48 protein-coding genes, 1 tRNA gene and 1 other RNA gene (1 of these 50 running past the window's edge) are annotated in these 57671 nt (G+C 65.2%); 37 read left to right on the forward strand and 13 right to left on the reverse strand.

Annotation, left to right across the window (positions count from 1 at the left end; genetic code table 11):
• Window positions 1–266: 266 nt before the first annotated feature.
• Genes CKO23_RS12355 through CKO23_RS12365 form a run of 3 tightly spaced genes read right to left on the reverse strand, consistent with a single transcriptional unit; the run spans window position 267 to window position 6035 of the window.
• Window positions 267–1451, reverse strand: coding sequence for a DesA family fatty acid desaturase (locus CKO23_RS12355; RefSeq protein WP_200331545.1), 1185 nt, complete (start codon window positions 1449–1451; stop codon window positions 267–269).
• A 50-nt stretch (window positions 1452–1501) separates the two neighbouring features.
• Window positions 1502–3553 (reverse strand): hydantoinase/oxoprolinase family protein, encoded by a 2052-nt coding sequence (locus tag CKO23_RS12360; protein WP_200331547.1) that lies wholly within the window; start codon window positions 3551–3553, stop codon window positions 1502–1504.
• A gap of 22 nt (window positions 3554–3575) precedes the next feature.
• Window positions 3576–6035, reverse strand: coding sequence for a penicillin acylase family protein (locus CKO23_RS12365; protein WP_200331549.1), 2460 nt, complete (start codon window positions 6033–6035; stop codon window positions 3576–3578).
• 72 nt (window positions 6036–6107) lie between these two features.
• Here CKO23_RS12365 and hemF point away from each other — a divergent pair, with 72 nt between their 5' ends.
• From hemF to CKO23_RS12380, 3 genes are all read left to right on the forward strand, one after another.
• The gene (gene hemF / locus CKO23_RS12370; protein WP_200331551.1) at window positions 6108–7043 is read left to right on the forward strand and encodes an oxygen-dependent coproporphyrinogen oxidase; all 936 of its coding nucleotides are present in this window, start codon (window positions 6108–6110) and stop codon (window positions 7041–7043) included.
• Window positions 7044–7366: 323 nt separating this feature from the next.
• Window positions 7367–8410, forward strand: coding sequence for a TIGR00341 family protein (locus CKO23_RS12375; protein ID WP_200331553.1), 1044 nt, complete (start codon window positions 7367–7369; stop codon window positions 8408–8410).
• A 270-nt stretch (window positions 8411–8680) separates the two neighbouring features.
• Window positions 8681–9850 (forward strand): acyltransferase family protein, encoded by a 1170-nt coding sequence (locus CKO23_RS12380; protein WP_200331555.1) that lies wholly within the window; start codon window positions 8681–8683, stop codon window positions 9848–9850.
• 48 nt (window positions 9851–9898) lie between these two features.
• Here the strand turns inward: CKO23_RS12380 and CKO23_RS12385 are convergent, their stop codons facing one another.
• Window positions 9899–10258, reverse strand: coding sequence for a thioredoxin family protein (locus CKO23_RS12385; RefSeq protein WP_200331557.1), 360 nt, complete (start codon window positions 10256–10258; stop codon window positions 9899–9901).
• A 148-nt stretch (window positions 10259–10406) separates the two neighbouring features.
• On the opposite strand from CKO23_RS12385, the gene hemB reads away from it, so the two are divergent.
• From hemB to CKO23_RS12405, 4 genes are all read left to right on the forward strand, one after another.
• A complete protein-coding gene (gene hemB, locus CKO23_RS12390; RefSeq protein ID WP_200331559.1) occupies window positions 10407–11420 on the forward strand; it encodes a porphobilinogen synthase in 1014 nt (337 codons plus the stop codon).
• 264 nt (window positions 11421–11684) lie between these two features.
• Window positions 11685–12506 carry a shikimate dehydrogenase gene (gene aroE, locus CKO23_RS12395; protein WP_200331561.1) on the forward strand — a complete coding sequence of 274 codons (822 nt, stop codon included), beginning with the start codon at window positions 11685–11687 and terminating at the stop codon, window positions 12504–12506.
• A gap of 82 nt (window positions 12507–12588) precedes the next feature.
• Window positions 12589–13467 (forward strand): NAD(P)-dependent oxidoreductase, encoded by an 879-nt coding sequence (locus tag CKO23_RS12400; RefSeq protein ID WP_200331563.1) that lies wholly within the window; start codon window positions 12589–12591, stop codon window positions 13465–13467.
• Between the two features lie 11 nt (window positions 13468–13478).
• Entirely contained in the window at window positions 13479–14165 is a 687-nt protein-coding gene (locus CKO23_RS12405) for a hypothetical protein (RefSeq protein WP_242482405.1), read from the forward strand.
• A 160-nt stretch (window positions 14166–14325) separates the two neighbouring features.
• Here CKO23_RS12405 and ssrA read toward each other — a convergent pair.
• Together ssrA and smpB are read right to left on the reverse strand one after the other, a co-directional pair.
• Window positions 14326–14684: a transfer-messenger RNA gene (ssrA, locus tag CKO23_RS12410) on the reverse strand.
• A 47-nt stretch (window positions 14685–14731) separates the two neighbouring features.
• The gene (gene smpB / locus CKO23_RS12415) at window positions 14732–15208 is read right to left on the reverse strand and encodes an SsrA-binding protein SmpB (protein WP_200331570.1); all 477 of its coding nucleotides are present in this window, start codon (window positions 15206–15208) and stop codon (window positions 14732–14734) included.
• 146 nt (window positions 15209–15354) lie between these two features.
• Here smpB and tpiA point away from each other — a divergent pair, with 146 nt between their 5' ends.
• The 20 genes from tpiA (at window position 15355) to nfsA (ending at window position 35401) form a co-directional block, all read left to right on the forward strand.
• A complete protein-coding gene (gene tpiA / locus CKO23_RS12420; protein ID WP_200331572.1) occupies window positions 15355–16119 on the forward strand; it encodes a triose-phosphate isomerase in 765 nt (254 codons plus the stop codon).
• A 22-nt stretch (window positions 16120–16141) separates the two neighbouring features.
• Window positions 16142–16657: a preprotein translocase subunit SecG gene (gene secG / locus CKO23_RS12425; RefSeq protein WP_200331574.1), complete on the forward strand. Its 516-nt coding sequence runs from the start codon at window positions 16142–16144 to the stop codon at window positions 16655–16657.
• A 79-nt stretch (window positions 16658–16736) separates the two neighbouring features.
• Window positions 16737–16821, forward strand: a tRNA-Leu gene (locus CKO23_RS12430).
• Window positions 16822–16993: 172 nt separating this feature from the next.
• Window positions 16994–17350 carry an NADH-quinone oxidoreductase subunit A gene (locus tag CKO23_RS12435; protein WP_200331576.1) on the forward strand — a complete coding sequence of 119 codons (357 nt, stop codon included), beginning with the start codon at window positions 16994–16996 and terminating at the stop codon, window positions 17348–17350.
• Entirely contained in the window at window positions 17341–17817 is a 477-nt protein-coding gene (locus tag CKO23_RS12440) for a NuoB/complex I 20 kDa subunit family protein (RefSeq protein WP_164454289.1), read from the forward strand. The genes CKO23_RS12435 and CKO23_RS12440 overlap by 10 nt, the downstream gene beginning before the upstream one ends.
• Window positions 17818–17833: 16 nt before the next feature.
• Window positions 17834–18547 (forward strand): NADH-quinone oxidoreductase subunit C, encoded by a 714-nt coding sequence (locus tag CKO23_RS12445; protein WP_200331578.1) that lies wholly within the window; start codon window positions 17834–17836, stop codon window positions 18545–18547.
• Window positions 18540–19796 (forward strand): NADH-quinone oxidoreductase subunit D, encoded by a 1257-nt coding sequence (locus tag CKO23_RS12450; protein WP_200331580.1) that lies wholly within the window; start codon window positions 18540–18542, stop codon window positions 19794–19796. The genes CKO23_RS12445 and CKO23_RS12450 overlap by 8 nt, the downstream gene beginning before the upstream one ends.
• On the forward strand, window positions 19796–20323 hold the full coding sequence (locus CKO23_RS12455; protein WP_200331582.1) for an NADH-quinone oxidoreductase subunit NuoE family protein: 528 nt from the start codon (window positions 19796–19798) through the stop codon (window positions 20321–20323). The genes CKO23_RS12450 and CKO23_RS12455 overlap by 1 nt, the downstream gene beginning before the upstream one ends.
• Before the next feature lie 4 nt (window positions 20324–20327).
• A complete protein-coding gene (gene nuoF, locus CKO23_RS12460) occupies window positions 20328–21626 on the forward strand; it encodes an NADH-quinone oxidoreductase subunit NuoF (RefSeq protein WP_200331584.1) in 1299 nt (432 codons plus the stop codon).
• 180 nt (window positions 21627–21806) lie between these two features.
• Window positions 21807–24200, forward strand: coding sequence for an NADH-quinone oxidoreductase subunit NuoG (gene nuoG / locus CKO23_RS12465; protein ID WP_200331586.1), 2394 nt, complete (start codon window positions 21807–21809; stop codon window positions 24198–24200).
• A 31-nt stretch (window positions 24201–24231) separates the two neighbouring features.
• Entirely contained in the window at window positions 24232–25266 is a 1035-nt protein-coding gene (gene nuoH, locus CKO23_RS12470) for an NADH-quinone oxidoreductase subunit NuoH (RefSeq protein WP_200331588.1), read from the forward strand.
• Window positions 25267–25280: 14 nt separating this feature from the next.
• Window positions 25281–25772 (forward strand): NADH-quinone oxidoreductase subunit NuoI, encoded by a 492-nt coding sequence (nuoI, locus tag CKO23_RS12475; RefSeq protein ID WP_200331590.1) that lies wholly within the window; start codon window positions 25281–25283, stop codon window positions 25770–25772.
• A gap of 29 nt (window positions 25773–25801) precedes the next feature.
• Window positions 25802–26455 carry an NADH-quinone oxidoreductase subunit J gene (locus CKO23_RS12480; protein WP_200331592.1) on the forward strand — a complete coding sequence of 218 codons (654 nt, stop codon included), beginning with the start codon at window positions 25802–25804 and terminating at the stop codon, window positions 26453–26455.
• Window positions 26452–26757, forward strand: a complete 306-nt coding sequence (gene nuoK, locus CKO23_RS12485) for an NADH-quinone oxidoreductase subunit NuoK (RefSeq protein ID WP_200331594.1) — start codon at window positions 26452–26454, stop codon at window positions 26755–26757. Before CKO23_RS12480 ends, nuoK begins: the two co-directional genes overlap by 4 nt.
• A gap of 72 nt (window positions 26758–26829) precedes the next feature.
• Entirely contained in the window at window positions 26830–28836 is a 2007-nt protein-coding gene (nuoL, locus tag CKO23_RS12490; protein WP_200331596.1) for an NADH-quinone oxidoreductase subunit L, read from the forward strand.
• Between the two features lie 22 nt (window positions 28837–28858).
• Window positions 28859–30439 (forward strand): NADH-quinone oxidoreductase subunit M, encoded by a 1581-nt coding sequence (locus CKO23_RS12495; protein WP_200331598.1) that lies wholly within the window; start codon window positions 28859–28861, stop codon window positions 30437–30439.
• A gap of 50 nt (window positions 30440–30489) precedes the next feature.
• A complete protein-coding gene (nuoN, locus tag CKO23_RS12500) occupies window positions 30490–31929 on the forward strand; it encodes an NADH-quinone oxidoreductase subunit NuoN (RefSeq protein WP_200331600.1) in 1440 nt (479 codons plus the stop codon).
• Between the two features lie 191 nt (window positions 31930–32120).
• Window positions 32121–32996: a 4-hydroxy-tetrahydrodipicolinate synthase gene (gene dapA, locus CKO23_RS12505; protein WP_200331602.1), complete on the forward strand. Its 876-nt coding sequence runs from the start codon at window positions 32121–32123 to the stop codon at window positions 32994–32996.
• A gap of 51 nt (window positions 32997–33047) precedes the next feature.
• The gene (gene bamC, locus CKO23_RS12510; RefSeq protein ID WP_242482406.1) at window positions 33048–34238 is read left to right on the forward strand and encodes an outer membrane protein assembly factor BamC; all 1191 of its coding nucleotides are present in this window, start codon (window positions 33048–33050) and stop codon (window positions 34236–34238) included.
• A gap of 401 nt (window positions 34239–34639) precedes the next feature.
• Window positions 34640–35401 (forward strand): oxygen-insensitive NADPH nitroreductase, encoded by a 762-nt coding sequence (gene nfsA / locus CKO23_RS12515; protein WP_200331604.1) that lies wholly within the window; start codon window positions 34640–34642, stop codon window positions 35399–35401.
• A gap of 36 nt (window positions 35402–35437) precedes the next feature.
• On the opposite strand, the gene CKO23_RS12520 is transcribed toward nfsA, so the two are convergent.
• Together CKO23_RS12520 and CKO23_RS12525 are read right to left on the reverse strand one after the other, a co-directional pair.
• Window positions 35438–36079, reverse strand: coding sequence for a LutC/YkgG family protein (locus tag CKO23_RS12520; RefSeq protein WP_200331606.1), 642 nt, complete (start codon window positions 36077–36079; stop codon window positions 35438–35440).
• Window positions 36072–37466: a LutB/LldF family L-lactate oxidation iron-sulfur protein gene (locus CKO23_RS12525; protein ID WP_200331608.1), complete on the reverse strand. Its 1395-nt coding sequence runs from the start codon at window positions 37464–37466 to the stop codon at window positions 36072–36074. The genes CKO23_RS12520 and CKO23_RS12525 overlap by 8 nt, the downstream gene beginning before the upstream one ends.
• Before the next feature lie 211 nt (window positions 37467–37677).
• Here CKO23_RS12525 and CKO23_RS12530 point away from each other — a divergent pair, with 211 nt between their 5' ends.
• From CKO23_RS12530 to CKO23_RS12540, 3 genes are all read left to right on the forward strand, one after another.
• Window positions 37678–38265: a DJ-1/PfpI family protein gene (locus CKO23_RS12530; RefSeq protein ID WP_200331610.1), complete on the forward strand. Its 588-nt coding sequence runs from the start codon at window positions 37678–37680 to the stop codon at window positions 38263–38265.
• A gap of 7 nt (window positions 38266–38272) precedes the next feature.
• On the forward strand, window positions 38273–38701 hold the full coding sequence (locus CKO23_RS12535; protein ID WP_200331612.1) for a gamma-glutamylcyclotransferase family protein: 429 nt from the start codon (window positions 38273–38275) through the stop codon (window positions 38699–38701).
• 245 nt (window positions 38702–38946) lie between these two features.
• On the forward strand, window positions 38947–39408 hold the full coding sequence (locus CKO23_RS12540; protein WP_200331614.1) for an OsmC family protein: 462 nt from the start codon (window positions 38947–38949) through the stop codon (window positions 39406–39408).
• Window positions 39409–39533: 125 nt separating this feature from the next.
• On the opposite strand, the gene CKO23_RS12545 is transcribed toward CKO23_RS12540, so the two are convergent.
• Window positions 39534–40862, reverse strand: a complete 1329-nt coding sequence (locus tag CKO23_RS12545; RefSeq protein ID WP_200331616.1) for an ABC1 kinase family protein — start codon at window positions 40860–40862, stop codon at window positions 39534–39536.
• A 253-nt stretch (window positions 40863–41115) separates the two neighbouring features.
• On the opposite strand from CKO23_RS12545, the gene recC reads away from it, so the two are divergent.
• The 4 genes from recC to CKO23_RS12565 all read left to right on the forward strand — a co-directional run bounded on the left by recC (window position 41116) and on the right by CKO23_RS12565 (window position 52699).
• Window positions 41116–44748: an exodeoxyribonuclease V subunit gamma gene (gene recC / locus CKO23_RS12550; protein WP_200331641.1), complete on the forward strand. Its 3633-nt coding sequence runs from the start codon at window positions 41116–41118 to the stop codon at window positions 44746–44748.
• On the forward strand, window positions 44745–48491 hold the full coding sequence (gene recB / locus CKO23_RS12555) for an exodeoxyribonuclease V subunit beta (RefSeq protein ID WP_200331618.1): 3747 nt from the start codon (window positions 44745–44747) through the stop codon (window positions 48489–48491). The genes recC and recB overlap by 4 nt, the downstream gene beginning before the upstream one ends.
• On the forward strand, window positions 48488–50569 hold the full coding sequence (gene recD / locus CKO23_RS12560; protein WP_200331620.1) for an exodeoxyribonuclease V subunit alpha: 2082 nt from the start codon (window positions 48488–48490) through the stop codon (window positions 50567–50569). Before recB ends, recD begins: the two co-directional genes overlap by 4 nt.
• 1560 nt (window positions 50570–52129) lie before the next feature.
• Window positions 52130–52699: a DUF4351 domain-containing protein gene (locus tag CKO23_RS12565; RefSeq protein WP_346014605.1), complete on the forward strand. Its 570-nt coding sequence runs from the start codon at window positions 52130–52132 to the stop codon at window positions 52697–52699.
• Window positions 52700–52790: 91 nt separating this feature from the next.
• Here the strand turns inward: CKO23_RS12565 and CKO23_RS12570 are convergent, their stop codons facing one another.
• The 3 genes from CKO23_RS12570 to CKO23_RS12580 all read right to left on the reverse strand — a co-directional run bounded on the left by CKO23_RS12570 (window position 52791) and on the right by CKO23_RS12580 (window position 54466).
• Entirely contained in the window at window positions 52791–53228 is a 438-nt protein-coding gene (locus CKO23_RS12570; RefSeq protein ID WP_200331622.1) for a bacteriohemerythrin, read from the reverse strand.
• Window positions 53229–53347: 119 nt separating this feature from the next.
• Window positions 53348–53791, reverse strand: a complete 444-nt coding sequence (gene tsaA / locus CKO23_RS12575) for a tRNA (N6-threonylcarbamoyladenosine(37)-N6)-methyltransferase TrmO (RefSeq protein ID WP_242482407.1) — start codon at window positions 53789–53791, stop codon at window positions 53348–53350.
• A 33-nt stretch (window positions 53792–53824) separates the two neighbouring features.
• On the reverse strand, window positions 53825–54466 hold the full coding sequence (locus CKO23_RS12580) for a histidine phosphatase family protein (protein ID WP_200331624.1): 642 nt from the start codon (window positions 54464–54466) through the stop codon (window positions 53825–53827).
• Window positions 54467–54808: 342 nt separating this feature from the next.
• Between CKO23_RS12580 and CKO23_RS12585 the strand changes: the two genes are divergently transcribed.
• The 3 genes from CKO23_RS12585 to CKO23_RS12595 all read left to right on the forward strand — a co-directional run bounded on the left by CKO23_RS12585 (window position 54809) and on the right by CKO23_RS12595 (window position 57303).
• The gene (locus CKO23_RS12585) at window positions 54809–55588 is read left to right on the forward strand and encodes a DUF6345 domain-containing protein (protein WP_200331626.1); all 780 of its coding nucleotides are present in this window, start codon (window positions 54809–54811) and stop codon (window positions 55586–55588) included.
• A gap of 49 nt (window positions 55589–55637) precedes the next feature.
• The gene (locus tag CKO23_RS12590; protein ID WP_200331628.1) at window positions 55638–56690 is read left to right on the forward strand and encodes a hypothetical protein; all 1053 of its coding nucleotides are present in this window, start codon (window positions 55638–55640) and stop codon (window positions 56688–56690) included.
• Window positions 56691–56868: 178 nt separating this feature from the next.
• Window positions 56869–57303, forward strand: a complete 435-nt coding sequence (locus CKO23_RS12595) for a hypothetical protein (protein ID WP_200331630.1) — start codon at window positions 56869–56871, stop codon at window positions 57301–57303.
• 163 nt (window positions 57304–57466) lie between these two features.
• On the opposite strand, the gene CKO23_RS12600 is transcribed toward CKO23_RS12595, so the two are convergent.
• Window positions 57467–57671 carry the end of a CHASE domain-containing protein gene (locus CKO23_RS12600; RefSeq protein ID WP_200331632.1) on the reverse strand. It continues 1769 nt past the right edge of the window, so the window shows 205 of its 1974 coding nt (coding positions 1770–1974); its start codon lies off the right edge, out of view; the stop codon is at window positions 57467–57469.

Below are 57671 nucleotides of genomic sequence, written 5' to 3' on the forward strand. Positions count from 1 at the left end.
TTCAGGGTCCAACGGGTGTGCGACATGTGTTGTGCAGCGAGCGCTCAATCGAGGAGCCGGATGCGGTAGTCCCGCACGTCCGGATCTGTGGGAGCCGCGGGTGCGTAAGCACCCGCGGCCACCCGGTACCGGTAGGGTGGACGAGCGAGAGCGAAGTCCACCGAATCCCGCGCCGTTGTTGGTGGACTGCGCTGCGCTTGTCCACCCTACCGAAGACGACTGGTCCGAAGGATGATCGACGTCGAGATCACGCGCCTCCTAAGCCGTCAGGAGGCGTGCGCGCCCTCTAATGAATAGCCGCGCAGATTGCGCGAGAAGTGCTCCAGCGCCTGAATGCCGGTGGCTTCCGCTTGCTGGCACCAGTCCTGGAGCATTATGAGGAGCGCCTCCTGCGTTGGTGCGCGGCGCTCCCAGACGTCCTGCAGCTGCTCTTTGAAGTGGTAGACGGTCGCCAGTGTCTGATGCTGGGCCAGCAGTTGCTCGACCTGCTGACGCGCGGCCGTATCGAGACGCCCCGCTTCCTTGGCGAGCAACCTCTGTGATCTGCGTACCAGGCGGCGGCAATGGCTGGCGTTACGGCACAGCTCGGCGCGTGCGACCGGGCGGATGACCTCTTTGCCGTAGCGCGCGATCACGTGCATGCGGCTGCGGATGACCGCGCTCAGGGTTTCCATGTCCAGCTGCTTGCCGGGGATGACCTTGGGCTTGGGCGCGACATGCCGAACCTGTGCGAGACCGACCAGGCTGAGCACGCGGATATAGAGCCAGCCGAGATCGAATTCCCACCATTTCGAAGACAGGCGGGCCGAGGTCGGGAAGGCGTGGTGGTTGTTGTGTAGCTCCTCGCCCCCGATCAGGATCCCCCAGGGCGAGAAATTGGCGGAGGCATCCGCCGACTCGAAGTTGCGGTAGCCCGCGTAGTGCCCGACGCCGTTGACCACGCCCGCGGCCCAGACGGGAATCCACAGCATCTGCACGGCCCAGATGACGATGCCGTAGACCCCGAACAGTAGCAGGTCGATCGCCAGCATCGCCCCGATGCCTTGCCAACGAAAGCGGCTGTAGAGATGACGCTCGATCCAATCCTGCGTCACACCCTTGCCGAAACGCTCCAGGGTGTCCGGGTCGCTCGCCGCCTCTCCATAGAGTTCGGCGCCCTCCGTGAGCACCTTGCGCAGGCCCAGGACCTGCGGGCTGTGCGGATCGAGCGGCGTCTCGCATCGGGCATGATGGCGGCGATGCACGGCGACCCATTCCCTGGTCACCATGCCCGTCGTCAGCCAGAGCCAGAAGCGGAAGACGTGGGCGACGATCGGGTGAAGATCCAGCGCGCGATGTGCCTGAGAGCGGTGCAGGTAGAGCGTGACCGCGGCGATGGTCACATGGGTCAGCGCCAGTGCGATCAGCACCGCCTGCCAAACGCCGATATCGAGGATGCCGTGGAGGGTCATTGGATCTCCGGGGGTTCGGATGAGAAGGAAGGAAGATCGCTGGACTCTGGCTATCTGGGGATCGGCGCATCTGACAGCGGATCACGCTCTTCAACATCGCGTCGATTGCCCGGTTTTCCAATCGCCGCCATACCCGACTCCGCCGATTTTCTCAAGACGAGATTGCCTACGCTGTCCAGGCGTGCCTTCCAGCCCGGTGCGAGCCAGGTCGTCGAGACGGCGTCCGCGACGATCGCCGCGCCTCCGATCTCCAGGCCTCCGGCCATCGCCGCCCGCGGCAGCACGCGCACGGGGGCGTCGCAGCCGTAGGCTGGCAGCGACCGCTCACCCGTGGCCCCCCGCGGCTCCACCACCTTGGGGAGCCGCGGCCTGGGCGCGGGTGCGCGGACCCGCACGCGCAGGCCGACGAGCTCGACCGGGAGATCGAGCCGATGCCCATAGGCCGCTTCATGGCGGGCGTGAAACGCCTGGATCGCGTCCTCGACCGAATGCCAGGGGAGGTTCAGGGCATGTGATTGGCCCAGATAGCGCAGATCCAGGGAGCACTCCACGCCGAGGTGCTCGGCAGACAGACCTTCGTCGATCAGTTCGGCGATAGCCTGGTTCGCAAGCGATTGCAGCGCGGATTCGACCTCCCTGTCGCCCAACTCGGCGAGGCGCCCAAGCCGTGTCTTCGTCAGGGTTCGACCCGATGGCGTGACCAGCATCCCGAGCGCCGAGAGCACCCCCGCGTGCACCGGCACCAGCGCCTCGCTCATCCCGAGCGCCTCGGCCAGGGCACACACGTGCAGTCCGCCGGCACCGCCGAAGGAGGTCAGGACGAAGTCGCGCGGATCCAGGCCGCGCTGGACCGAGATGACGCGCAAGGCACGCGCCATGTGCTCATTGGCGATGCGCAGGATGCCGAGCGCCGTTTCCTCGACCCCGAGCCCGAGCGACGCCGCCAGGCGCCCAACCGCGCGCCATGCCGCCCGCGGATCGAGCCGCATCCGCCCGCCCAGGAAGCCCTCCGGATCCAGCCGTCCCAAGACCAGATTCGCGTCCGTGACCGTTGGCTCGGTCCCGCCGCGGCCGTAGCAGGCCGGCCCCGGATGCGCCCCGGCGGACTCGGGTCCGACCAGCAGGATGCCGCCGGCATCGACGCGCGCGATCGAGCCGCCGCCCGCCCCGATGGTGTGCATGTCCACCATCGGCAAGGCGACGGGATAGCCCGCGATCCGACCGGATGTCGTCAAGCGCGGCGCGCCATCGATCAGGGCGACGTCGGTCGAGGTGCCGCCCATGTCGAAGCTCAGCAGGCGGCGGGCGGTGTCGTCAGCGCCCGCCGCAAAGGCCGCGCCCGCCAATCCGCCCGCTGGACCTGACAGCAAGAGCCGTGCGGCATGACGGGCCGTTTGCTCGGCCGCGACGGCCTCGCCGCTGCTCTGCATCACCGCGATCCGCGCACCGGGCAGACCGTCCGACAGCCGGTCGAGATAGCCCGCGACCACGGGGCCGACCCAGGCATTGATCCAGGTGGCGATGCCGCGCTCGTGCTCGCCGGTCAAGGGAAGCACCTCGGAGGAGCGGGAGACGAAGCGCCCGTCCGCGATCGCCTCGGCCAGGGCACGCTCCGCGCTGTCGTCCAGATAGGAGAAGAGGAGGTTGATCGCCACCGCCTCCGGCGCCAGGCGCTCGACGGCGGCTCTGAGCGCGACCAGATCCGCCTCGGTGAGCGGCTCGACCCAGGTTCCGTCCGCGGCCAGACGCCCGCCGGTCCCGATGCAGAGTTCGCGCGGCACGGGGGGCTGCCGCGGCGCTGGCTGCAGGTCGTAGAGGTCTGGCCGCGCCTGCCGCCCGATGGCGAGCAGGTCTTCGAAGCCGCGGTTGGTCACATAGAGGGTGCGCACCCCCTTGCCTTCGAGCACGGCGTTGGTCGCGACCGTGCTGCCGTGGACGACGCGCAGCCCCTTTGGATCCAAGCCCAGCTCCGCGATCCCCTGCAGGATCGCCCGCTCCGGCGCGTGCGGCGTGGACAGGACTTTGTGGACGTGCACCTCGCCGTCCCGCCAGAGAACGAAATCCGTGAAGGTGCCGCCGGTGTCGATACCGATGAGAATCATGGGGAGGTCGTCGCCGCTCGCGTTACTGGGTCGGTGTCAGAAGAAGCTGACCCATTGTCGCGTCGGCCGCGGGTCCGTTCCAGGGCCAGGCGTGGCCGCGAACGGCGAGCCAATCCTGGAGCTGGTCGCTGCGGTAGGGGGAAAAGCGATGGCCGGATTGGCCGAGCGGGAGCGTGCCCCGGGTTTGGCTCCAGTCCGCGGGCGTGGCGACCAGGCGCATGGAGGAGATGAAGAGACCGCGTTCCGGCTCCTGCGGCAAGGCATTGGTGACATTCACGGTGTCCGTGCTGCCGCCGACAGGCACGGGCCCCACGCTGAAGAGGGGGCCAAGCACCGGCAGACTGTCAAAGGCATGCGGGAAGGTCACGGAGCGCATCGCGCCCAGGGTCGGCAGCGCCGCTGGCTCAGAGCCCGTTGGCGAGGCGGTGAGAGCAGCGGCCGCGGCCTGGATGGCGCGCACCCAGATCTCCGCCGGTGCTTCGATCCTCGGGGTGCGGACGTCGTCCCAGAAGCTCGACTCACCCGTGCGCAGCGTCTCCTGGAGCGGGTTGTAATGAACGATGGCCAGGGACATGAGGGCCGGCAGATCGTCGCCCAGCTCGTCACCGTAGAGGGCATGGAACAGGGCCGGCTCCAGCATCTCGGCGAAGGCCGCGGACCGACTGTCAGGGGTCATGGCCCCGTCCCAGTCGCTCAGGTAGGTCGCGACCAGCTCCCAGGCGCCGACGTCGAGCGCACGGATCTCGGTCTCCGAGTCCAGCAGGGCGTCGCGCATCGCGCGGGCCTGCAGGCTGACGCGGTCGGCCTGGATGCTGGCCATCTCCTCGGTCGTGACTGTCGTCGTCTGCGCCAGCCGTTCGGCGATGCGCTGGGCGCGATAGGGCGAGTTCCAGGCGTTGCTGACCCGCACGGGATAGTCGGGCGCGGTCGAGCGGTTGTTGGCCGTGATGAGGATGCCGACGACTGGATTGGTGTAGGCGGGATTCAGCTCCTGCCCAAGGGTGCCCTGCCAGTCGTACGCCGCGAGCCAGCCCGGCGAGGGAAAGGCGCCCGTGCCCTTGCCGCGTTTCGGCAGCAATCCGGTCATCTGCCAGGCGATTCCGCCATCGCGGTGCGCCAGCATGAGGTTGGCGGCCACATGACGGAAGTCCAGGCCCGCGGCCCTGGCCTCGGCCAGCGTGCGCGCCTCGCAGAGCCGACGGACGGCGCGGAAGGAGAGATCCGGCAGATCATGGCTCTGGCGCAAGACCAAGAGGTCTTCCAGGCCGGGCTCGGGTAGATCCATCTGCGTCCCCGTGACCTTTCCGAGGATGTCGTTGAGGACGACGCCGTGGCGCGTGTGGCGGATGGCGATCCGCACAGGCGGTCCATCCTTGACCGGGATCTGTTCCCAACGGGTCTCGATGGGCGCGGGCGCGCCGCCGGCGCGCCGCACATGCGCGCCATCGTCCGTGGTCTGCTCGATGAAGATGTCCTGGGTGTCCGCGATCACCGAGGTGATGCCCCAGGCGAGCTCCTGGTTGTGACCGATCAGGACCAGTGGTACACCGGGCAGGGCGACGCCGGCGACATGCAGGCCGGGTGCAATCATCTCCAGCTCGTACCAGACGCCAGGCGTCGAGGCCGCCAGATGGGGGTCGTTCGCCAGCAGGGCGGCGCCCGAGGCGCTCTTGAGGCCGGACACCAGCCAGGCATTGCTCGCCGCGCCCTGGATCGGCAGGCCGAAGCGCGCGGGCAGCCCAAGCACCTGATCGAGACGCGGCAGATCCAGGCGCGCGATCCGGGCGGGATGGCGTTCCGCGAGGTAGCTCACCAGCTCGGACTCCACGGCGGGTGCCGGGATGCCCTCGTCGACCGGGAATAGCTCGCGCGCGAGCCTGGGGCCGATCCGCTCGGCGAATCGCAGGAAGGTCAGCTCGCCGCGCGCGTTGAACGACTGAGTCCAGGCCATATAGGCGCCGATCGCCAGGCTGTCCTCCGCCCGCCAGGGCGCCGGCTCCAGGCGCGCGATCAGATACTCGAGCGGCAGGCGTCCGCGCGCCTGCTCCAGATAGGCGTTGACGCCATTCGCATGGGCGTCCAGCAGTGCGCGATCGGCCGGCTCCAGGGCCTCCAGGCTGCGTCCTGCCTCGGCGGCGAGCCCCATGGTGCGAAAGAAGCGGTCCACCGGGAGCGCGCCCAGCCCGAACAGCTCGGCCAAGCGCCCCGCTGCCAGCCGACGCATCAGATCCATCTGCCAAAGGCGCTCGGATGCCACTACATAGCCTTGAGCGAAGAGCGCGTCCTGGAGGTTTTCGGCCTCGATGCTGGGGACTGCGTGGGGTCCGTAGCGCACGCTGACCGGGCTGGAGAGTCCTGGCAGCGCCAAGGTACCCTCATAGGCGGGCTCCGCGCGCTTGCCCAGCCAGTAGACGCCGCCGATTCCGGCGGCGAGGAGCAGGAGCAGGCTCGACAGTGCCCAGAGCAATACACGACGCAGCATGGCCTTATACACCGGATGACGGCTTCGCTAAGATCGGAGTCGCCATTGTCCCACCTGAGAGGAGTCAACGCGATGCCGACGCAACCCGATCCGCAGGCCGTCAAGGCGTATCTGATGGACCTGCAAGAGCGCATCACGGATGCGCTGCGTGCCACCGACGGCGGCGCCGGGTTCCGGCAGGACACCTGGGAGCGGCCGGGCGGCGGGGGCGGGCGTACACGCATCATGCAGGGCGGCATGGTCTTCGAGCGTTGCGGCATCAACTTCTCGCATGTACATGGGGACCAGCTCCCGCCATCCGCCAGCGCCCAACGGCCCGAGCTGGCGGGACGCCGCTTCGAGGCGATGGGCGTCTCCCTGGTATCGCACCCGCAGAACCCCTACGTGCCCTCGTCGCATCTCAATGTCCGTTTCTTCATGGCCGACAAGGAGGGCGCCGATCCGGTGTGGTGGTTCGGCGGCGGCTTCGACCTCACGCCCTATTACGGCTTCGAGGAAGACGTGCTGCATTGGCACCGTAACGCACGCGATGCCTGCGCACCCTTCGGCGCGGACCTCTATGCGCGCTTCAAGCGCGGCTGCGACGCCTATTTCTTCCTCAAGCACCGCAACGAACCCCGTGGTATCGGGGGGCTCTTCTTCGACGACTTCGACGAAGGCGGGTTCGACACGGCCTTCGCCTTTCTGCGCGGCGTCGGCGATCATTACCTGACCGGCTATCTGCCCATCGTCAATCGGCGCTGGGCCAAGACCTACGGCGATCGCGAGCGCGCCTTTCAAAAATCCCGACGGGGACGGTACGTGGAGTTCAATCTGGTCTACGACCGCGGGACGCTGTTCGGGCTGCAGTCCGGCGGTCGGACCGAGTCGATTCTTATGTCCATGCCGCCCGAGGTGAGCTGGCGCTATGACGACCATCCCGCGGCGGGCACGCCGGAGGCGGAACTCTATGAGCGCTTCCTGGTGGTGCGGGATTGGTTGGGCGAGGAAGGCGACGCGGCTGGTTAGGAGCTGTCCGTCTTCTACGTCCCGATTCGAAAGGCGGGAAGCGACGCAATTGATGGGCAGATCCTTAACGGGGCTTGGCCGTCGATGCCAATACCCTGCGGATCAGCGGCACGGTCAGGTTCGAGCGTCGAGCGGAGCCCTGAAATGGACCCTTCAACGGCCATTCGGCGTGTGGGATGCTGTGATGCCTCGGGACTGGGGCGGATCGGCTGTCCTTGAGGTCGTCCGGGTCACGGCTCCCCGCCTCAGCGGCGGGGGAATACCATCGTCTCGAAGTCCGTCGCGCGTTCGGCGCCTTCGCGGTTCAATCATGGGAATGCAGGATGAAATACGTCGAGGTCATCGCGAACGCGGGAAGCGCGGATACGATCGCTGAAGTGGCGGCGCGGGCCAAGGCCACGGATTTTCGGCTCGGCGTGGTCGGCGAGGATGGGATGCAGCAGATGCGCATGCTGGTCAGCGACAACCAAGTACAGCGGCTGCTCGACATCCTACAAACCGTGCTGGGGGCACAGCCGATGGCCCGGATCGTCGTCCTCGCGGTCGAGGTGTCCATCCCGCGGCCGGACGAGGGCGAGCGCAAGGCGGAGGACTCGGCGACAGCGGCGCGGGAGTCCCTCTACGAAGGCGTGGAGAAGAGCACCCGGCTCGATGGAAACTACTTCATTCTGGTCGTCCTCTCGACCGTCGTCGCGGCCATCGGGCTCATCGAGGACAACGTGGCGGTCGTGATCGGTGCCATGGTGATCGCACCCTTGCTGGGTCCGAATCTGGCGCTGAGCCTGGGGACCGCCCTCGGCGACATCGGTCTCATGAAGAAGGCCGTGTCGACGCTCGTCGTCGGCATCCTCATGGCGGTCGCGCTGTCGGCCCTGCTGGCCTACGTCTGGCCGAGCACCTTGATGAGCCACGAGGTCATGGCCCGCACAAATGCCGGGCTGGAATCCGTCGCGCTGGCGCTCGCCTCGGGCGCTGCGGCGGCGCTGTCGCTGACGACCGGACTGTCGAGCGTGCTGGTTGGCGTCATGGTCGCCGTGGCCCTGCTGCCGCCGGCGGCGGTGCTCGGTCTCATGCTGGGTGAGGGGCGGTTCGATCTCGCCGCGGGCGCCGGGCTCTTGCTCGCCGTCAATATCGTCTGCGTGAACCTGGCGAGCAAGATCGTCTTTGTCGCGAAGGGCATCAGCCCGCGCAAATGGCTTGAGAAAGAGAAGGCCAAGCGGGCGATGGTGATCTACGTCCTGGGCTGGGCGATCAGCCTGCTGGGCCTCGTGTTCGTGATCCTCGAGCGCGACGCGCTCATCCCGGCGAACCTGGACCAAGCCATCGAGCATCAGCTGGAGCAGTCGTTGGGCTCGGCCAAGGACTGACGCGGGCCGTCGGCCGTTGTGGTGCGCGCTTGCGGTCGGCGCGGATCCGGCTGCGTGGCCCCCGACCTCATTGGCGCAATGCGAGGGCACCCTCTACGCCGCCGGCTCCAGCGCGCGGGATCGCCCGCCAACGTGCCTTCCACACCGTCGAAAAGGCGCTCGAACCCGGTCCTTGAGGTCCGGCGGCGGCGATTGCTCGTCATGCTGTCCGACCTGAGCGACAATCGGCGCGCCTAGCCGTGAAGCCGAGCCGCTCGATCAGGAGTTTCGATGACCAGAGGCGCACAGAATCCCAGCCAGGTCGAGGAGCCATTCGTCCGTCTGGATTTCCTGGACGCATTGCGCGGCTTCGCGGCCTATTACGTGCTGGTCTACCACCTGGCGCTCATTCCCAATCCGCATCTGGCGGTGCCGGACTGGTTGGCGCTCTATGCCGGCAGCGGCGGCACTGGGGTCACCCTCTTCTTCGTGCTCAGCGCCTTCGCGCTGTCCTACTCGCTGGATGCCCGGCGCGGGGAGCCGAGTCTGACGCTGCATTTCTATCTCCGTCGCTTCTTCCGGATCGCGCCGCTCTTCTACGCCATGCTGCTGGCCTACTTCGTGCGCGATTGGCTCTTCTTCGAGACCGTCCACGGGCCGCGCGAGATCCTCATCAATGCCTCCATGCTCTTCAATCTGACCCCTGAGCATACCCTCGGCTATGTGTGGGCGAGTTGGACCATCGGCGTGGAGATCCTCTTCTACATCCTCTTTCCGCTGGTCCACCGCGCGATCCGCAACCTCGCGGACGCGGTGACGCTGTTTCTGATCTGCGTGCTGCTGTCGCAGGGCTGGATCTATCTCATCGACCACCAGGGCGCGACGCTCCTGGGTCTGACCGCCGAGCAGCTGACCATCGAGAGGAATCATGGCTTCCTGCGCCATCTGCCGGCCTTTCTCATGGGTGTCGTCTGCTATCGGCTCTACTTCGACTACCTGATCCGGCTGCGGGAGGACCAGAAACGGCGCTACGGGCGGCTGCTCCTGGTCTGCTTCGTCGTCCTCTACACGGCCCTGCTCACCGGACGCCTGGAGCCCTTGTTGTGGGATGTGCAGGTCTGGCAGGCCATCTGCTACGCCACGCTCATCCTCGGGCTCGGGCTGCGTCCCATGCGGACCCTGGTCAACCCCGCAACGGTGCGCCTGGGGAAGATCAGTTACTCGCTCTACCTCCTGCACCCGAGCCTGGTCTTCGCGCTGGCTCCGCTCTACTACTGGCTCTATGGCGTCATGCCGGGCACCTCGGCCGCCTTCTTGGCTGCCTATGGCATCACGGCCGCCATGCTCACCAGCCTCGCCTGGGTCAGCTATCGGCAGATCGAGCGCCGCGGGATCGGCTGGGGTGAGAGCGTCATCAGCCGACTTCAGGCACCAAGGCGCGCCGTCTCAGCGAACGCCTGATGCCGCGGCGCGGTGGCGCATGCGGGACGCCAACCGCGGGATCTGGTCTCAGCGCAGGTGCTCCTGCAGCCATTCATTGATCTGATAGCGGGAGCGTGCGCCGCTGAAGCGCCCGCGCTCTTCGCCGTGTTGGAAGAGGATCACGGTCGGGAAGCCGCGCACCTTGTAATGACCGGCCAGGCGCATGTTCTCGCCTTCGTCCACTTCCAGCTTGGCGAGCCGGATGCGGCCTGCCTGCTCCTCGATGACGCGCTTCAGATGCGGTGTCAGGGCATGGCAGGGGCCGCACCAATCGGCCCAGAAGTCGACGAGGACGGGATGGTCGTGCGAGGCGTCGATCACCTCGGCCTGAAAACGCTCGGTGTCAGTGTCGAAGACGTGCGGATCGGGGTGGGAAGTCTGTAGCATGTGAGGGTCCGGACGTGGAAACATGACCGGATCTTAGCCCGAAAACGCGCTTCGACTGGAGCACGCGCGACGGCTGAGCTATTTTAGACGGTTTGAAGCGCCGGGATGGTCCCGGACGCGCCGGATCCACTCCGAGGCCCCTCGACCCATGGCTGACCTTGATACGCCCCGCTCTCCCTATCCGCTGACCCGCATGCGTCGGATGCGCCGCGATGACTTCTCGCGCCGCATGATGCGCGAGACGACGCTGACCCCGGACGACCTCATCTACCCGGTCTTCGTGCTGGAAGGCTCGGGACAGCGTGAAGCGGTGGCGTCCATGCCCGGGGTCGAGCGTCTGAGTATCGATCTGCTTGTGGAAGATGCGCGCGAGGTCCGGCGTCTGGGTATTCCCGCCATGGCGCTCTTCCCCGTCACGCCGCTGTCGGCCAAGTCGCTCGATGCCGCCGAGGCCTTCAACCCGGATGGGCTTGCCCAGCGCGCCGTGCGCGCGCTCAAGGAGGCGGTGCCCGAGCTCGGCATCATGACCGACGTGGCCCTGGACCCCTTCACCACGCATGGTCAGGACGGGCTCATCGACGCGGCCGGCTACGTGATGAACGATGCCACGGTGGAAGTGCTGGTTCGCCAAGCCCTGTCCCACGCCGAGGCGGGCGCCGACATCGTCGCCCCATCGGACATGATGGACGGGCGCATCGGCGCCGTGCGCACCGCGCTCGAGGCCGCCGGCCACATCCACACCCGCATCCTGGCCTACTCGGCCAAGTACGCCTCCAGCTACTACGGTCCCTTCCGCGACGCCGTTGGCTCGGCGGCCAACCTCGGCGGCGGCAACAAGTACACCTACCAGATGGATCCGGCCAATTCCGACGAAGCCATCCACGAGGTCGCGCTGGATCTGGAGGAAGGCGCGGACATGGTCATGGTCAAGCCCGGCATGCCCTATCTGGACATCGTCCGCCGCATCAAGGATCAGTTCGGCGCGCCCACCTTCGTCTATCACGTCAGCGGCGAGTACGCCATGCTCAAGGCCGCGAGCCAGAACGGTTGGCTGGACGAAAAGGCCGTGGTGCTGGAGGCCATGCTCTCGATGAAACGTGCCGGTGCCGACGGCATCCTGACCTATTACGCCAAGGACATCGCCCGCTGGCTGGGAGAGTAAACATCGCGCGGCAAGGGATTGCCGCACCTTCCGATCAGTTGTCAGTTGTCAGTTGTCAGTTGTCAGCGACGCGCGTGCCCTGGTTTGGGATGCGGCGGCCTTCCTGCGAGAAAGAAAAGGGCAAGGCGTTGGTGCGGCGATCGATTTCGGCCGACTGCCGAACGGCAACTGACGCTCGAGATCCGACACCTGACACCTGACACCTGACACCTGACACCTGACACCTGACACCTGACACCTGACACCTGACACCTGACACCTGACATGCCCGATCGCTATGCCGTCATCGGCAACCCCATCGCCCACAGCAAGTCTCCGGCAATCCACGCGGAGTTCGCGCGCCAGACGGGGCAGGCTCTGGAATACGGCCGCATCCTCGGCAATCCGGAGGATTTCGCGGGAGATGTGAGGCGTTTCATCGCCGACGGCGGGCTCGGCCTCAATATCACCGTGCCCTTCAAGGAGCAGGCTTGGGAGCTGGCCGACGAACGCAGCCAGCGGGCCGAGATCGCGGGGGCCGTGAACACCTTGATCCGACTCGAGGACGGGCGGTTGCGGGGTGACAACACCGACGGCGTCGGTCTGGTGCGCGACCTGCGCCAGAACCATGGTTTCGAATTCGCCGGCACCCGCGTCCTCTTGCTCGGCGCGGGCGGCGCGACGCGCGGCGTCCTCCTTCCTCTGCTTGAGACTGGTCTGAGGCAGCTCGTCATCGCCAATCGCACGGCCTCCAAGGCCCTCGCGCTCGCCGCGCTCGGCGCCCCGCTCGGTCCGCTGACCGGATGCGGTCTGGACGCGCTTGCGGGCGAGCGTTTCGACCTCATCATCAATGCGACCTCGGCGGGCCTCGCCAATGCCGTGCCCAGCATCCCGGACGACTGTCTGTCGGAGCGAGGCTGGACCTACGACATGCTCTACGGCGACGCGCCGACCGCCTTTTGCCGCTGGGGCCAAGATCGCGGTGCCGCGCGTGCCCTGGACGGGCTGGGGATGCTGGTCGAGCAGGCGGCCGAGTCCTTCTGGCTGTGGCGCGGCGTTCGACCCGAGACCTCAACCGTCATCAAACAACGGCGTGGTCTGAGCTAACATAGGGGTCGAAACCGATCGACCTGGCCATGTCAGGTGCTCGGTCGGCCGACCTTCCATGACAGACTCCGGAGTCGAAGCGATGAAGACCACCGTACTGGGCTTGGGACTGATGGGCTCGGAGATCGCCTTGCGCCTGAAGCGGCAGGGGCGGGACGTCGTCTGCTGGAATCGGAGCGCGGAGCGCTCCGAAGCCGCCCGCGCGCGAGGATTGACTGTGCGCTCCACCGCCGCGGAGGCCATCTCCGAGTCCGAGATGACGCTCCTGCTCCTGAGCGATGCCGCCGCGATTCAGGCGACGCTGTTCGAGAGCGGGGAGGCGGATGCCTTGGGCGGGCGCATCCTGGTGCAGATGGGCACCATCGCCCCGCGTGAGAGTCGGGAGATCGCCGGACGCGTTGCCGCACAGGGCGGCGAATACCTGGAGGCCCCGGTGCTTGGCAGTCTGCCCGAAGCCCGCGAGGGGCGCCTCATCCTCATGGCCGGTGGCGACCCGGACCTGTTCGAACGCTGCCTTCCCGTCTTCAAGGACCTCAGTCGCGATCCTCAGCGGATCGGCGCGATCGGTCAGGGTGCGGCCATGAAGCTGGCGATGAATCAGCTCATCGCGGGTCTCACCTCCACCTTCGCGCTCAGCCTTGGGTTGGTGCGTCGCGAGGAGATCGACGTCGAGCAGTTCATGGCCCTGCTGCGTGGCAGCGCCCTCTACGCTAAGACCTTCGACAAGAAACTCGACAACTACCTGAATCATGGATACGGAGCGGCCAACTTCCCGCTCAAGCACCTGCTCAAGGACGTCCGCTTGTTCAAGCGGGTTGCCGAGGAGAATTTCCTCGACACCAGTCTCCTCGATGCAGTCGAGGGGCGATGCCGCGAGGCCGAGGCACTGGGATTCGCGGATGCGGACTACTCGGCGCTCTACGAGGCATTCTGTCCGAACCCCACGCCCCCGTCCTCTTGAGGTCCGCCACGATGCTGGAACTCCCTTTCACGCACAAGCCCGGTCGGCGCGAGCGACACCTGAAGCGCCGCCATGGCAATCCGCTCTTCGCCTGGCCGCCGGAGTCGGTCGCGCCGGAAGCCCTCCTGGAGGCGCAGCGTGCCGACCACGAGGCGATGGAGGCTTTCGATGAGCGCTTTCGCGGACTGGTTCAGCGCGCGGTCGAGCTCCCTCCCAACGCAGGCAGCGACGAAATCCTTGCCCTCAAGGAGGATCTGGAGCGGCACTACGAGCAAACCTTCGGTCTTCCCGAGGATCATGCCCAGGAGCGCCAGGCCATCGGCAAGCTGATCGGCCTCATCATGAAGGCCGTTCGGCTCGCCGCCGGCGAGGATCCGCTCGCCCGCCGCGAGCTGGCGGACGAGGAGGAGGCCCGCGCCATCCATCTTCGGCTGATCGAACAGCCGCTCGTCGCCGACCTGCTATCCCCGGAGTTACCCATCGGCCCCGAGGAACTGACGCCGGTCCTCCTGAGCGCATCAGTGACCGAGGTCGAGGCGGCGCTCGAACTCTTCGATGCGGATCAAATGACCCAGATTGCCAAGGAGGGCGCCTGTCTCGTCGATGATCGCGCGTCCAAGGGTGCGGACATGACCCAGGCGCTGGATCGGCTTGCATTGATTTTGATGCGCCTGAGATCCCACGACCAGTCGCACTGAGATGCCGGGCCGAATGAAGTCGGGAGTGTGACGCTAGGCCGCCATGGAGGCGAAGAACCGAGATCCCATGGTCCTCTGACAGCTTTCCGGAAAACGGCAATAAAAAAACCCGCACTTAGGCGGGTTTTCTGTCGTTCTTGGATGTCGCTGGGAGGGTGTTTGGTGGAGGCGGCGGGAATCGAACCCGCGTCCGCAAGCCCTCTGCCATTGGTCCTACATGCTTAGCCCGTTCTATTGTTTTTAGCCTTCCGCCGCCCGAAGGGCAGGGCGATCAGTCGGCGATTCCGAATTAGGTTTTAGCAGATCAGGTCCGGACTCCCGTCACCGCGATCCCATGTGATTTTACCCCTGGAACCCGTCGCCCATAGGCAAGTGACGGTCAGAGGCCCGCTGGGTTAAGCAGCGAGAGCGTAGTTGTCGTCGTTGGCAACTATAAGTTTGCGGATGGATTTACGAGGTAGCCCGCACCTCGGCATGCACCTCAGGTTTCGTGACCCACGTCGAAGCCATGTCGCCCCCAGGTAAGCGATTAGTCACTATAGGTGAGCTTTGGTTCCCCGGCAAGCTCAGCCGGTCTTGAAGATGCGCTCTTTTTCGCGCTGCCAGTCGCGGTCTTTTTCGCTGGCCCGCTTGTCGTGCTGCTTCTTGCCCTTGGCAAGTCCGATCTCGAGCTTGGCCCGGCCGCGTTTCCAGTACATGGCGGTCGGGATCAGGGTGTAGCCCGCACGCTCCGTCAGGCCGATCAGGCGGCTCAGTTCGGGGCGCTTGAGCAGCAGCTTGCGCGTGCGTGTCGGGTCAGGGTTGACGTGTGTCGATGCGCTTTGTAGCGCGGAGATGTGCGCGCCGATGAGGAATGCCTCGGCATGCAGGATCTTGACATAGCTCTCCTTGAGCTGAATGCGCCCGGCGCGTAGGCTCTTGACCTCCCAGCCCTCCAAGGCCAGTCCGGCCTCGATCCGTTGCTCGATGAAATAGTCGTGCCCCGCCTTCTTGTTGAGGGCGATGGTCGAACCGCTGTCGGATTTCTTGCTGCTTTTGGCCATGCGGGCAGTTTAGCGGAAAGCTGAGATCGGCGTTAAGTGGGCGCAGTGGAGCTTGTGATGCGGGCGCTGATCGTTGGAAACGCTTTGCCACTTGAAATCCGTCCAGAAACGGCTATGATGCGCCGCTCACCTCAAGGAGTACCGTCATGCGCCAGCCTCTCATTGCAGGAAACTGGAAAATGAACGGCACCAGATCCGGCGCTGAAGCGCTGATCAAAGGTGTTCTCGAAGGTGCGAGCCTCGTCGGTCGCGCGGAAGTTGCTGTGTGCCCGCCCTTCGTCTTCCTCGACGCCGCTGAGCGTCTGCTTGCTGGCAGCCCTGTTCGGCTCGGCGCGCAGAACGTTTGCACCGAGGAAGGCGGCGCTTACACGGGTGAGGTGGCTGCCGCGATGCTCGCTGAGTTCGGTTGTCGCTACGTCATCTGTGGTCACTCAGAGCGGCGTGAGTACTACGGCGAGACCGATGAGATCGTAGCAAAGAAGTTGGCGGTCACGATCGCGCACGGCATGACCCCGATTCTTTGTGTCGGTGAAACGCTCCAGCAGCGCGAGCAGGGCGAGATGGAAAGCGTGATCGCCGGGCAAGTCGATGCCATCATGGATCGGAATGGTGTGGCCTCATTCGCTCAGCTCGAGATTGCCTACGAGCCGGTCTGGGCGATCGGGACGGGTAGGACCGCGACGCCCGAGCAGGCGCAAGAAGTCCATGACTTCATTCGGCGTCGGATTGCGGGTCAGGATCCTGCGATTGCGGCGAAGGTTCGAATTCTTTACGGCGGCAGCATGAAGGCCGGTAACGCCCGCGATCTATTGTCGCAGGCAGATATCGACGGCGGTTTGATCGGCGGAGCTTCGCTGGCTGCTGATGATTTTTTGGCGATCTGTCAAGCTGGGGATGCTGTTGCGGGCTGATTGCTCAGTCTGTGAGTGACATATGCAAACAATTCTGACAGTTCTCCAAGTCTTTCTCTCCCTAGGCCTTATTGGTCTGGTGCTGATTCAGCATGGGAAAGGCGCGGATGCTGGCGCGGCCTTCGGGAGCGGCGCCTCATCGACAGTATTCGGTGCACAGGGTTCGGGCTCGTTTTTGACGCGCTTGACTGCTATCATGGCGGCCCTGTTTTTCCTGACCAGCATGGGGTTGGCCTACTTTGCCACGCAAGGTGTCGAGCCATCCGGGTTGATGGATAAGGTGGGTGATACGGCAATCATCCCTGCCATGCCGGAGACCCCCGTGCAGCCGCCCGCTCCGGCGCCGGCGACTGATGTGCCTGCGTTACCTGGCGCTCCGAATGTGAGCGGGGATTCAGTTGGGTCGGACGTGCCGCCTGCACCTGTTACCGAAACGCCAGCGGTCGATGCCGTCGATCAGCCTCCTGTCGATGCGGGTGTGATCCCCGCGCCAGGTGTGTCGACGCCGAGCGAGCAGCAAGGTGCGGACGCGAACTGAACGTGAAGAAGATTGCGTGAGTTCAATTGCGAGAGATCGGCCAATTCCTCAAAATGGCCAATGATGTAAAAAGTTATAAGCCGACGTGGTGAAATTGGTAGACACGCTATCTTGAGGGGGTAGTGGCGAAAGCCGTGCCAGTTCGAGTCTGGCCGTCGGCACCATCAGCAAACGGCATGCCATTAAAGTGGCATGCCGTTTTTTTTGCTTGGGTGTTTATCTAAATCACTGAAAAGTCTAATAGTTTGGATTGCTGATTGGGTTGACACCGCGGCGAAGGCTGCACTAGACTCCTAGTTCGGTTGCTTATATTAGAAAAATGATAGAGAGGGGACTGTGCTAGACAGCTATCTGCCAATCCTGATTTTTGTCCTCGTCGGGATATTGGTGGGGGTTGGTCCGCTTGCGATCGGTTATTTTCTCGGACCCCGCCGGCCATATGGTGAAAAAGACTCTCCCTATGAGTGTGGCTTTGAGGCGTTCGAAACGGCGCGTCTGAAGTTCGACGTCCGTTATTACCTGGTTGCAATTCTGTTCATTGTCTTCGATCTGGAGATCGCATTCCTCTTCCCCTGGGCCGTGGTGCTCGAGGAGCTCGGGATCGTCGCCTTCTGGGCCATGGTCGTCTTCCTCGGTATCCTGGTCGTTGGCTTTGTCTACGAGTGGAAGAAAGGGGCTCTGGAATGGGAATAGAAGGTCTTCTCGAAGAGGGCTTCGTCACCACCTCGGCTGATAAGCTCATCAACTGGGCCCGCACAGGCTCACTGTGGCCGATGACCTTCGGTCTCGCCTGCTGCGCGGTCGAGATGATGCACGCGGGTGCCGCGCGCTACGACCTCGATCGATTCGGCATCATCTTCCGGCCAAGCCCGCGCCAATCGGACGTGATGATCGTCGCCGGCACGCTGGTGAATAAGATGGCGCCGGCACTTCGGAAGGTGTATGACCAAATGGCCGAGCCGCGCTGGGTGATCTCCATGGGCTCCTGCGCGAATGGCGGCGGCTACTATCACTATTCCTACTCCGTCGTGCGTGGCTGTGACCGGATCGTGCCCGTGGATATCTATGTCCCTGGCTGTCCGCCAACCGCGGAGGCGCTGCTCTACGGCATTCTGCAGCTTCAGAGCAAGATTCGCCGCACCAATACTATCGCCCGCTGAGCCATACCCTGAGAACATGGTTAAACATTCCCTGACCCGCAACGCCAGGCTGGACGCGCTCGCCGCTGCGATCCGTGAACGATTCGCGGAGCAGGGGTGCGAACTGGTCGACGAGCACGGCGAGCTGACACTCATCGTCCCTGTGAATCAACTCCTCGACGTCTGCTGGATCCTGCGCGATCACGCGGATTTCCGCTTCGAGCAGCTGATCGATCTCTGCGGGGTGGACTATGCCGCCTACGGCCAATCCGAGTGGGAGACCGAAGAGGCGTCTTTCACCGGCTTCGGTCGGGGCGTGGATCGTGACCTGGACGTGGTGACCGATGATCCGAAGCGCTTTGCGGTCGCGGTACATCTGCTGTCGCTCGCCCACAATCGCCGTTTGCGTCTGCGTGTCTACGTTGGCGGCAATCAGCCGATGGTCGATTCGCTCATCCCGGTGTGGGCCGCGGCGAATTGGTTCGAGCGCGAGGCCTTCGACCTCTACGGTATCCTCTTCCGAGGGCATCCGGATCTGCGCCGCATCCTCACCGACTATGGCTTTGTGGGACACCCCTTCCGCAAGGACTTCCCGGTCAGCGGACAGGTCGAGATGCGTTACGACCCCGAGCAAAAGCGCGTCGTTTACGAGCCCGTCTCCATTGAACCCCGCGTGCTGGTGCCGCGCGTGATCCGTCAGGACAGCCGCTACGTCGGCGATGGCGTGAAAAAGGAGGCCGGCGATGCCTGAGATCCGTAACTACACCCTGAATTTTGGTCCTCAGCACCCGTCGGCCCACGGCGTTCTGCGCCTGGTGCTCGAACTCGACGGAGAGGTGATCGAGCGGGCCGATCCCCATATCGGTCTGCTGCACCGGGCAACCGAGAAGCTGGCCGAGTACAAGCCGTTCAATCAGAGTATCGGCTACATGGACCGGCTGGACTATGTCTCCATGATGTGCAACGAGCACGGCTATGTGCGCGCCATCGAGAAGCTGCTCGGTGTCGAGGCGCCGGAGCGAGCCCAGTACATCCGCACCATGTTCGACGAGATTACGCGGATCCTGAACCACCTCATGTGGCTCGGTGCGCACGCGCTCGATATTGGTGCCATGAGCGTTTTCCTCTACTGCTTCCGCGAGCGCGAAGATCTGATGGACTGCTACGAGGCGGTCTCCGGCGCGCGCTTGCATGCCACCTATTATCGGCCTGGCGGTGTCCATCGCGACCTCCCGGACCGGATGCCGCAATACGCGGGAAAGTCCAAGTGGCACTCCAAGCGCGCGATCGCCAAGCGTAATGACGCCCGTGGTGGCTCATTGCTCGATTTCATCGAGGACTTCACCAACCGCTTCCCGATGCACGTCGACGAGTACGAGACCCTGCTGACCGACAACCGTATCTGGAAGCAGCGCACGGTCGACATCGGCGTGGTTTCGCCCGAGCGTGCCATGCAGCTCGGCTTCACTGGCCCCATGCTGCGCGGTTCGGGCGTCGAGTGGGATCTGCGTAAGAAGCAGCCTTATGCCGCCTACCACAAGGTGGACTTCGACATCCCGGTCGGCGTGAATGGCGACTGCTACGACCGCTATCTCGTGCGCATGGAGGAGATGCGTCAGTCCAATCGCATCATCAGACAATGCGTCGATTGGCTGCGGACGCATCCGGGCCCCGTATCCATTGAGGATCACAAGGTCGTGCCGCCCAGCCGCGCGGCCATGAAGGAGGATATGGAAGCCCTCATCCATCACTTTAAGCTCTTTACCGAGGGCTATTGTCCGCCGCCCGGCGAGGTCTATGCCGCCGTCGAGGCGCCCAAGGGAGAGTTCGGCTGTTACATCGTCTCGGATGGTGCCAACAAGCCGTATCGTTTGAAGGTTCGCGCCCCAGGCTTTCCGCATCTGGCCGCGCTTGACGAGATGTCCAGGGGCCACATGCTGGCCGATGTCGTCGCGATCATCGGGACACTGGATATCGTGTTCGGGGAGATCGATCGCTGATGAGCTTCCGTAACCTACCCCTCGCTGTCGATCACGAGCGCGATCAGTCGTCCCTCTTCACCGCGGAGATCCGCGCCGAGATCGACACCCATGTCGCCAAGTATCCGCCGGAGTGGCGACAGTCCGCCGTGATGCCCGCGCTCAGTCTCCTCCAGGACGCCAACGGCGGCTGGTTGACGCAGGCGTTGATGGACGACCTGGCCGCCTACTTGAATATGCCGCCAATGTCGGTCTACGAGGTCGCCACCTTTTACGGCATGTACGATCTGGAGCCGCAGGGTCGGCACAAGGTCTGCGTCTGCAACAGCATTTCCTGCATGCTGCAGGGCTCCGAAGCGCTCATCGAGCACGTCGAGCACAAGTATGGCGTGAAACCGGGCGAGACCACCGCCGACGGGCGTTTCACCTTCAAGGAAGTCGAGTGCCTGGGCGCTTGCCGTGACGCTCCGGCCGTGCTGTTGGACAAGCGCTATCACGAGAACCTGTCCCCGGATGCGCTGGACAAGCTGATCGACGACTTGGAGTGAGCGCATGGTTCAGAAGCACAACAGCCAGAATCAGAACACGGTCTGCTTTCGCACGATGCACCTTGATGAGGCCGTCCGCCATACGCTGGATGCCTACCGCGGCATCGGCGGCTATGTCCAGTGGGAGCGGATCCTGCGCGAGAAGCCCGATCCGGAAGATCTCATCGAGGAAATGAAGATCTCGAATCTGCGTGGCCGCGGCGGCGCCGGCTTTCCGACCGGGCTCAAGTGGAGCTTCATGCCGCGCACGGCGCCTGGTCAGAAGTACATCGTCTGCAACTCGGACGAGGGCGAGCCAGGTACCTGCAAGGATCGGGATATCCTGCGCTACAACCCGCATCAGCTGATCGAGGGGATGGCGATCGCCGGTTACTGCATCGGCGCGACCGTTGGCTACAACTACATTCGCGGCGAGTTCTTCGAGCCCATCGCGCGCTTCGAAGGGGCGCTTGAGGAGGCCTATGCCGCGGGCTTGATCGGCAAGGATCTCCAGGGCTCCGGAATCGACTTCGATCTCTACAGTCACATGGGTGCCGGCGCCTACATCTGCGGCGAGGAGACGGCCCTGCTCGAGTCGATCGAGGGCAAGAAGGGGCAGCCGCGCTTCAAACCGCCATTCCCGGCTCAGTATGGCCTCTTCGGGCGACCGACGACCATCAACAACACGGAGTCGCTGGCCTCGGTGCCTGTGATTCTGGAGAAGGGCGGCAAGTGGTTCCTGGAGCAGGGTCGCCCCAACAACGGCGGGCTCAAACTGTTCTCCGTGTCGGGTCATGTCAATCAGCCGAACAACTTCGAGGTGCCTATGGGCACCCCCTTCCGCGACCTGCTCGAGATGAGCGGCGGCGTGAAGGATGGCAAGGCGCTCAAGGCCGTGATCCCCGGTGGGTCCTCGGTGCCGGTCGTTCCGGGCGACGTCATGATGACGGTCGACATGGACTACGACTCCATCGCCAAGGTCGGCTCCATGTTAGGCTCCGGTGCCGTGATCGTGATCGCCGAGGGAACCTGCATGGTGAAGGTGCTTTACAACCTCTCGCACTTCTACATGCACGAGTCCTGCGGGCAGTGCACGCCCTGCCGCGAAGGCACTGGCTGGCTCACGCGCGTGCTGCGTCGCATCCTGGAGGGGCAGGGCCGGCTTGAAGATCTCGACCTGCTCGAGAGCGTCGCGGGTCGCATCGGTGGGCGAACGATCTGTGCCCTCGGCGACGCGGCGGCCATGCCGGTGCAGAGCTTCCTGAAGCACTATCGGCACGAGTTCGCCTACATGATCGAGCATGGCCGCAGCATGGTGGCCTGATCCGGCTCGACCGATCTTTCCGAGGCGGGACGCGCGATGGCTTGGCGTCCTGCTGACTTAATACGCAATCCGGCAAAATGCGCCACAGCAGGTGCCGCAGTCGTTGCTTATGGGTGTCCCATTGACTCCGCTGACCGCATTCAGAGGGTCCGCGCAATTGGTGCCGATCGAGAGACCTAAATGACCGACAAGCTCAACATCGAGATCGACGGCCGCGTCTGTGAAGCGGCGCCGGGAGAGATGATCATCGCGGTTGCGGACCGCGAGGGCATCTCGATTCCCCGGTTCTGCTATCACAAGAAGCTGTCCATTGCGGCGAATTGCCGCATGTGCCTGGTCGAGGCCGAGCAAGGCGGTCGTCCCTTCCCCAAACCCGTGCCCGCCTGTGCCACGCCGGTCGGCGAGGGCCTCAAGGTTTGGACGCGCTCCCCCAAGGCCATCGAGGCGCAGAAGGGCACGATGGAGTTCCTGCTCATCAACCATCCGCTCGATTGCCCCATCTGCGATCAGGGCGGCGAGTGCGAGCTGCAAGACGTCTCTCTCGGTTATGGCGGCGACGTCTCACGCTTCGCCGAGCGCAAGCGGGTGGTGAAGGACGAGGATCTCGGGCCGCTGATCGCGACCGAGATGACACGCTGCATCCACTGCACGCGCTGCGTGCGCTTCGGTGCCGAGATCGCTGGCGTTCGCGAGCTGGGGGCGACTGGACGCGGCGAGGACATGCGTATCGGAACCTTCATCGCTCAGACCGTGGAGCACGAGCTGTCCGGCAACGTCATCGACCTCTGTCCGGTGGGCGCCTTGACCTCCAAGCCCTATCGCTTCACCGCGCGGCCCTGGGAGCTGACCGGACACGACGGCATCGCGCCGCACGACGGGCTCGGATCCAACATCCGGCTGCACGTGCGCCGCAACCAGGTGATGCGCGTGCATCCGCGTGACAACGAGGACGTCAACGAGACCTGGATCTCCGATCGCGACCGGTTCAGCTATGCCGGCCTCGCGAGTGAGGACCGTCTGGCCAAACCCATGGTGAAGGAGGAGGGGCGTTGGTGCGAGGTCGAATGGACCCACGCCCTGACGCTCGTCGCCGAGCGGCTCAAGGCGGCCGCCGTCGCCGACATGGGCTGGTTGATGGCGCCCAACGCGACGCTGGAGGAGCTGTATCTGGCGGCCCGGATCGCCCGCGGGCTCGGCTGCGCCAATATCGACCATCGGCTGCGCCAGCAGGATTTTCGCGGCGATGACGCCGATCCGCTCCTCCCCTGGCTGGGCTTGCCCGTGGCGGAGCTGGAGCTGCAGCAGGCCATCTTGCTGATCGGCTCGGACATCCGTCACGAGCAGCCGTTGCTGGCGCACCGCATCCGCAAGGCCGCCCTGGCCGGTGCCCAGGTGGTGTGCGCGAATCCGCTCAAGCTCGATCTCAACCATCCCGCGACTCAGATGATGGGTTCGCCCCACCAGATGCTCGAGGATCTTGCCGCGATCGCGAAGACCCTGGGCGCAAGCGCCTCCTCGGCGGTCAACGACTGCATCGGGGCAAGCGAGCCTACCGAGGCCCACGCGGCCGTCGCGGCCGCCCTCACCCAGGCGGGCCAGCAAGGGCGGGGTGTCGTCCTGCTCGGCGCCCTCGCGAGTGCGCACCCGGATTTCGCCCTGCTCAAGGCGTTGGCCTACGCCATCGCCGATGCGACCAAGTGTCGGATCGGCTATCTGCCTGCGGCGGCCAATAGCATCGGCGCCCATCTGGCCGGCGCGCACCCCGGACGTCTGCCCGGCGCCAAGCCAAGCGACACCCAGGGACGATCGGCCGCCGAGATCTTGAGCGCGCCATCCAAGACCCTCGTGCTCTGGGGCATCGAGCCCGATCGCGATCTGGCGGATGCCGCTGGCGCCATGGCGGCCATCGGGACGGCCGACTTCGTCGTCGCCTGCTCCGCGTTCCGCAGCGCCGCCCTGGACAGCGTGGCCGATGTGCTGCTGCCGGTCGGCGCCTTCGCCGAGACGTCCGGTACCTTCGTCAATGCAAATGGGACCTGGCAGCGCTTCCAGGGTGCGGTCGCCCCTCCCGGCGAGGCGCGACCTGGGTGGAAGGTGCTGCGCGTGCTTGGCAATCTCCTGGATCTCGCGGGCTTCGAATATCGCGACGGCGCCGAGGTGCAGGCCGAGCTGGCCGCGCTTTGCGCAGACGCGCCGCTCGACAACAGCCCGCGTGGCGATTACGCCGTGCTATCTTCGAGCGCTTCGGCTTCCGCCTCCGAGTTGATGCGCATCGGCACCGTGCCGGTCTATGCCCTGGATCCGCTAGTGCGTCGATCGTCACCCCTGCAGACCATCCCGATGCCGCGCTGCGACTTCGCCGTCTATCTGCATCCGAAGCAGGCAGCCGCGGATGGTTTCGGTCCGGGCGACATCGTCTATGCGCGACAGGGCGACACGGGCGCGCGGGCGCGCATCATCCTCGACGACCATGTGCCCACGGGCTGCGCCCGGATTCCCGGCGCGGTGGCTGGCAGCGAGGGGCTCGGGCCGCTGATTGGTCCGGTCACTCTCGAGCGCGTGACGAACCCCTAAGCCACTGGCGAGAAGCGACGAGACGACAAAGATGATTGAGCTTTGGAACGCACTCCCGCTGGTGATTCAGATCCTGCTGAAGATCACCGCAATTCTGTTGCCGCTGTTGGCTATGGTGGCCTATTACACCTATGCCGAGCGCAAGATCATCGGCTATATCCAGGTCCGTATCGGCCCCAACCGAGTCGGCTGGCGCGGTCTGCTGCAGCCCATCGCCGACGCGCTGAAGCTGATGATGAAAGAGATCATCATTCCGACCAAGGCGGATAAGACACTCTTTCTGTTGGCGCCCATGATCGCCATCGCGCCGGCCATGGCGGCCTGGGCCGTGTTCCCCTTCGACGAGGGGCTGGTGCTGGCGGATATCAATGCCGGCCTGCTCTATGTTCTTGCGCTCAGCTCGCTTGGGGTCTACGGCATCATCATCGCGGGCTGGGCCTCCAACTCGCGCTATGCGCTCCTCGGCGCCATGCGCTCGGCGGCTCAGATCGTCGCCTATGAGATCGCCATGGGTTTCGCCCTGGTCGGCGTCCTGGTCGCCGCGGGCAGCTTGAACCTGGGTGTCATCGTCGAGGCGCAGCAGGGCAATCTGCTGACCTGGTTCTGGCTACCCCTGCTGCCGCTGTTCGGGGTCTACTTGATCTCGGGCGTGGCCGAGACCAATCGCGCGCCCTTCGACGTCGCCGAGGGTGAGTCGGAGATCGTTGCCGGTTTCCATGTGGAGTACTCGGGAATGGCCTTTGCTGTCTTCTTCCTGGCCGAGTACGCCAACATGATCCTCATTGCGGCCCTGACCGCCTTGCTCTTCATGGGCGGTTGGCTGTCGCCATTGCCGCAGGCCTGGACGGGCGACCTTTGGATCCTGCAGGACGGCTTCCATTGGCTGCTGCTTAAGACCTTCTTCTTCATGTTCGTCTTTCTTTGGCTGCGGGCGACCTTTCCCCGCTACCGCTACGACCAGATCATGCGCCTGGGCTGGAAGGTCTTCATTCCGATCACGATCGTCTGGATCCTGGTCGTGGCGCTCGCGGTGGTCTACCGACTGCCGCCTTGGTGGTCCGCCTGATCTGGAGACACAGGATGCTGAATACCGCACGCGACTATCTCCAAAGCCTCATGCTGGTGGAGCTCTTCCGGGGGCTGCGCCTGACGGGCGGCTATCTCTTCAAGCGCAAGTTCACCGTGCAATACCCGGAAGAGAAGGCGCCGATCTCGCCGCGTTTTCGTGGTTTGCATGCGCTGCGCCGCTATCCGAACGGGGAAGAGCGTTGTATCGCCTGCAAGCTCTGCGAGGCCGTCTGCCCGGCGCTGGCGATTACGATCGAGGCCGAGCCACGCGCGGACGGGACGCGCCGCACCACGCGTTATGACATCGACCTCTTCAAGTGCATCTACTGCGGCTTCTGCGAAGAGTCCTGTCCGGTCGACTCCATCGTCGAGACCGGCATCTATGAGTACCACTTCGAGAACCGCGGCGAGAACATCATGACCAAGGAACAGCTGCTGGCGATCGGGGATCAGTACGAAGCCGACATCGCCGCCGCGCGCGCCGCCGATGCGCCTTATCGCTAGCCGCGCCCCGTCGCCAAACGAGAAGCATCATGGGCTTTGAAAAATTCCTCTTCTACGTCTTTGCGCTAATAACCCTGTGGGCCTCGGGGATGGTCATCACGCGGAAGAATCCGGTGCATTCCGTGCTCTTCCTGGTGCTCGCCTTCGTGGGTAGCGCGGCGCTCTGGGTGCTCCTGGAGGCCGAGTTCCTCGGGATCGTCCTGGTGCTGGTCTATGTCGGCGCGGTGATGGTGCTCTTCCTCTTCGTGGTCATGATGCTCGACGTGGATATCGCCACCTTGAGAGCGGGTTTCATCAGCTACCTGCCCGTGGGCATTCTCATCGCGTCCGTGATGGCGGCGGAGATCTTCCTCATCGTCGGTCCGAGCAATTTCGGTTTGGATGCCTTCCCGGCGCCAGCGCCAGCCGGCCCGGATGCCACCAATGCCGCGGACTTGGGGCGCGTGCTCTACACGGTCTACCTGTATCCGGTCGAGATCGCCGCCGTGATTCTGTTGGTCGCCATCGTCGCGGCCATCCGGCTCACGCTGCGTCGCCGCCCGGACACCAAATACGTCGATCCGTCCCGCCAGGTCCGGGTCAAGAAAGGCCCTGGTCGCGTTCGTCTCGTGAAGATGGCGGCGGAGGATGTAGCTCCGGCGACGGTGGGCGGAGCTGACTCGAATGTGGGGGAGAACTCATGATCGCGCTCTCGGATTACCTGATTCTGGGCGGCTTGCTCTTCTCCGTCGCCGTTGCCGGTATCTTTCTGAACCGCAAGAACGTCATCCTGCTGTTGATGTGCATCGAGCTGATGCTGCTCGCGGTGAACATGAATTTCGTCGCCTTCTCGCACTTCCTGGGCGACATGACGGGGCAGGTCTTCGTCTTCTTTATCCTCACCGTGGCCGCCGCCGAGGCCGCCATTGGCCTGGCGATCCTGGTGGTTCTCTTCCGCAACCGCAAGACCATCAACGTCGAGGATCTGGATGCCCTCAAGGGATGAGGCGCGTGCCTGGCGCCTAGCGTCCAGTTGGATCCCGTCTATTCAAGCTAGCGAATGAGCCGACACTAGAAGATGGAAAACGTCTACATAACTATTGTGCTCGCGCCGCTGATTGGCGCCATCGTCGCCGGGTTCTTCGGTGGCCGGATCGGGCGTCGTGGCGCGCACTCGGTGACCATCGCCGGCGTGGCCGTTTCGGCGGGGCTCTCGCTGTGGGTGCTCGCGCGCTTCATCTGGAGCGACGCGGCGGTCTTCAACGGTGCCGTCTACAACTGGATGGTGTCGGACGGCATCAGCTTCGAGGTCGGCTTTCTGATCGACAAGCTGACCGCCGTGATGATGGCCACCGTCACCTTCGTCTCGCTGATGGTGCACATCTACACCATCGGCTATATGGCCGATGACGAGCACAACTGGCCGCACGGGGCCTTGTCCGGCAAGAACAGCTATCAGCGCTTCTTCAGCTACATCTCGCTCTTCACCTTCTCCATGCTGATGCTGGTCATGTCGAACAACTTCATGCAGTTGTTCTTCGGTTGGGAGGCCGTGGGCTTGGTCTCCTACCTGCTGATCGGCTTCTGGTCGACGCGTGAGAGCGCCGTCTTCGCGAACCTCAAGGCGTTCCTCGTCAACCGCGTCGGCGATTTCGGCTTCATTCTGGGCATCGCGGCCGTCGCCATGTATTTCGGCTCCATGGATTACGCCGAGGTCTTCGCGGCGGCGCCCGGGCAGGCCGAGACGCAGGTCAATGTCTTCGGCGGTGTCTCGCTGATGACGCTCATCTGCATCCTCCTCTTCATCGGCGCCATGGGTAAGTCGGCCCAGGTCCCGCTGCATGTCTGGCTGCCGGATTCCATGGAGGGTCCGACCCCGATCTCCGCGCTCATCCACGCGGCGACCATGGTCACCGCGGGCGTCTTCATGGTGGCGCGCATGTCGCCCCTCTATGAACTCTCGGAGACGGCGCTCAGCTTCGTTCTGATCATCGGTGCCACCACCGCCTTCTTCATGGGGCTCATTGGTCTGGTGCAGAACGACATCAAGCGTGTCGTGGCCTACTCGACCCTTTCTCAGCTGGGCTACATGGTGACGGCGCTGGGGGCCTCGGCCTATGCGGCGGGCATCTTCCACCTGATGACGCACGCCTTCTTCAAGGCGCTGCTCTTCCTCGCGGCGGGCTCGGTCATCATCGCCATGCACCACAAGCAGGACATCCGTCTCATGGGCGGTCTGTGGAAGCACATGCCCCTCACCTGGGTCACCGCGCTCTTGGGCTCGCTCGCGCTCATCGGCTTCCCGGGGTTCTCCGGCTTCTTCTCCAAGGATGCGATCATCGAGGCGGTGAGTGCCTCCCATGTTGCCGGCTCGGGTTATGCCTCGATCCTGCTCACGGCGGGTGTCTTCGTGACCGCGCTCTACAGCTTCCGCATGTACTACCTGGTCTTCCACGGCAAGGAGCGCATGGACGAGCACACCAAGCACCATTTGCATGAACCCCCGTGGGTGGTGACGCTACCGCTCGTGATGCTCGCCATCCCCTCCGTCTTCATCGGCTGGTATGCGATCGAGCCGCTTCTCGTGAGCGATTGGTGGGTCTCGGGCGATTGGAATCCGATCTTCGTCGCTCATGAGCACGATACCCTCCACCACCTGCGCGAGAACTGGCACGGTCAAGCGGCCTTCGTGCATCACGGTCTGGGCGCACTGCCGTTCATCCTGGCGATGACCGGCGTGGTGCTGGCGACACTCGTCTGGTGGCTCGTCCACAAGTGGAATCCGCGCATCGACGAGCAACTGCAGACCCTGGGCGGCCCGGTGACCCGGATCCTGCAGGACAAGTACGGCTTCGACGACTTCAACCAGCGGGTCTTCGCCGGCGGTGGGCGCAGCCTGGGGCGCGCGCTCTGGATCACCGGCGACCGCACGGTGATCGACGGCGCCATCGTCAACGGCTCCGCGCGTTCGGTCGGTCGGATGGCCCAGCGCTTCCGCCATCTGCAGACCGGCTATCTCTACCATTACGCCATTGCGATGATCGTCGGGCTGATTGGCCTCCTGACGCTCTTCGTGACGCTTTGACGCCGAAGGGAGGCGACCCAGCATGAATGAGTTCCCCCTGCTGACGTTGACCATCTGGCTGCCGATCCTCGGCGGTCTGGTGGTGCTGGCGAGCGGCGACAAAGAGCAGAACCTCTCGAAGTGGACGGCGCTTGCCTTCGCGATCCTCACCTTCGTGGTCAGTCTTGGACTCTGGGTCGGCTTCGACTCGGGCACGGCGCAGATGCAGTTCGTCGAGCGCGCGGCCTGGATCCCGAGCTTCAACGTGGAGTACTACCTGGGCGTCGACGGCATCTCCATGCCGCTCATCGTCTTGACGACCTTCATCACCATCTTCGTCGTCATCGCGGGCTGGGAGGTCATCACCTACAAGCCGACCCAGTACCTGGCGGCCTTCCTCATCATGGAAGGGGTCATGGTCGGCGTCTTCTCCTCACTGGACGCCATCCTCTTCTACGTCTTCTGGGAGGCGATGCTGATCCCGATGTTCATCATCATCGGGGTCTGGGGCGGGCCGAACCGGGTCTACGCGACCATCAAGTTCTTCCTCTACACCTTCTTCGGCTCGGTCTTCATGCTGATCGCGCTGATCTATATGTACTTCCAGTCGGGCAGCTTCAGCATCCTGGACTTCCATGCGCTGGAACTCGGCATGACGGCGCAGAAGCTGATCTTCATCGCCTTCCTGCTCGCTTTCGCCGTCAAGGTGCCCATGTTCCCGGTCCATACCTGGCTGCCGGACGCCCACGTCGAGGCGCCCACCGGGGGCTCCGTGATCCTGGCGGCCATCATGCTGAAGATCGGTGGCTACGGCTTCCTGCGCTTCTCATTGCCCATCACGCCGGACGCGAGTGCGTCACTGGCCTGGCTCATCATCGCCCTGTCGTTGATCGCCATCCTCTACATCGGCTTCGTGGCGCTGGTGCAGCAGGATATGAAGAAGCTGATCGCCTACTCATCGATCGCCCACATGGGCTTCGTGACCCTGGGCTTCTTCATCGTCTTCACCATCCTGGCGAATCCCGATGTCTCGGGCGGCTCCGTCATGGGGATCGAGGGCGGCATGGTGCAGATGATCTCGCACGGCTTCATCTCGGGCGCGCTCTTCCTCTGCGTCGGCGTGCTCTATGACCGCGTCCACTCGCGTGAAATCGCCGATTACGGCGGCGTGGTCAATACCATGCCCTGGTTCGGCGCCTTCATGGTCTTCTTCGCGATGGCGAATGCGGGTCTGCCCGGCACATCCGGCTTCGTTGGCGAGTTCATGGTCATCCTGGCGACCTTCCGGGCCGATTTCTGGTGGGCCTTCCTCGCGGCGACCACGCTCGTCCTGGCCGCGGCCTTCACCCTCTGGATGGTCAAACGCGTCGTCTTCGGCGAAGTCAAGAACGACAAGGTCGCGGCACTCAGCGATCTCGATGTCCGTGAGCGAATCAATCTCGGTGTCCTCGCCGCGGCCGTGCTGGCGCTCGGTCTCTGGCCGGCGCCCTTGATGAATGTCATGCACGCGACGGTCGAGAATCTGGTCGATCAGGTCGCTGTCTGCAAGCTACCGACGGCGGAGAGCGGTGAGTGCGCGCGCTCTCGGACCGAGCAGGTCGCCGCGATCGTGAGTCAGCCCTAGCCGATTGCACACCGCCGTCGCGCGTATCCGAATCGAATTGGAATAAAGACATGCATTTCGACGCCGCCAATCTGGTACCCATCCTGCCGGAGATCACCATCCTGATCACCGCGTGCGTGGTGCTCATGATCGATCTCTATCTCAAGGATCAGGATAAAGGGCTCAATCACACCCTGACGCTGGTCGGAATCGCGATTGCGATCGCCTTGACCGGGGCCGTGGGGGGCGGCGAGGCCCAGGTCTTCTTCGACGGCAATCTCGTCCGCGATGCGCTGAGCGATCTGCTCAAGGGCTCGGTTCTTATCGTGAGCCTCCTCGCCTTCGTCTATGTCCGCGCCTGGCTGCAGGATCGCGGCATGCTGGTCGGCGAGTTCTATGTGCTGGGTCTTCTGGCGATCCTTGGCATGCTCATCATGATCTCGGCCAACAGCTTCCTGCCGCTCTATCTCGGGCTGGAGCTGCAGGCCCTGTCGCTCTATGCCTTGGTCGCCTTCGATCGTGACTCGCCGAAGGGCGCTGAAGCGGCCATGAAGTACTTCGTCCTGGGCGCCCTGGGCTCGGGCATGCTGCTCTATGGCATCTCCATGATCTATGGCGCGACCGGCTCCATCGAGTTCGCGCCCGTGGCGCAGGCGGTGTCCGAGCAGGGCATGTCGAACAAGGTGCTGGTGTTCGGCATCGCCTTCCTGGTGATTGGCATCGGATTCAAGTTCGGTGCCGTACCCTTCCACATGTGGGTGCCGGACATCTATGAAGGCGCGCCGACCCCGGCGGTTCTCATCCTGGGCAGCGCGCCCAAGATCGCCGCCTTCGCGCTCGCGGTCCGCATGCTGGTCGACGGTCTGAGCGGCCTGCACGCGGACTGGCATCAGATGCTGGTGATCCTTGCCGTGCTCTCCATGGGACTGGGTAATCTGGTCGCGATCGCCCAGTCGAACATCAAGCGCATGCTGGCCTACTCGACCATCTCGCATGTGGGCTTCATCTTTCTCGGACTGCTCGCGGGGTCCGCGCAGGGCTATGCCTCGGCGATGTTCTACTCCATCGTCTATGCGGTGATGGCCGCGGGTGCCTTCGGCATCCTGCTGATCCTGAGCCGTGAGGGCTTCGACGCGGAGCGCCTGGAGGACCTCAAGGGGCTCAACGATCGCGATTCCTGGTACGCCGCCATGATGGCCTTGATCATGTTCTCCATGGCCGGTGTGCCGCCGACCGTCGGTTTCATGGCCAAGCTGCTGGTGTTGGAGGCTGTCGTGCGGATCGACATGGTGTGGCTCGCGCTGGTCGCCGTCTTCTTCTCCATCATCGGCGCCTTCTACTACCTGCGGGTGGTCAAGTTCATCTACTTCGACAAGGCGGCAGACGATGCCCCCGCACTCTCGACCACCGGCGGCGTGCGTGTCGCCATGTCCATCAACGGGCTCGCGCTGCTGGTGCTCGGGCTCTTCCCCGCAGCCCTGCTGACGCTCTGTCAAGCGGCCTTCGCCTGAAGCGGCGCATTCCCCGCCGGTCGGCGGATCGGCCGGCGCTGCCCGTCTTGGCCGTGGTCGCCACCGCTGACTGCCGCGTCAGCGGCGACGCGCGGGGCAGGGCTAGGGCTCACCCGTGAGTTGTGTCCCAATAGCCGCGCAAGCTACCATGCCCATGTTCGTTCTACGCCTTCGATAAGTGGAGTTGGAGCATGTTTCGCGGCAGCATCGTTGCGCTCGTTACACCCATGCATGCAGATGGGGAGGTCGATGACGCGAGCCTGAAACGTCTCGTCGATTTTCATGTCGCCGAAGGGACCACCGCCATCGTCTCGGTCGGGACCACCGGCGAGTCGGCGACTCTCGACGAGGACGAGCATTGCGCCGTCATTCGCCGAACCGTCGAGCTGGCGGCTGGCCGCATCCCAGTCATCGCCGGCACTGGCGCCAACGCGACCCGCGAGGCCATCGTCCTCACGCGCTGCGCCAAGAACGCCGGTGCCGATGCCGCGCTCTTGGTCACGCCCTATTACAACAAGCCGACCCAAGAAGGCCTCTACCTGCATCACAAGGCCATCGCCGAGGCGGTGGATATCCCGCAGATCCTCTATAACGTGCCTGGCCGCACGGCCTGCGACATGCTCCCGAGCACGGTGGCGCGACTCGCCCGGATCGCTGGTATCGTGGGCGTCAAGGAGGCGACCGGCGACCTCAGCCGCGTCAAGGCGATCCGCGAGAGCTGTGGTGATGGCTTCGCCATCTACAGCGGCGACGACGCATCGGCCTGCGAGTCGATGCTGCGCGGCGCCGATGGCGTCATCTCGGTCACCTCCAATCTCGCCCCGCGCCAGATGCAGGCCATGTGTGAGGCGGCCTTGAACGGCGACCGCGAGCGGGCGTTGGCCATCAATCTGACCCTAGAGCCCCTGCACCGCGACCTCTTCGTCCAGTCGAATCCCATTCCCGTGAAATGGGCGGTCGCCGAGCTGGGCCTGTGCTCCAAGGGGATTCGTCTTCCGCTGACCTGGCTGAGTGACGACTGTCACGACCGCGTCCGGCAGGCCATGGCGCGTGCCGGCCTGCTCTGAGGTGTCCGGAGCTGGGCGGCAAGCTGGGTGATTACTTCCACTGAGAGACCTATGACTCCTAGACCAGGCTTGAAGGCCGTTATGCGGCTAGCGGCGCTCCTCCTGCTCGGCCAGCTCCTGGGCTGCGGCTCGAGCACGATCAGCGACGCCTTGCCGGATCAGCGCCTTGTCTACAAGAAGCAACGTGAGGCGGTCAATAATCTTGAGATCCCGCCGGACCTGACCTCCGGGACCTACAACGACGCCCTGGATATTCCGGAGGGCGGGGTGCCGACAACCTTCTCCGAGTATTCCGGTAGCCGCGCCCAGCGTCAGCGCGTCGCGGCGAGCGGGGACGTGCTTCCCGACCTGCCCAATGTCGAGTTGAAACGCCGCGGGAATGATCGTTGGATCGAGGCGCAGGCATCGCCTCAAGCGGTCTGGCCGAAGGTGATCGCCTTCTGGCGGGAGCAGGGCATCCTGCTGGTCGAGCAGAATCCGACGGTGGGGCTGATGCGAACCGATTGGCTGGACAACCGCGCGGAGATTCGCAAGGACTTCATCACCCGCATGGTCAGCAAGGTGATCGAGGGCGCCTATTCGACCTCGACCCGTGACCAATACAGCCTGCGGATCGAAGAGGGGCTGAAGGCCGGCACCACCGACATCCACATGACGCATCGCGGGATGGAGGAAAAGCTGGTGCCGGATGGGATCGGCGACAGCAGCCGAACCATTTGGGAGCCGAGCGGCAGCGACACGGAGAAGGAAGCGGAGATGCTCCGGCGTCTCATGGTCTACCTGGGCGCGTCGCAGCAACGCGCCTCCGCTGGCTTGACGGGTACGGAGAGCGCACCGGCCGCTCCGAGTTCGCGCCTGGTGAGCGAGGGCGGCGGTCAGGTCATTTTGATCCCCGAGGAATACCGCAGCGCCTGGCGCAGGACCGGTCTCGCGCTGGATCGCGCCGGTTTTGCCGTCGAAGACCGCGACCAGAGCACGGGCGTCTACTACGTGCGTTATGCCGGGAACGAAGGGCGTGGCGGACCCGAGGGTGGGCCGCCGTCTGGCGAGAAGAAACGCGGGCTGATGTCGCGGATGGCGTTCTGGCGCAAGGACGACCTGGACAAGGTGCGCAAGTACCAGATCAAGGTCACAGGCAACGAGACGGAATCTCGCGTGCGCGTCCTCGATGATCAAGGCAATCCAGAGCAGTCAGCGAATGCGCAGCGCATTCTGGGGCTCTTGCAGGATCAGATGCGTTGATCCTGTAAAAAGCGGCTGATGCCGGAACGAGCCGCCAACGCTGGGTCTTGTCGTGGCATCGCGTTCGATTCCATTGCGTCTGCTCCCCTGCTAAGGATCTGTCAATCAATGGTTTCCCGCTTTTCTGGTCACGAAGCTCCAGCTTCGTGACCTCAGCGATGAAGCTCTGCTTCACGACGTCGGCGGCTTCCGGTCCTTGATTGGCTCGATCCAGTCGCTGATCCTCGAGCTCGCGAAGCGGAGCCTCGTCTCGCGGATGACGAAGCTGGAGCTTCGTCACCAGGCTCGAATCGGGACGTAGACGATGGACAGTTCTCACGCGATAACCGATCCAAGCGCGACGCGACATGGTGCCACGTGGCTCTGGGTTCTCCGTGCCAAGCTGTCGCCCGAGTAAACAGATGGTGATCGATCGACTGCAATCCGCATCCTCTGCCGTCATCGCGCAACAGCTTGCGCACCGTTCCATCCGCGCCTTCACCGAGGTGCCCATCGCCCGCGAGATCCTGGAAGCCCTCATCAGGGCCGGTCAGGCCGCGGCGACCTCTAGCTTCGTTCAGGCGTATTCCGTCATCCGCGTGACCAGGCCGGAGGTCCGGCAGGCCATTGCGGCTCTGGCTGGCGGCCAGGTCTGGGTCGAGCAGGCGGCCGAATTCCTGGTCTATTGCGCGGACCTGCGGCGTGGCGATCTGGCTTGCCGGCAAGCCGGGTTGGGCGCTCTCGAGGGCTATGTCGAGCATGGCCTGGCGGCTGTCGTCGACGTCGCACTCATGGCGCAGAACGTCTTGCTTGCCGCCGAGTCGCTGGGGTTGGGTGGTGTCTTCATCGGCGGGATTCGCAACGATCTGCCGCGCGTTGCCGAGCTGCTCGAGATTCCCGAGAGGGTCGTCCCTGTCTTCGGGATGTGCCTTGGTTGGCCTGCCGATTCGCCGGAGCAGAAACCGCGCATGCCGATGGATCTGATCCTGCATCAGGAGATCTACCAGGAGCCGAGCGAGCAGGCCCTTCGGGACTATGATCGCCTGATGTCGGATTACTACCAGACGCGCGCGTCGAACCGCAAGCAAGGGGTCTGGTCCGAAGCGACGGCCAAGGCCCTCCAAGGTAAGAAACGTCCCGGTATCCTCGCCTTTCTGCGGCGCCAGGGCTTCTTCCTTCGATAACCCTAGATCCGGCCGTCTGTTCAAGGTCGCGGCTGGCTAGCGGATCAGCAGGATCAGCCTCTCCGGACCATGGACGCCATAGGCCAGTGTTTGCTCGATGTCGGCGGACTTCGACGGCCCCGAGATGAGCAGCGCATTGGTCGGCATCTGCGCTGCCCAGCGCTCTTCGACCATGAGTGCATGCAGGGTGGAGACGATCTGTCGCCGTTCGAGCAGGACGCAATGGATCGGTGGGACGAGAGAGAGCAGCCGCGGCTCCGCCGGGGTGGGCCAGAGCACCAGCGAGCCCGTCTCGGCGATGCCCGCCCGGGCGCTGGTGAAGCTGGCATCGGCCTCGTCGAATAGCCTGTCACGGGTTGTCTCGATCGAGCCTTCCCACGCCACCAGCTCCGGCGCGCTGTCCGGCCAGCCGGCGGTGAGTTCGCCGGTCAGGGGCCCCTTGGCGCCGTAGTAGAGGCGACGGGCGCTGGCCCGCGTGAGTTCTTCGGCGAGGCGCTGGGGCCATGCGTCGTCGACACGATGGACCTCGGTCCGCACGGCCTGCATCATCTGCTCGAGTCGATCGACGGCCTCCTCCTGAGACCATTCGAAGCGTCTGACCGGTATTGCGGGGGCGCGGCCCTTCGCCGCGGCATGGACACGCAACCCCTGGAGGATGCGACGGCGTGCGTCAGTCATTGGCGAGACCCTCCTCACGGACCAGGGCGTGCAGGGAACGTGGTGCGATCCGTGGGGCGGTGCGCGTTCTGTTCCAGGGGCGGATGGACAGCCCGACCAGTCCGCGCATGCGCCTGATGATCCAGGTGACGCGGCGGTAGAGTGCCGGATGCGCGTGCGCTGTCGCCCAGGCGCGCCAGATGAACCCCTCGATCCGAATGCCGGTGCCTTTCCCGCGCTGGGCTTCGGCGTGCTCGAAGCGGAGTCGGTTCAACAGCTGCGGGATGGGGATGCGCACCGGGCAGACCGCGCTGCAGGCACCGCAGAGCGTCGAGGCTTGCGCCAGCTCCCCCTGGCGCTCGAGACCTTGGAGCTGGGGCTCGAGAATCGACCCGATCGGGCCTGGATAGACGGTGCCATAGCCGTGTCCGCCGATGCGCACGTAGACAGGACAGTGATTCATGCAGGCCGCGCAGCGGATGCAGCGCAGGGTCGCGCGCAGCTGAGGGTCGGCGTGGATGCCTGAGCGGCCATTGTCGAGCAGGACCAAATGGACCTCGCGCGGCCCGTCGCGCTCATCGGGTTTGCGCGGACCGCTGATCATGTTCACGTAGGTCGTGATCGGTTGACCCGTGGCGCTGCGTGTCAGCAAGGTCAGGAGGGGGGCTAGATGCTCCAGACGGGCGATGACCTTCTCGATGCCGGTGATCGCGATATGCACATCCGGCGCCGTGGTGCTCAGTCGCCCGTTCCCCTCGTTCTCGACCAGGCAGAGCGTGCCCGTCTCGGCGACCGCGAAGTTGACACCCGAGAGTCCGATGCGCGTGCCCTTGAAGCGCTCTCGCATGACGCGCCGCGCCAGGGCCGTCAGGCGCTCGATCTCCTCGGTATAGGGCTCGTCCGGATAGTGGCGGCTGAACAGCGCGGCGATCTCGCGCCTATCCTTGTGGACCGCCGGGGCGACGATGTGTGAGGGATGCTCCTGGGCGAGCTGGATGATGAGCTCGCCCAGGTCGGTCTCGATCGGCTCGATGCCGTGCGCGCTCAGGCAGTCGTTGAGCCCGATCTCCTCCGAGACCATGGACTTGCCCTTGATGACCGCCTTGCCGCCATGGCCTTGGATGATCGTCAGGATGATCGCGTTCGCCTCGGCGGCATCCCGCGCCCAGTGCACCTGAATGCCATTGGCGGCGCAGCGGCCTTCCAGCGCCTCCAGCAGCTCGGGAAGATTGGCCAATGCATGATCGCGGATCGCCTCGCCCTGATCGCGCAGCCGTTCCAGCTCCTCGACGTCGGGAAAGGCCGCGCGCCGTTTAAGGATGAGACCATCCATGGCGCGGCGGATGTTGGCGCGGACGCGATCCCTGCCGAGGGCCTGGGTGGCGCGGACACGAAGCTCGGTGCGCATGTGGATCATCTCCCCTGCTCTGATCAAGGCGCGGCGGCATGCGCTTGGCAAGCGGCCTGACCTGGAGAGGATGTGCGCTCATGTGTCCGCGCGCAAGTTCTCGGTCTCGCGGGTGAGACCTGCCGCGTTGGCTCGGTGCTTTCGAATGCGGGTGCTTTCGAATGCTATAGTTTGAGCTTTCCAATGTCCGCCATCCCTGGAGGCCAGTCCCATGGCTGCGAAAAAGATACTGATGCTGGTCGGCGACTATGTCGAAGACTATGAGGCGATGGTCCCCTTCCAGATGTTGCAGATGGTCGGTCACGCCGTTCATGCGGTCTGCCCCGGCAAGCTGCCCGGCGAGCATGTCCGCACGGCCATCCATGACTTCGAGGGCGATCAGACCTACAGCGAGAAACCCGGCCACAATTTCGCCATCAATGCGGACTTCGCGACGGTCGACCCCTCGAAGTATGACGCCCTGGTCATCCCGGGCGGACGTGCTCCGGAGTACCTCAGGCTGAACCCCAGGGTGATCGAGATCGTCCGGCACTTTGCGGCGGGCGACAAGCCCATCGCCTCCATCTGCCATGGGCAGCAGATCCTGGCGGCCGCTGGCGTGCTAGAGGGGAAGCGCTGCACGGCCTACCCGGCGGTGCGTCCTGAACTCGAGGCGGCCGGCGGCACCTGGTGCGAGGTCAACGAGGCCGTCTCCAACGCGTACTCCGACGGCAAGCTGGTGACGGCCCCTGCCTGGCCCGCGCATCCGGAATGGATCCGCAAATTCCTCGAGGTTCTGGGAACCCGGATCGAGGCCTGAAACACGGATGCGTCAGCGGGTTTTCGTCTATGGCACCTTGCTGCGGGGAGAGGTCAACCATCACCTCCTGGAGGGTGCCGAGCGGCTTGGCGAGTTCCGCACCCTGCCTTGCTACAGGCTCTTCCTGCTCGGCGCTTATCCGGGCTTGATCAGGGGCGGTCGCAGCAGGATCGTCGGAGAGGTGTATGCGGTGGACAGCGCCTGCTTGCGCGGGCTGGATCGGCTCGAGGAGTATCCCGCGCTCTATGATCGGCAGCACATCCAGACGCCGTACGGGCGTGCCTGGATCTATGTCTACCGCGGCGGGCTGGACGGGCGTCCAGTCATTCGCGGCGGCGACTGGCGCGCCTTCGCCGCGGATCCCGCGTCGCTGCGCGCGGCGGGTGTGCGTGCCGCTCGCGATGCCAAGACCTACGCCTGGGGTCGCGCGGCTTGAGCCGACGGCTGGGCGGTGGTCGCCGCCCCTGGATGCATGGGAGCGATGCAGGAGATCGATCGGATGCCCGATGCGCGCTCAGGCAGCCTTATCATCCGCGCACCAGTCCATCATTCGAGGCGGGTCATCGATGGGTTCTGCCTCGATTCCAGCAGACGTCTGCGCGATTTCATGCCGATGGCCGTCCGCCGAGGCGGCACGCTGACGCATTCTCGACCGACAGATGACAGCAACCGGGAGACAGCATGTCCGAAGAAGGCCGTTTCACGATTCACCTGGAGCAGCAGGAAGGCTTCCAGATCAATGTGGCGTTCGACTGGAAGCGGGCGGCGGACCTGCTCATGGACGAGCCGCCGCCGCTCGGCGAGCAGCAGGGGCCCAACGCCTCGCGTGTGCTGGCCGCCGCCGCCGCCAACTGCCTGGGCGCCAGTCTCCTCTACTGCGTCTTCAAGGAAGAGCCGCCGGAGAATTGTCTCAAGGCCGAGGCCACCTGCATCATGATTCGCAACGAGCGCAAGCGCCTGCGCATCGGCGGTCTGGAGATTCGGCTTATCCTTGCCGATGTCGTCAAGGAGTCCGCCCGCTTCGCACGCTGCAAGACGCTCTTCGAGGACTTCTGCGTGGTGTCGGCCAGCATTCGGCAGGGTGTCCCGATGAAGGTGACGGTGGTCGATCAGGCGGGCGATATACTCCACAGCTCCGAGTAGCCGGGGTGTCGAGAGCTCGGGCAGGGCGCGGTCATGGATCCCGCCGCGCCCCTTGCACGGCCGAGGAGCAGGGCTTCAAGGGGCTGGATGACCGCGCTTTGGCCACCCGGTGCGCGGGAACCGACTCAGATGCACTCCCGCGCGATCTCGGAGAGCTCGACCCGCGCGCGCAGGCGCCGCGACAGCATGAAGGAGCCCATGAACTTGCGGTGCAGGAACATGGTCTCGGGGTCCGGCGCGGTGGTGAAGACGCCGGAGTGGAACAGGTCCCGGCCGCTGTGGTACACGCGCTCGAAGAGGTCCGAGGTGCCGAAGTTGTAGTGCCCCGGATGTTTCAACGGCTCCGACGCCATCTGCAGCAGATCCATCATGGCTTCGACGTGCTGCTTCGGATCGGTCTCCCCGACATAGCCGAGCCCGACGCAGGCGGCGCGCACCCCGTCGCGGTCCTCCGCGATCGCGGACCGCGCAAGGTTGCGGAACTGCGCCACCAACTCGGGTGAGACGGGCTTGGTCGCACCGAAGTCCAGGAGGACGATACGGCCGCTGTCCGCGTCATAGAGATAATTCGCGAAGTTCGGATCCGTCTGCACCAGGCTCAGCTCGAACAGCTCGCGCAGCGTCAGCCGCATCAAGAGGGTGGCGGCCCGGTCGCGCTCGGCGCTGCGGTAGTCCGGTCCGGCGAGCTGATCGATGGGGACGCCATCGGCGAAATCCATCGCCAGGATGCTGGGTGTCGTCAGGTCGCGGTGAACGCCCGGGATGACGAAGTCCGCGTCGTTGCCGAGCCGGTCGCGATAGGCATCCATGGCGTCCGCCTCCGCGGCATAGTCGGCCTCGCGGTGGAGTTGCCGACGGGCTTCGTCCAGGAATGGGGCGATGTCGATGCCCTTGGGCGCCATGCCGAGCGAGCGCCCGAGAAAGGCCAGATTGTCGATGTCGCTGTCGATGCTCTCGCGCACGCCGGGGAACTGGATCTTGAGCGCCAGCCGGCGCCCGTCCTTCGTCTCCGCCCGGTGCACCTGTCCGATGGAGGCCGAGGCGATGGGTGTGAGTTCGAAGCGCTTGAACCGCCTGTTCCAGTCCGTGCCGTACGCGTTCTCCAGCACGCGGGAGAGCTGGCTCAAGGGCATGGGCTCCGAGCGGTCTCTGAGCGCGGACATGATCTCGGCCGCCTCGGGCGTGAAGATGTCCGAGCCGTCCATGGACATCAGCTGCCCCATCTTCATCACCGCGCCGCGCATGCGCGCCAGACGCTCGGTAAAGCGCCGCGTATGCTCCGGCGAGAGCTGGATCCGCGCCGGTTGCCCGCCGTTGCGGGTGCGGGCGATCTCGATGAGGCCCTTGAAGCCGACGCCCGCGGCCAGGTCGCCGGTGGCACGCCCAAGGTGCCAGAGGCGGCTCAGTCGATTGCTGGGAACGGCGGTGCCGCGTGAGTCGGACTTCTGGGTCATGGGGGTTCCTTCCGGTTGCGGGGGCTTGGATCAAGGGGCAGTGGGTAAAATGACAAGTGGGCAAATTGGTGACGATCGCTTACGACTGCAAGTCGGGGCAGTCTGTTGAATCAGGATCCGATGAATCAGGACCCGATGAGCTCGGGGTTCGCCGCCGACCCGTCCTGGAACGGGTCTGAAACGCATCGATAGCCAGGAGATCACCGTGGTCGACCGACACTCCGATCCAACGCGGGGCTGGCCCACCGGCTTTATGCTCATCCAGGGCAATCGGCTGGAGGATCTGCGTAGCCTCATGGTCACCTGGATGCGGCGCTATCCGCTGGCGCCGCTGGAGGATGAGTTGATCCTGGTCCAGAGCAACGGCATCGCCCAATGGCTCAAGCTGGCCCTGGCCGCGAACCCCGGTGAGAACCCGGATGGCGGGGATCTGGGCGGAGGCTGCGGGATCGCCGCCGCCATGCAGGTGATGCTCCCGGCGCGCTTCATCTGGCAGGCCTATCGCGACGTGTTGGGCGACCTGCCGGAAAGCTCGCCGTTCGACAAGGCGCCGCTGACCTGGCGGCTGTTTCGGCTGTTGGGCGCGCTCGTCAATCAGGCGCCCGATCTCCAGGTTTGTCTGGCGCCGCTGCGCGGATTCCTGGAGGGCGACGACGAGCCCAAGCGCCGCTATCAGCTCGCCGTGCGGCTCGCCGATCTCTTCGACCAGTATCAGGTCTACCGCGCCGACTGGCTGGAAGCCTGGCAGTCGGGCGAGGACGTGCTGATTCGACCCAATGGCCATCGCGAGCCGCTGCCGGATGCGCAGCGCTGGCAGCCGGTCCTGTGGCGCGCCTTGACGGCCGACGTCGCCGCAGAGGTCGCGCCGGACGCCGCCCCGCTCGATCGGGCGAGCCGGGCGGAGGTGCATCGGATTTTCCTGCGCGCGCTGTCCGGCGGGGACTCCGATTCGGCCGAGCTTGCCACCCCCGAGCTTCCACGCCGGGTCATCGTCTTCGGCATCTCCTCCCTCCCGCACCAGATGCTGGAGGTGCTGGAGGCCGTCGCCGGCCGATCACAGGTGATGCTCTTCGTCCTCAATCCCAGCCAGCACTACTGGGGCGACATCATCGAGGGCCGCGAACTGTTTCGGCAGCGCTATCGCCGCACGGCGGACCGCAAGGTTCCGGAGGCGCTGGACGAGACCCAGTGGCACCTGCACGGCCACCCGCTGCTGGCGGCCTGGGGCAAGCAGGGCCGCGACTATATCCGCCTGCTCGACGAGCACGATCAGCGTGAGCGCTACGAAGGCCACTTCCAGTCCCAAGCGCTGTCGATCGACCTCTTCGACTCCCCCGGCGCCCAGACCCTGCTGCAACAGCTCCAGGATGACATCCTCGAACTGCGCCCGCTGCACGAGCGCCAGGCGCTCGGCGCCCGCATCGACCCCGGCCGGGATCGCAGCCTCGCCTTTCTGGTCGCCCACAGCCCGCAGCGCGAGATCGAGATCCTGCACGATCAGCTGCTGGATGCCTTCGCGCAGTCGGCCAACCAGGGCAGGCCGCTGCAGCCGCGCGACGTCCTGGTGATGGTGCCGGACATCGACGTCTACGCCCCGCATATCCAAGCCGTCTTTGGGCGGCTCGGCCCCGAGGACCCGCGCCATCTCCCCTTCAATGTCTCGGACCAGGGCCAGCGTCGGCGCAACCCGCTGCTGATCGGACTGGAAACCCTGCTGGGTCTACCGCGCGCCCGCTTCGCGGTCAGCGAGCTGCTCGACCTGCTGGACATCCCCGCCTTGCGCGAGCGTTTCGGCATCGGCGAGCCGGACCTGCCCCGGCTGCGCGGGTGGATCTCCGGGGCCAACATCCGTTGGGGGCTGGACGCCAGGCAGCGGGCCGCCCTCGGGCTCCCGGACGGCCTGGAGCAGTGCACCTGGCGCTTCGGCCTGCGGCGCATGCTGCTCGGGTTCGCGACCGGCGGCGCCGGGGCCTGGCGGGGTGTCGAGCCCTACGACGAGATCGGCGGGCTGGAGGCCGCCTTGGTCGGCCCGCTGGTCCAGCTTCTGGAGATGCTCGACCGCTCTTTGCAGGCGCTGCAGTCGCCCCGGACGCCGGGCGACTGGGCGGCGCTGATCTCACAGCTCATGGCGGACGCCTTCAGCGAGGTGAGCGAGACCGACGGTCTGGCCGTCGCCCAGGTCGAGCAGGCGCTGGAGCAATGGGCGGCGGACTGCCGCCACGGCGGGCTGGATGACGAAGACCTGCCGCTGGACGTCGTGCGGGACGCGCTGCTCGCCGCACTCGACCAGCCGACCCTCACCCAACGCTTCCTGGCCGGCTCGGTGAACTTCGCGACCCTGATGCCGATGCGCGCCATTCCCTTCCGTCAGATCTGGCTGCTCGGCATGAGCGATGGCGACTACCCGCGCAGCCGTCGTCCGCCCGACTTCGATCTCATGGCGGGCGACTACCGTCCGGGCGACCGCTCGCGCCGCGAAGACGACCGCTACCTCTTCCTGGAGGCCCTGCTCTCGGCGCGCGAGCGGCTGGTCATCAGCTGGGTGGGGCGCGGCATTCGCGACAACAGCCCGCGCCCGCCCTCCGTGCTCGTCGGCCAGCTGCGGGACCACATCGCCGCCGGCTGGCAGGCCGAAGAGGAGGGGACGTCCCTGCTCGACGCCTTGACCACGGAGCATCCGCTGCAACCCTTCAGCCCCCACTATTTCACGCCCGAGCAGCGTCCTCAGCTCTTCACCTATGCCGCCGAATGGCGCAGCGTCCACGACCTGGCAGCTCAACCAGACCCGCCGCAGGCCCTTTCGGTCTGGATGCCGGAGGGGCCGATTGGTCTCAAGTCGCTCCTGAACGTCCTCAAGTCCCCCGTCGATGCCTTCTTCAACGAGCGTCTGCGCATCCCCTCGCCGGAGGACACCGTGGGTCTGGCGGATGTCGAGACCTTCGCGCTGGACGGGCTCGGCACCTGGCAGCTCAAGGACGAGCTGATGGCGCAGGCGTTCGAGCCAGATCTGAGTGACGAAGCGCTGGAAGCGCGCTTGCGCGCCGGTATCCAGCGCTTCCAGGCCCAGGGCCGGCTCCTGGAGGGGAGCTTCGGCGAGCTGATGGGGGACGGGCTCATCGAGACCCTGCCCGAGCTTTACGCGTCTTGGGTGCGCGCCCTCGCGCGATGGCCGCGCCCATTGGAGCGACCGATCCTGGTCCAACTCCAGGTCCAGTTGCCCGACGGCCGCCTGCTGAATCTGGAGGAGAGCATCGCCGGGCTGCGCGAGGGTGACGACGGCCGCGGTCAGGTGCTGCTGCAAACCAGCGGCCTGACCAAGAACCGCAGGTACCAGTGGCGCAATGCCATCCGGCCCTGGCTGGTGCATCTGGCGGCCCAGCTCGGCGGTGAACCTGTGACCACCAGCCTGCTCACGCCCTCGGGCGAGGCGTCGTTCGCGCCCCTGCCAGCCGAGGCGGCGCGGGCCGCGCTGGAGGCGCTGCTGCTCGCATGGTGGCGGGGCATGCAGGCGCCCGTCCCGGTCGGCTTGAATGCCGCCATGGCCTGGCTCGACTGCGACGGGCCGAGCGCGATCCGGGATCAGGATGCGGATCTCGCCAAGGCATGGGACAAGGCCAGCAGCGCTTTCGAGCGAGACCTGCAATACAGCGCCTACCTGGGCCGCTGTTATGAGAGCTTCGATGACTTGTGGGCGCCCGCCCGTGGGAGCGCCGCCCCGGCGCGACCGGCCTCGGCCGCAACCGTCGCGGCGGGGCGCCGCTCCCACCCTGGAGGCTCGGAGCCAGAACCCCTCGGGGATTTCGCCAACTGGACCCACAGGCTCTACGCCCAACTCCACGCCGCGCTGCACGCGGCCGTCAAGGCACAGGGAGGGCGCGGCGAATGACCACCCCGATTCAGCGTCTCGAACCGCTGCGCTTTCCGCTCCAGGGCTCGCGCCTCATCGAGGCCAGTGCCGGCACGGGCAAGACCTTCACCCTGGCCATGCTCTATCTGCGGCTGATCCTCCAGCACGGCGAAGGCCATGCCTTCCATCACGCCCTGCTGCCGCCTGAGATCCTGGTCGTGACCTTCACCAATGCCGCGACCGACGAGCTGCGCGACCGCATCCGCCGGCGCCTGGTCGAGGCCGCGGCCGTCTTTCGCGGCCAGGTCGCGGACGCGGATGCCGACCCCCTGCTGCTCCAGCTGCGCGACGAGCTGGGCGCCGAGGCGACGACACGCGGCGCGCGCCAGCTCGAATGCGCCGCGGAGTGGATGGACGAGGCCGCCATCTCCACCATCCACGCCTGGTGCTACCGCATGCTGCGCGAGCATGCCTTCGACAGTGGCAACGCCTTCGATCAGCAGCTCGAAAACAGCGATGGTGACCTGCTGCAACAGGCGACGGAGGACTACTGGCGTAGCTTCTATCTGAACATGGGTCGGGACGACCTGGCGCTGGTGCGGGGCTACTGGAAGACGCCTGTCGATCTGGTCGAGGCCCTGCGGCGCCTGCTCCCCTATGCCGACCGCCTGCCGCAGGCGGACCCGCCGGAGACGGGCATTCGCGACTGCCGGGCCGCGAAAGACAGCCGCGTCCAAGCGCTCAAGACACAATGGTCGCAGCAGGCGCACGCGGACGCGCTGGAGCAACTCTTCGATCAGGCCGCCGCAGCCAAGGCGTTCAAGCAGAGCAGCCTCAATCGCGGTCATCGCGCGGGCGTGCTGCAGGGGCTGCGGCAATGGATGGCGTCGCCGGAGCAGGTCGCGCCCGACTTCTTTGACAAGTCCGGCAAGTCCTGGCGGCGCATGTCTTCGCTCGACATCGCCGAGATCTGGATCGACCCGGCCACGGCCCCGGCCGAGCATCCCGCCTGCCGCGCGCTGACGAAGCTCCATGCGCAGCTGGACGATCTCCCCGAGCCTTATGCCGAGCTGCTGACTCACGCGGTCCACTGGGTCAAGTCGCGTCTGGAGACGGAGAAGCGGCGTCAGGCCCTTTTGACTCAGAATGACCTCCTGATTCGGCTCGATCAGGCGCTTTGTTCGGAGCGCGGCGAACGGCTCGCGGACTCGATCCGCCGGCAATTCCCGGTCGCCCTGGTCGATGAGTTCCAAGACACGGATCCGCTCCAGTACCGCATCTTCGACAGCATCTATCGGGTCCGTGACGCGGATCCGCAGACCGGTTTCTTCATGATCGGCGACCCCAAGCAGGCCATCTATGGGTTCAGGGGCGCGGATATCTACACCTATCTGATCGCGCGCGCGGACACCGAGCAGCGGCACTACACGCTGGACACCAACTACCGCTCCTCCAAGGCCCTCATCACGGCGGTCAATGCGCTCTTCCAGCTCGGCGAGCAGGGTGCCGGCCGGGGCGCCTTCCTGTTTCGCCAGGGCGACGACAACCCGGTGCCCTTTTTCGCCGTGCAACCGCGTAAGGACGCCCAAGGCACGCTCCTCCTCGACGGTCAGCCCTGCGCGCCGCTCCAGGTCTGGCTGGTCGAGGACGACATCGGCAAAGGACACTACGGCGAGCTGATGGCGGAGGTCGCCGCCAGGGAGATCGCGCGGCTGCTCCGGCAGGGGCAGGAGGACCGCGCCCGTCTGCCCGACGGCGAAGGCGGGGAGCGCCGCCTGCGCCCGAGCGACCTCGCCGTCCTGGTCAACAATCGCGGCGAGGCGGACCGGGTGCGCGGTCAGCTCGCCCGACTGGGTGTGGCGAGCGTCTATCTCTCCGAACGCAGCAATGTGTTCGCGACCGCCGTCGCCGGCGAACTGGTCATCCTGCTGCGGGCCATCGCCAATCCGCTGAACGAGTGGCTGCTGCGGCAGGCCCTGGCGACCCGGCTACTGGGATTGACCCTGGCGGAGCTGGACCGTCTCAATTGCGATGAACTCTATTGGGAGGAGCAGGGCGAGCTGTTCCGCACCTATCAGGCGCTGTGGCGGCGTCAAGGGGCCTTGCCGCTGCTCTACCGCCTGCTCGCGGACTTCCAGGTGGCCGCTCGCCTGCTGCGCGCCCCGGGTGGGGAGCGCGAACTGACAGACCTGCTGCACCTGGGTGAGCTGCTGCAGTCGGCCAGCGAACAGCTGGATGGCGAGCTGGCCCTGCTGCGCTATCTGGAGGAGTCCCGTGCCGCGGCGGACGAGGAGGCGCCCGAGGCCCAGCAACTGCGTCTGGAGAGCGACGAGCATCTGGTCCGGGTCGTGACCATCCACAAGTCCAAGGGGCTGGAGTATCCCCTGGTGTTCCTGCCCTTCATCGCCAACTCCCGCGCCGCCAAGGCCGGCGATCTGCCGCTGAAGACGCACGACGCGGACAAGCGTTTGCAGATCCACCTCGGCGGGGACGATGCCATCCTCGCGCAGGCGGACGAGGAGCGTCTGGGCGAGGACTTGCGCAAACTCTACGTCGCCCTGACGCGGGCGCGCTATGCCAATTGGCTGGGGCTCGCGCCCGCGCCCAACTTCGCTGGCTCCGCGCTGGCCTATCTGTTGAACTCCGACGGTTCCGATCTGGGCGCCCGCGTGCGCGGGCTGTCCTGCCTCAGCGTCATCGACCTGCCGCAGGTCGACCCCGATCCCTATGAGGCTGATGTCCCGCAGGTGCTCGCGACCGCCCGCGCGGCGCCCGAGCTGCATCGCGCGCCCTGGTGGATCACCAGCTACTCCGCCCTGACACGTGAGACCCTGCCGTCGCGCAGCCTTGACGCCGAGGGGCTGGCGCCGGCGGACGTGCCCTCGGCGGACACGGCGGTTCAGGAGACCACCTTCGAAGAGACGGCCGCATCGCCGCCCGCGACCGGTGCTGTCCAGCTCTACCCGGACAAGCATTTGCATGCGCTGCCGCGCGGCAGCCGCTACGGGACCTTCCTGCACGGCATCCTGGAATGGGCCGCCACGCCGGTCGCGACAGACGCCGCGGGCCGGCGCCTGCGTGGCTTCGCCGCCGCCGTGCAGGCGCGCGCCCTGAGGCGCGAGATGCTTGGACAACGCTGCAACCTGCGTCGACTGACCGAGTGGATCGATCCGCTGGACGCCTGGCTGGAGGATTTCCTGACACGCGAGTGGATCCTGCACGGCCTCGCCGGCGACGGCGGCAGCGCAACCAGGCTGGCGCTGCGCGACCTGCCGCCCGAGCGTGTCCAGGTCGAGATGGAGTTCTGGCTGGAGAGTCGCGCCGTGGATCTGGGTGCCTTGGATCGGCTCGTCCAGCAGCATGTCCTGGTCGGACAGCCGAGGCCGCTGCTCGGCGGGCATCACATCAACGGCATGCTCAAGGGGTTCATCGACCTCGTCTTCGAGCACGATGGCCGATTCTATGTCGTGGACTGGAAGTCGAACTGGCTAGGGCCGGAGGACGCCGCCTACAGCCAGGAGGCGATGCGCGCCGCCATGCTGCATGCGCGCTATGAACTGCAGTACGTCCTCTACCTGCTCGCCTTGCACCGCCAGCTCAAGGCGCGCCTGCCGGACTATGACTATGACCGACACATCGGCGGCGCCGTCTACGTCTTTCTGCGCGGCGGCTATGCCGAGAGCCAGGGGCTCTTCATGGACAAGCCCCCACGGATTCTGATCGAGGCGCTGGACAGGATGTTCGCGGGCGCCTCTCGTGGCGCGGAGGAGGGCGCGCGATGAAGACCTTAGCCGCGAACGCGCTCCTGACCCGCCTGCGGCCCTGGGTGGATGCCGGCGCCCTGCGTCCGCTCGATCTGGCCCTAACCGCCTTCATCCATGAGCAGGCTCCGGAAGCGGACGCCGCCGTGCTCCTCGCCGTCGCCCTGGTGAGCGAGCGCAATGGCCACGGGCATGTCTGTCTCGACCTCGCGGCCGCCCTGGCCCATCCGGACGACCTGCTCACCCGGTTGCGCGACGACGCCATGTTCAGCCCCCAGGTGCGTTCCGAACTCGTCGGCTTGCTCGCCGGATGGACGGCCCAGGATTGGGCGCAGCGCCTGACGCAGAGCCCCGCCGTGACGAATCTGCAAGACCTGGAGCAGGGCGGCGAGGCGGATCCGCCGAATCCCGTCACGCCCCTGGTTCTGGCCGGCAGCTGCGAGCGTCCATTGCTGTATCTCTCTCGCTACTGGCGCTACGAAACCCGGATCCGGCAGGGCATCGCGGAGCGGCTTCGCCGGCCCGTCACAATGCCCGAAGACGCGCTGCGCCGACTGCTGGCCCTGGTCTTCGGCCAGGAGGCCGACGCAGACAGCTGGCAACAGGTGGCCTGCGCGCTCGCCGCGCGCAGCGCCTTCGCCATCATCACGGGCGGACCGGGCACCGGCAAGACGACCACCGTCGTGCGCCTGCTCGCCGTGCTGCAGGGGCTGGCCTTGGGGCGTGGCGAGCCCGCGCTGCGCATCCGTCTGGCCGCGCCGACCGGCAAGGCCGCCGCCCGCCTGAACGAGTCCATCGCCGCGCGCGTCGCGAGTCTGCCCTTCGGCGCGCTGCCGCAGGGCGAGCAGATGCGCGGCCAGATCCCGACCGAGGTGACCACGCTCCATCGTCTGCTCGGCCCCATCCCGGACAGCCGACACTTCCGCCACCATGCCGACAATCCGCTGACCGCGGACCTGGTCGTGGTCGACGAGGCCTCCATGGTCGATGTGGAGATGATGGCCAATCTGCTCGATGCCCTGCGGCCGGATGCCCGGCTCATCCTGCTGGGCGACAAGGACCAGCTTGCCTCCGTCGAGGCCGGCGCCGTGCTGGGGGATCTCTGCCAGCGCGCGCGCGGCGGCCACTACCGGCCGGAGACCTGCGCCTGGCTGGAGCGCGTGACCGGCGAGCGCATCGACGCGGAGCTGACGGACCCCGAGGGTCGAGCGCTGGATCAGTGCATCGCCATGCTGCGCAGGAGCTATCGGTTCCGGCCGGAGGGTGGCATCGGCGCCCTGGCGCAGGTGGTCAACGAGGGCGTATTGGACCGCCAGGTCGTCATGGACAGATTCGGCGCGGCGCTTCAGCTGCTCAACCCTCGCGGCAGGGCAAAGCAGGACGCCTCGCTTGGCAGGATCCAGGCCGTCCCTTTGCGTGGCGAGCAGGATCCAGCGCTCGACGACCTCCTGCGGGAAGGCTATCGCGGCTATCTGGAGGTGATGGTCAGCCGCGATCCTGGCGACGCCGCCGACCAGGTGGCGCTGGACGACTGGGCGCGGGCGGTACTGGATGCCCATGGCCGCTTCCAGCTGCTCACGGCCCTACGCCGGGGTCCATGGGGCGTGGAAGGACTGAATGCCCGGGCGCTCGACATCCTCGTCGGTCCGCCCGAGGGTCGCGGCCAGTGGTTTCCCGGTCGGCCCGTGCTCGTCACGCGCAATGACTACGGGCTGAGGCTGATGAACGGCGACATCGGTCTCACCCTGGCGGTGCCCGTTCGCCGCGACGGCGGTGCGCCGCAGCGTGTGCTGCGCGTCGCCTTCCCGACCGGCGACGGCTCGGGCGGCATCCGCTGGCTGCTGCCGAGCCGGCTGCAGGCGGCGGAGACCGTCTTCGCCATGACCGTGCACAAATCGCAAGGGTCGGAGTTCGCGCACACCGCGCTGGTGCTGCCGGACGCACCCAACCCCGTGCTGACGCGCGAGCTGGTCTACACGGCCATCACGCGCTCCAAGGAGACCTTCACCCTGCTCTATAGCCGCGATGATGTGTTGCGGGATGCGCTCGAACGGCAGGTGCGGCGGATGAGCGGCATTGCTGGCAGTCTGGCGACCTGACGCCCCATGGCCTCGCTCGAAGATGTCGTGGGCTGGAATGCCATTGGACAATGCCAAGAACTGCTCAAGCCGGTCAGTGTTGGTGATCATCCAATCTCCGCATCGCGTTAGGATCGGGCTTCGGAAGGTGCGCGATGCGTACTCTATCTATTCGACCTTACTACATACCTTTTGTCGCGCTCGATTTGGCACTGGCCTTGGTGCTTGCGGTGGGCATAAACAGCATCCAACACAAGAAACCGAGCGCCGTGGAACCTCTGCCATGGACGAAGCTCTTCACAATGGCCTGCGTCGATCATCTTTCCGGCCAGTAGTCTTCTGTAGTTGTTGGTGGTGGACAAGCGCAGCGCAGTCCACCAACAACAGCGCGGGATTTCGGTGGACTTCGCTCTCGCTCGTCCACCCTACTGGTCCAACTGATGACCAAGACGCAATGGCACTGTTCACGTGATCAAGAAACTAGCCCGAACTCCGATGCCTGGGTGTCGGTCTGCACATCGCTTTGGGAGCTAAGCCTTCGACGAGATGTGCCGACCATAGCGAAAGCAAATGAAACCAAGTAAACGGAGTCAACTCCTGACGAGGTACGCATTCCCTCGACTCTGGTCGTCGCTATGATGAGGCGCTGGGGAAAGAAGAACGAATGAGCGAGCCCAAGCGCGCCGAAGGCGGATCACCTGTCGGGGAGGGGGCGTAGGTGAGCAATGACTGGCGGTCACCTGACCCCTACCTGGCTTGTGCAGCTAGATACGCTGTTCCTGGAACTCCAATCTCTTGTCGGAGTTTTCGGTCAGGTACTCGTTAGTTTCTCTTAACAAGGCTATCAGCAGTCGATGCCGATATCACACGCCCACTTCTCGACAAGGAAGCAGGAAAACTCTTGGTAGAGGCTGCAGCAGTTCCCGTTGTAGCTGCAGTTCCAAGACTCACACTCCATTACGCCCGAGCCGCCCCCTACGTCTTCGCAGTGAGTATGGATTGAGTGAGTTTCTTCGTCGTCACCAGCGCTCTTGAGCGTTTTGTTCCGCGCTGCGCTGCTGGGGTAAAACTGTTGGAAATGGCGTTCGACGTTTTGGTCACTTATCGAGCTTTGCTTCGACTCAGCCGCGGCGTATCCGGCAAAGAGAAATGCCAATAGCAGTACAGACACGATGATATGAGGCCGCATTGTATGTATCCTCGATGGAGTTTCGCAAAACAGGGAGACTCTATATGCGTTTCAGTCAGCTCGTCTCGATCGACCACTAGACCTCCCCTGAGGATACAGTGCGCCGATTTAAAAATGGTGGGTTGAATTGGTCGGTGTGGGAGTATTCCGCCTAGTTTTGTAGCGAACTAGCCCAGCAGTCCGAAATGCGTATAGAGCCAACAGGAAGACCCGTTCCACCCGCACGGAAGCTGACTCTCTATCCGGTCAACAATTACGAGGTAGCTGATCGCAGTTTCAACCACGCCGGTGGACGTCGGCAACCCCAGGGCTTTTGAGGTCATATAGAGAGCTCGCCTTGCGCCTGCCTGGATCTGGCCGAGCTGCTCGATACCCAGCGTGTGGTGCCGGTCGTGATCTTCCTGCGTGCGGCCAGCAGTGTCGCCACCCAACTCCGCCTGGGCGGCGAGCGCCATGTCTATCTCGACTTTCACTATCTGCGTTGCGCGCTGGCCGAGCTGACCTTCGAGGACTACCGCGACAGCGACAACCTGGTCGCCCGTCTGACGCTGCCCAATATGCACTATCCACCCGAGCGCCGGGTTGAGGTCTACGCCCAGGCCGTGCGCGGTCTCACGGCCCTGGAGCCCGACCCCGAGAAACGGCTCAAGTACCTGGATTTCATCGACATCTATGCCGCCCTTGACGATAATGAGCGCAAGCAATATACGCAGGATTACCCCGACGAGGCACAGACCATGAGCCGATTCGCCGAACGTTTTCGTGAAGAAGGCATGCAACAGGGCATGCAACAGGGCATGCAGCAAGGCGAGGCAAGGGTCTTGGTGCGGCAGCTGCGCCTGAGATTCGGTGAGCTACCCGAGGCGGCGCAGGCCCGGATCGCCCAGGCCAACGAGTCTACCCTGCTCGAATGGTCCGAGCGGGTGCTGACCGCGACTTCGCTCGACGAAGTGCTGCACTAGCGAGCGCCACGCTGCTCCAGTCGCGCGTTCAGACACACCTCCTTACATCGGGAGGCAACTTCCGTCCTGACACCGGGCTGGTTGACAGGGCCTACCCGAAGAACTTGCCCAAGGTGCGCTTCAGCCAGCTCTTGTCGAGGACCTTCGCGGCATAGGGCGCGTAGTCGCGGTCATCATTCTTGATGTGGTTGGTGAGCCAGATCTGTAGCTCGGACATGAGCTTGCGCGCCACGTCCTTGCCGCTCTCATGCTGAGCAAGGTATTTGTCGATGTGGGCGACGAAGGCGTCGTGCACGCGTTTGTGCGAAACGGACAGCGGATAGCCAGCCTGTTTCATCATGTCTTCTTCGAAGGCGAAATGGGTGCGGGTGTAGTCCACCAGCCCCATGAGAACCTCGGAGACCTTGTCTCTGTCGTCGCTGAGTCTGGCGACCTCCAGCTCATTGATGTAGTCCACGATGCGTCTGTGTTGACCATCGATGACGTCGATGCCAACGGATAGAGATGAATCCCAAGACCAGTAGCTCATTGTTGCGTATCGATTCTTGGAGAGGGTTTGATGAACCTACCACGCCCGCTCGGCTGGTCCCAAACGGTCGCGGTCGCATTTGTGTTCTGGGTCTCATCTCGGCTCCGGGCGGCCCGCGCTCAGCGTCCGTCGCGGTAGGGCTTGATGTCGATGACGGGGGTGTCGGGGAAGGCATCGATGTCGTCGATGAGGATGACAGTGTCCTGGACCGATAGGACGCGGCAGCGACTCAGGCCGATCAAGTTCGGTCGAACCGGTGCGCGGGTTGCGAACACTCCCTGCAGCGGATTCGCCGGGTTTCCCCTGGGATGTACCTGCAGAATGGCGCGCTGTTCTGGCGAGTCGTTGCGGTCGAGCCAGTAGAGCACCCAGATCGATTCAAGCGCATCCACGCCCAAGAGGGCCTCCCTGTACTCAGGCGCAATCTGCAGGCGCGTCTGCCCGTCCGACTTCCTGACCCAGCCGATGGGCTTGACCTCAAACACCTGCGCGGACGCCGCCGTGGCCAGCGCCAGCAAGACGGCCGTCAGCGCGATGATGTGCCTGCTCCCCATGCCATGCATGTGCGGTCCTCCCCGGTGTGTGCTCAAAGGCGCTCATGGGTTGCCGGCCGGCTGCGCGCCGGACGCTGAGCCGAGGGTCTCGCTGACCTCCCGGAGCCCCGCGTCTGGTCGGGCCTCCAGCCAGAGCGATTCCCCGTTCCGGCGCTTCATGTCGAGAACGGTCGTGCGTGGCAGTCCTCGGACATCACGCGTGATGACGTCCATGACCCAGCCGTGCGTCACCACCAGGGTGCGCTGCCCCGAATAGCGCCCGGCGACGGCCCGCAGTGCGTCGATGACCCGGTCCGCGAACTGGTCCATGGATTCACCGCCCTCGAACAGGCAGGCCGGATTGCGGCGCAGGATCTCCTGATGGAGTCCCGGATGGGACTGCAGCAGCTGCGCCTTCGGCATGCCCTGGATCTCACCGAAATGCCGCTCCTTCAGTCCCTCGATGGCGTCCGGGTTCGGCAAGCCCAGGTCCGCCGCGACGATCCGCGCCGTTTCCAGCGACCGCCGCAGCGGGCTGGAGCAGACATGGCGGAAGCCGGCGTTCGCGCAGACTTCCGCCAGCGCATGGGATTGGCGTCGCCCCGCATCGTTCAGCGGCACGTCCGTCCATCCCTGCAGGATCCCGCTGATATTCCAGTCCGTTTCGCCATGGCGCGTCACGCAGAGTCTGGTCGGGCTGGTCATCTCACCTCTCTAAGCCATGGCGGAAGGGTCAGGTTGCTCCGCCCGACGCGGCGGGTGTTGGCGCGTCGGCCTTGATCGCGGGAGCGGCCAGGGTGGACGCGCAAGCGCGCAGTCCAGCGAACTCCGCACCGACAAGACCAATGTGATCCGATCGGGTCAGATCGGCTGGGCCGCGCCCATGCCGATAGTTCGCGTAGTCCTGAAAAAGTTCTCGAAAACAATACGATAAAAACTGGCAAGGCTCCTGCAATACCCGAGTTACCTCCAACCCGGCGCGTCCAAGCTGTCCCCGCCGATCGCAACCGACCGATGCAAACGACCGACCAAACCGACGAGGTAACCATGAAAACGACGCTCAAGCACTCCCTGCCCCTGATCACCGCCTGTGGTCTCACCCTCGGCACCGTCCTGCAGGCCGACGCCGCCGCGCGCTTCGGCACCGGCTGCCAGTCCGACTATCAGAACAACTGGCAGACCACGCTGCCCCATGTCTGGAAGCGCTGCAGCTGGTTCAACAATGAGCTCGACGACACCGACAACAAGATCTTCTACTACAACCTGCACAACGCCAAGTGGTGGTGGGAGACGGGCGGCGATCAGCTGACCCTGGACAACGTCAACCTCTTCTACGCCAGCACCCATGGCGGCGGCTGGTCGAACCGATCCGTCTGGGCCATGTGGGACGACGGCATGCTGGCCGATTCCAGATACATGCGCCTCGGCGACGAGTCCTACGGCCTCAGCATCCTCGCCACCTACGCCTGCGAGACCCTCAAGTACAACGACGGCAAGATGTGGACCCGCATGGGGCCGATCTTCCGCGGCGGGCTGCGCATCGCGCTCGGCAGTCACGACAAGCTCTACGACTCCATCACCACCGACGAGACCGGCGAGGACTTCGCCGACAACCTGCAGAAGAGCCACAGCATCCAGTACGCCTGGAAGGACGGCAACTCCGACTGGGCCGCCGCGCAGGACGTGGCCGTCATGGCCACCGGGACCAGCTCCGCCAACTGCGCGAGCCGCCGCGACAACATGAAGTGGCAGAACTACACCTCCTACAGCCGCCTGCGTGATGGCGACATCAAGCACTACTGCTACCGGGCCTGGAACAACCTCTGATCGACCACCTGGCCATCCCGATCAAACCTTCTTCAGAGAGATCACGATCATGACAGCGAACACCCTGCACACCACCAAGCGCGTTACCCCGGCCCTCCTGTCGTTGCTCCTGTTCGGCGCCGCGCCCCTGGCCCTGGCGGCCAGCTTTCCGGACCGCATCGCCTTCGCGGAGCGCTCCGCGACGATCGGACTGGGCATCGACAGTCTGGCCTTGTTGCAACGGCTCCCCGGCCAAGGCGCGGAAAAGACCGCCTCACTGCTGCTCGACCGTCTGCGCGGGCGCTCCCCCGGCGTCTTCACCAGCGAGCGCTTCCAGCGCGAGGTGAACGCGGAGCGCACCTCCTTCGTGAGCGACGAGGGCTGGTACCTGAACGTCTACGCCGACGGCACCAGCGCGCGCTACCGCAACTACGGTTACCTCGAAAAGATGGCGCCTCTGGACCGCCCGGTCGAGGAGCGCATCCCCGCGGAAGAGCTGGAGAAGCTTGGCCGCGCCTTCATCGCCGACTACCTGGGCGATCAGATCAGGCTGGGGCGTGGCGAGGAACTGGTGCCCTACTTCACCGAGGTGGAGGTCACGGGCGGCGCGGGGGCCTATGACGGCGCGCCCATGGATCCCGAGCTGGTCCATTCCAGTACCGTCGTCTTCACCCGCAGCATCAACGGCCAGCCCGTGCTCGGCGGTGGATCCAAGGTCGCCGTCATCTTCGCCAACGACGGCGAGGCGGTCGGCTTCGACTACGACTGGCCCAGCTACGGCGTGAGCAAGCGTGTCCAGCGGATCCTGCCGCTCGACCAGATCCGCCAGCGCGGCAACGACTACGCCTCCTTCAAGTCCGACGACCCGGATGTCCAGGTGCGCCACTTCGAATGCGGCTATGTCGACCTCGGCGCCCGCAAGCGTGACCCGGCCGCGCTGGTGCAGGGCGGCTGTCTCCAGCAGGCGGCACGCAAGACCATCGTCGACCCCGCGCTGAACGCCAAGGACGACAAGTCCGGCTACCTGCTGAGCGCCAACATCGACTACCTGCCGGCCGGCGAGGAGGTCCAGCCCGACGCCATGTGGGAGCAGTCGCTGCGCCGGGTGAAGGTCAAGGAGTAACCCTTTGGCGATAAGCCGAACGCGAAGGACGGAAAGCAGCCGCGCCGCGGCTGCTTTCCGCGTTGCAGCGAGGCCTCACGCCGGTGTGCCCGAGCTCCAATCGCCGCTTCCAGGCGAGCGCACCGAGGCCGCGCCGAGCACCCGGACAGCGCCCATCCATGCAGCCAGGAGACCCGTCATGCGCACATCCATCTTCTACCTGATGCTAGCCGGTGCCGTCTGGAGCGCCGCCCTCTGGGCCGTCCTGGCGTTCGACCAGGACGCGCCTGCCCCCCGGCAGGCCGAGGTCGATGTCGTGGTTCCCGCCGCCCAGGCGACCGCCACGGTCGAGCCGCCAAGCCAGCCTGTGGCGGCGTCCTCCGCCGTGCGTGCCGAGCCCAGCCGCCGCATCCTCGCCGACTCACATCGGCCCAGATCCATGCCCCTGGCGGACCAGCCGCCGCCTCCAGCCAATGAGGTCCCGGACGCCTTCCCCCTCTCCGAGCCGCACTGGCGGGACGCCGACCCGCAAGACGCCTGGCTGGAGCCCGACCTTCAAGCGCCCGTCACCAGGGAGTCCGAGCCCCTCGACAATCCCTGGGGCGGCGAGTGGAGCGATCAGGGCGGCTCCTGACGTGGGCGTCTCGCTGGGGCGTCATGGCGTGCGCCGATCGGCCCGAGATGCTCCGGGCGCGCAATCAGAGGTCAGTGCGCTGTGAACCGCAAAGGGGCCGTCATCAACCAGGCCGCGGATGTGGGCGCGAAGCCCCTCCCGCCCAGCGCGTCGCAAGCCTCGCTCAGCGTGGCGACGAGGCGGCCAACGTGACGCGGTTCTTCCCCGCCGCTTTCGAGGCATACATCGCCTCATCGGCCAAGCGGATCAGCTCCGGAAGCGTATCGGCCTGATCGGGAAACAGGGCGATACCGAAACTCGCGCCGACCGAGCACCCGGACCAGCTCAGGGCAAGGATCTCCTCGCGGAACCGCTCGGCGATCGCCGCG

The sequence above is a fragment of the Thiocystis violacea genome (assembly GCF_016583565.1).
Lineage (GTDB): Bacteria > Pseudomonadota > Gammaproteobacteria > Chromatiales > Chromatiaceae > Thiorhodococcus > Thiorhodococcus violaceus_A.

Bases quoted from the DNA above. Each gene is read 5' to 3' on its own strand.
- recC (WP_200331641.1), top strand. From the start codon at position 41,116: ATGCTCATCCAGGGCAATCGGCTGGAGGATCTGCGTAGCCTCATGGTC.
- nuoF (WP_200331584.1), top strand. From the start codon at position 20,328: ATGGTTCAGAAGCACAACAGCCAGAATCAGAACACGGTCTGCTTTCGC.
- CKO23_RS12375 (WP_200331553.1), top strand. From the start codon at position 7,367: ATGAAATACGTCGAGGTCATCGCGAACGCGGGAAGCGCGGATACGATC.
- nuoL (WP_200331596.1), top strand. From the start codon at position 26,830: ATGGAAAACGTCTACATAACTATTGTGCTCGCGCCGCTGATTGGCGCC.
- hemB (WP_200331559.1), top strand. From the start codon at position 10,407: ATGGCTGACCTTGATACGCCCCGCTCTCCCTATCCGCTGACCCGCATG.
- CKO23_RS12365 (WP_200331549.1), bottom strand. From the start codon at position 6,035: ATGCTGCGTCGTGTATTGCTCTGGGCACTGTCGAGCCTGCTCCTGCTC.
- CKO23_RS12360 (WP_200331547.1), bottom strand. From the start codon at position 3,553: ATGATTCTCATCGGTATCGACACCGGCGGCACCTTCACGGATTTCGTT.
- recD (WP_200331620.1), top strand. From the start codon at position 48,488: ATGAAGACCTTAGCCGCGAACGCGCTCCTGACCCGCCTGCGGCCCTGG.
- CKO23_RS12580 (WP_200331624.1), bottom strand. From the start codon at position 54,466: ATGACCAGCCCGACCAGACTCTGCGTGACGCGCCATGGCGAAACGGAC.
- CKO23_RS12440 (WP_164454289.1), top strand. From the start codon at position 17,341: ATGGGAATAGAAGGTCTTCTCGAAGAGGGCTTCGTCACCACCTCGGCT.
- CKO23_RS12455 (WP_200331582.1), top strand. From the start codon at position 19,796: ATGAGCTTCCGTAACCTACCCCTCGCTGTCGATCACGAGCGCGATCAG.
- aroE (WP_200331561.1), top strand. From the start codon at position 11,685: ATGCCCGATCGCTATGCCGTCATCGGCAACCCCATCGCCCACAGCAAG.
- CKO23_RS12400 (WP_200331563.1), top strand. From the start codon at position 12,589: ATGAAGACCACCGTACTGGGCTTGGGACTGATGGGCTCGGAGATCGCC.
- CKO23_RS12530 (WP_200331610.1), top strand. From the start codon at position 37,678: ATGGCTGCGAAAAAGATACTGATGCTGGTCGGCGACTATGTCGAAGAC.
- nfsA (WP_200331604.1), top strand. From the start codon at position 34,640: ATGGTGATCGATCGACTGCAATCCGCATCCTCTGCCGTCATCGCGCAA.
- CKO23_RS12535 (WP_200331612.1), top strand. From the start codon at position 38,273: ATGCGTCAGCGGGTTTTCGTCTATGGCACCTTGCTGCGGGGAGAGGTC.
- smpB (WP_200331570.1), bottom strand. From the start codon at position 15,208: ATGGCCAAAAGCAGCAAGAAATCCGACAGCGGTTCGACCATCGCCCTC.
- CKO23_RS12495 (WP_200331598.1), top strand. From the start codon at position 28,859: ATGAATGAGTTCCCCCTGCTGACGTTGACCATCTGGCTGCCGATCCTC.
- secG (WP_200331574.1), top strand. From the start codon at position 16,142: ATGCAAACAATTCTGACAGTTCTCCAAGTCTTTCTCTCCCTAGGCCTT.
- dapA (WP_200331602.1), top strand. From the start codon at position 32,121: ATGTTTCGCGGCAGCATCGTTGCGCTCGTTACACCCATGCATGCAGAT.
- nuoN (WP_200331600.1), top strand. From the start codon at position 30,490: ATGCATTTCGACGCCGCCAATCTGGTACCCATCCTGCCGGAGATCACC.
- CKO23_RS12540 (WP_200331614.1), top strand. From the start codon at position 38,947: ATGTCCGAAGAAGGCCGTTTCACGATTCACCTGGAGCAGCAGGAAGGC.
- nuoG (WP_200331586.1), top strand. From the start codon at position 21,807: ATGACCGACAAGCTCAACATCGAGATCGACGGCCGCGTCTGTGAAGCG.
- CKO23_RS12590 (WP_200331628.1), top strand. From the start codon at position 55,638: ATGACAGCGAACACCCTGCACACCACCAAGCGCGTTACCCCGGCCCTC.
- CKO23_RS12405 (WP_242482405.1), top strand. From the start codon at position 13,479: ATGCTGGAACTCCCTTTCACGCACAAGCCCGGTCGGCGCGAGCGACAC.
- CKO23_RS12380 (WP_200331555.1), top strand. From the start codon at position 8,681: ATGACCAGAGGCGCACAGAATCCCAGCCAGGTCGAGGAGCCATTCGTC.
- nuoI (WP_200331590.1), top strand. From the start codon at position 25,281: ATGCTGAATACCGCACGCGACTATCTCCAAAGCCTCATGCTGGTGGAG.
- CKO23_RS12570 (WP_200331622.1), bottom strand. From the start codon at position 53,228: ATGAGCTACTGGTCTTGGGATTCATCTCTATCCGTTGGCATCGACGTC.
- CKO23_RS12545 (WP_200331616.1), bottom strand. From the start codon at position 40,862: ATGACCCAGAAGTCCGACTCACGCGGCACCGCCGTTCCCAGCAATCGA.
- bamC (WP_242482406.1), top strand. From the start codon at position 33,048: ATGACTCCTAGACCAGGCTTGAAGGCCGTTATGCGGCTAGCGGCGCTC.
- recB (WP_200331618.1), top strand. From the start codon at position 44,745: ATGACCACCCCGATTCAGCGTCTCGAACCGCTGCGCTTTCCGCTCCAG.
- CKO23_RS12480 (WP_200331592.1), top strand. From the start codon at position 25,802: ATGGGCTTTGAAAAATTCCTCTTCTACGTCTTTGCGCTAATAACCCTG.
- CKO23_RS12355 (WP_200331545.1), bottom strand. From the start codon at position 1,451: ATGACCCTCCACGGCATCCTCGATATCGGCGTTTGGCAGGCGGTGCTG.
- nuoH (WP_200331588.1), top strand. From the start codon at position 24,232: ATGATTGAGCTTTGGAACGCACTCCCGCTGGTGATTCAGATCCTGCTG.
- nuoK (WP_200331594.1), top strand. From the start codon at position 26,452: ATGATCGCGCTCTCGGATTACCTGATTCTGGGCGGCTTGCTCTTCTCC.
- CKO23_RS12585 (WP_200331626.1), top strand. From the start codon at position 54,809: ATGAAAACGACGCTCAAGCACTCCCTGCCCCTGATCACCGCCTGTGGT.
- CKO23_RS12385 (WP_200331557.1), bottom strand. From the start codon at position 10,258: ATGCTACAGACTTCCCACCCCGATCCGCACGTCTTCGACACTGACACC.
- CKO23_RS12450 (WP_200331580.1), top strand. From the start codon at position 18,540: ATGCCTGAGATCCGTAACTACACCCTGAATTTTGGTCCTCAGCACCCG.
- CKO23_RS12595 (WP_200331630.1), top strand. From the start codon at position 56,869: ATGCGCACATCCATCTTCTACCTGATGCTAGCCGGTGCCGTCTGGAGC.
- hemF (WP_200331551.1), top strand. From the start codon at position 6,108: ATGCCGACGCAACCCGATCCGCAGGCCGTCAAGGCGTATCTGATGGAC.
- CKO23_RS12525 (WP_200331608.1), bottom strand. From the start codon at position 37,466: ATGCGCACCGAGCTTCGTGTCCGCGCCACCCAGGCCCTCGGCAGGGAT.
- tsaA (WP_242482407.1), bottom strand. From the start codon at position 53,791: ATGCATGGCATGGGGAGCAGGCACATCATCGCGCTGACGGCCGTCTTG.
- CKO23_RS12445 (WP_200331578.1), top strand. From the start codon at position 17,834: ATGGTTAAACATTCCCTGACCCGCAACGCCAGGCTGGACGCGCTCGCC.
- tpiA (WP_200331572.1), top strand. From the start codon at position 15,355: ATGCGCCAGCCTCTCATTGCAGGAAACTGGAAAATGAACGGCACCAGA.
- CKO23_RS12520 (WP_200331606.1), bottom strand. From the start codon at position 36,079: ATGACTGACGCACGCCGTCGCATCCTCCAGGGGTTGCGTGTCCATGCC.